42 protein-coding genes and 1 pseudogene are annotated in these 49,323 nt (G+C 57.7%); 12 read left to right on the top strand and 31 right to left on the bottom strand.

Annotation, left to right across the window (positions count from 1 at the left end; translation table 11 throughout):
• Window positions 1–85: 85 nt before the first annotated feature.
• From recD to rppH, 12 genes and pseudogenes are all read right to left on the bottom strand, one after another.
• Window positions 86–1,918 carry an exodeoxyribonuclease V subunit alpha gene (gene recD / locus ENTHG_RS12780; protein ID WP_044180250.1) on the bottom strand — a complete coding sequence of 611 codons (1,833 nt, stop codon included), beginning with the start codon at window positions 1,916–1,918 and terminating at the stop codon, window positions 86–88.
• Window positions 1,915–5,460: an exodeoxyribonuclease V subunit beta gene (gene recB, locus ENTHG_RS12775; protein WP_044180249.1), complete on the bottom strand. Its 3,546-nt coding sequence runs from the start codon at window positions 5,458–5,460 to the stop codon at window positions 1,915–1,917. Before recB ends, recD begins: the two co-directional genes overlap by 4 nt.
• Window positions 5,453–8,340 (bottom strand): annotated as a pseudogene (gene ptrA / locus ENTHG_RS12770) (pitrilysin). Before ptrA ends, recB begins: the two are co-directional and overlap by 8 nt.
• Window positions 8,341–8,497: 157 nt before the next feature.
• Entirely contained in the window at window positions 8,498–11,869 is a 3,372-nt protein-coding gene (gene recC / locus ENTHG_RS12765) for an exodeoxyribonuclease V subunit gamma (RefSeq protein ID WP_044180248.1), read from the bottom strand.
• A gap of 12 nt (window positions 11,870–11,881) precedes the next feature.
• Window positions 11,882–12,202 carry a prepilin-type N-terminal cleavage/methylation domain-containing protein gene (locus ENTHG_RS12760; protein ID WP_044180246.1) on the bottom strand — a complete coding sequence of 107 codons (321 nt, stop codon included), beginning with the start codon at window positions 12,200–12,202 and terminating at the stop codon, window positions 11,882–11,884.
• A complete protein-coding gene (locus tag ENTHG_RS12755) occupies window positions 12,187–12,594 on the bottom strand; it encodes a DUF2509 family protein (RefSeq protein ID WP_044180244.1) in 408 nt (135 codons plus the stop codon). The genes ENTHG_RS12760 and ENTHG_RS12755 overlap by 16 nt, the downstream gene beginning before the upstream one ends.
• Window positions 12,591–13,154 carry a prepilin peptidase-dependent protein gene (locus ENTHG_RS12750; protein ID WP_044180242.1) on the bottom strand — a complete coding sequence of 188 codons (564 nt, stop codon included), beginning with the start codon at window positions 13,152–13,154 and terminating at the stop codon, window positions 12,591–12,593. Before ENTHG_RS12750 ends, ENTHG_RS12755 begins: the two co-directional genes overlap by 4 nt.
• Window positions 13,148–13,612, bottom strand: a complete 465-nt coding sequence (locus ENTHG_RS12745) for a prepilin peptidase-dependent protein (RefSeq protein WP_044180239.1) — start codon at window positions 13,610–13,612, stop codon at window positions 13,148–13,150. The genes ENTHG_RS12750 and ENTHG_RS12745 overlap by 7 nt, the downstream gene beginning before the upstream one ends.
• Window positions 13,613–13,795: 183 nt before the next feature.
• Window positions 13,796–14,590 (bottom strand): thymidylate synthase, encoded by a 795-nt coding sequence (thyA, locus tag ENTHG_RS12740; RefSeq protein ID WP_044180237.1) that lies wholly within the window; start codon window positions 14,588–14,590, stop codon window positions 13,796–13,798.
• Between the two features lie 6 nt (window positions 14,591–14,596).
• Window positions 14,597–15,472: a prolipoprotein diacylglyceryl transferase gene (gene lgt / locus ENTHG_RS12735; protein WP_044180235.1), complete on the bottom strand. Its 876-nt coding sequence runs from the start codon at window positions 15,470–15,472 to the stop codon at window positions 14,597–14,599.
• A gap of 346 nt (window positions 15,473–15,818) precedes the next feature.
• Window positions 15,819–18,065, bottom strand: a complete 2,247-nt coding sequence (gene ptsP / locus ENTHG_RS12730; protein WP_044180233.1) for a phosphoenolpyruvate--protein phosphotransferase — start codon at window positions 18,063–18,065, stop codon at window positions 15,819–15,821.
• Window positions 18,066–18,077: 12 nt separating this feature from the next.
• A complete protein-coding gene (rppH, locus tag ENTHG_RS12725; protein ID WP_044180232.1) occupies window positions 18,078–18,608 on the bottom strand; it encodes an RNA pyrophosphohydrolase in 531 nt (176 codons plus the stop codon).
• A gap of 452 nt (window positions 18,609–19,060) precedes the next feature.
• Between rppH and ENTHG_RS26435 the strand changes: the two genes are divergently transcribed.
• From ENTHG_RS26435 to ENTHG_RS12705, 5 genes are all read left to right on the top strand, one after another.
• Window positions 19,061–19,189 carry a hypothetical protein gene (locus ENTHG_RS26435; RefSeq protein ID WP_425325301.1) on the top strand — a complete coding sequence of 43 codons (129 nt, stop codon included), beginning with the start codon at window positions 19,061–19,063 and terminating at the stop codon, window positions 19,187–19,189.
• A gap of 98 nt (window positions 19,190–19,287) precedes the next feature.
• Window positions 19,288–19,983: a DNA mismatch repair endonuclease MutH gene (gene mutH / locus ENTHG_RS12720; protein WP_044180230.1), complete on the top strand. Its 696-nt coding sequence runs from the start codon at window positions 19,288–19,290 to the stop codon at window positions 19,981–19,983.
• A 62-nt stretch (window positions 19,984–20,045) separates the two neighbouring features.
• Window positions 20,046–20,759, top strand: a complete 714-nt coding sequence (locus tag ENTHG_RS12715) for a TerC family protein (RefSeq protein ID WP_044180228.1) — start codon at window positions 20,046–20,048, stop codon at window positions 20,757–20,759.
• Window positions 20,760–20,903: 144 nt separating this feature from the next.
• Window positions 20,904–21,122 carry a YgdI/YgdR family lipoprotein gene (locus ENTHG_RS12710; RefSeq protein WP_044180226.1) on the top strand — a complete coding sequence of 73 codons (219 nt, stop codon included), beginning with the start codon at window positions 20,904–20,906 and terminating at the stop codon, window positions 21,120–21,122.
• A gap of 127 nt (window positions 21,123–21,249) precedes the next feature.
• Window positions 21,250–22,290, top strand: coding sequence for an NADP(H)-dependent aldo-keto reductase (locus tag ENTHG_RS12705; RefSeq protein ID WP_044180223.1), 1,041 nt, complete (start codon window positions 21,250–21,252; stop codon window positions 22,288–22,290).
• A gap of 33 nt (window positions 22,291–22,323) precedes the next feature.
• On the opposite strand, the gene lplT is transcribed toward ENTHG_RS12705, so the two are convergent.
• The 4 genes from lplT to ENTHG_RS12680 form a co-directional block, all read right to left on the bottom strand.
• On the bottom strand, window positions 22,324–23,517 hold the full coding sequence (lplT, locus tag ENTHG_RS12700; protein ID WP_044180220.1) for a lysophospholipid transporter LplT: 1,194 nt from the start codon (window positions 23,515–23,517) through the stop codon (window positions 22,324–22,326).
• A complete protein-coding gene (gene aas, locus ENTHG_RS12695; RefSeq protein WP_044180218.1) occupies window positions 23,510–25,669 on the bottom strand; it encodes a bifunctional acyl-ACP--phospholipid O-acyltransferase/long-chain-fatty-acid--ACP ligase in 2,160 nt (719 codons plus the stop codon). The genes lplT and aas overlap by 8 nt, the downstream gene beginning before the upstream one ends.
• Before the next feature lie 492 nt (window positions 25,670–26,161).
• Entirely contained in the window at window positions 26,162–26,584 is a 423-nt protein-coding gene (locus tag ENTHG_RS12685; protein ID WP_044180215.1) for a helix-turn-helix domain-containing protein, read from the bottom strand.
• On the bottom strand, window positions 26,581–26,892 hold the full coding sequence (locus tag ENTHG_RS12680; protein ID WP_044180213.1) for a type II toxin-antitoxin system HigB family toxin: 312 nt from the start codon (window positions 26,890–26,892) through the stop codon (window positions 26,581–26,583). Before ENTHG_RS12680 ends, ENTHG_RS12685 begins: the two co-directional genes overlap by 4 nt.
• Window positions 26,893–27,076: 184 nt before the next feature.
• Between ENTHG_RS12680 and galR the strand changes: the two genes are divergently transcribed.
• Entirely contained in the window at window positions 27,077–28,084 is a 1,008-nt protein-coding gene (gene galR / locus ENTHG_RS12675; RefSeq protein ID WP_044180211.1) for an HTH-type transcriptional regulator GalR, read from the top strand.
• On the opposite strand, the gene ENTHG_RS12670 is transcribed toward galR, so the two are convergent.
• The 5 genes from ENTHG_RS12670 to ENTHG_RS12650 all read right to left on the bottom strand — a co-directional run bounded on the left by ENTHG_RS12670 (window position 28,081) and on the right by ENTHG_RS12650 (window position 32,497).
• Window positions 28,081–28,530, bottom strand: coding sequence for a GNAT family N-acetyltransferase (locus ENTHG_RS12670; RefSeq protein ID WP_044180209.1), 450 nt, complete (start codon window positions 28,528–28,530; stop codon window positions 28,081–28,083). The two genes, galR and ENTHG_RS12670, sit on opposite strands and share 4 nt — an antisense overlap.
• The gene (locus tag ENTHG_RS12665; RefSeq protein WP_044180207.1) at window positions 28,527–29,300 is read right to left on the bottom strand and encodes a GntR family transcriptional regulator; all 774 of its coding nucleotides are present in this window, start codon (window positions 29,298–29,300) and stop codon (window positions 28,527–28,529) included. Before ENTHG_RS12665 ends, ENTHG_RS12670 begins: the two co-directional genes overlap by 4 nt.
• Window positions 29,301–29,394: 94 nt before the next feature.
• Window positions 29,395–29,712, bottom strand: a complete 318-nt coding sequence (locus ENTHG_RS12660) for a PTS sugar transporter subunit IIB (RefSeq protein ID WP_044180205.1) — start codon at window positions 29,710–29,712, stop codon at window positions 29,395–29,397.
• 9 nt (window positions 29,713–29,721) lie between these two features.
• The gene (locus tag ENTHG_RS12655; protein ID WP_044180203.1) at window positions 29,722–31,149 is read right to left on the bottom strand and encodes a glycoside hydrolase family 1 protein; all 1,428 of its coding nucleotides are present in this window, start codon (window positions 31,147–31,149) and stop codon (window positions 29,722–29,724) included.
• A gap of 10 nt (window positions 31,150–31,159) precedes the next feature.
• Window positions 31,160–32,497, bottom strand: coding sequence for a PTS sugar transporter subunit IIC (locus tag ENTHG_RS12650; RefSeq protein WP_044180201.1), 1,338 nt, complete (start codon window positions 32,495–32,497; stop codon window positions 31,160–31,162).
• A 249-nt stretch (window positions 32,498–32,746) separates the two neighbouring features.
• Here ENTHG_RS12650 and ENTHG_RS12645 point away from each other — a divergent pair, with 249 nt between their 5' ends.
• On the top strand, window positions 32,747–33,775 hold the full coding sequence (locus ENTHG_RS12645; protein ID WP_044180199.1) for a LacI family DNA-binding transcriptional regulator: 1,029 nt from the start codon (window positions 32,747–32,749) through the stop codon (window positions 33,773–33,775).
• Between the two features lie 72 nt (window positions 33,776–33,847).
• Here the strand turns inward: ENTHG_RS12645 and lysA are convergent, their stop codons facing one another.
• Entirely contained in the window at window positions 33,848–35,110 is a 1,263-nt protein-coding gene (gene lysA / locus ENTHG_RS12640; protein WP_044180197.1) for a diaminopimelate decarboxylase, read from the bottom strand.
• A 116-nt stretch (window positions 35,111–35,226) separates the two neighbouring features.
• Between lysA and ENTHG_RS12635 the strand changes: the two genes are divergently transcribed.
• The gene (locus ENTHG_RS12635) at window positions 35,227–36,153 is read left to right on the top strand and encodes a LysR family transcriptional regulator (protein ID WP_044180195.1); all 927 of its coding nucleotides are present in this window, start codon (window positions 35,227–35,229) and stop codon (window positions 36,151–36,153) included.
• Here ENTHG_RS12635 and ENTHG_RS12630 read toward each other — a convergent pair.
• The 3 genes from ENTHG_RS12630 to kduI all read right to left on the bottom strand — a co-directional run bounded on the left by ENTHG_RS12630 (window position 36,150) and on the right by kduI (window position 38,631).
• Complete coding sequence (locus ENTHG_RS12630) at window positions 36,150–36,842, bottom strand: aspartate/glutamate racemase (RefSeq protein WP_044180193.1); 693 nt, start codon at window positions 36,840–36,842, stop codon at window positions 36,150–36,152. The two genes, ENTHG_RS12635 and ENTHG_RS12630, sit on opposite strands and share 4 nt — an antisense overlap.
• A 129-nt stretch (window positions 36,843–36,971) precedes the next feature.
• The gene (kduD, locus tag ENTHG_RS12625; protein WP_044180191.1) at window positions 36,972–37,733 is read right to left on the bottom strand and encodes a 2-dehydro-3-deoxy-D-gluconate 5-dehydrogenase KduD; all 762 of its coding nucleotides are present in this window, start codon (window positions 37,731–37,733) and stop codon (window positions 36,972–36,974) included.
• A 61-nt stretch (window positions 37,734–37,794) separates the two neighbouring features.
• Window positions 37,795–38,631 (bottom strand): 5-dehydro-4-deoxy-D-glucuronate isomerase, encoded by an 837-nt coding sequence (kduI, locus tag ENTHG_RS12620; RefSeq protein ID WP_071825878.1) that lies wholly within the window; start codon window positions 38,629–38,631, stop codon window positions 37,795–37,797.
• A gap of 198 nt (window positions 38,632–38,829) precedes the next feature.
• Here kduI and ENTHG_RS12615 point away from each other — a divergent pair, with 198 nt between their 5' ends.
• Window positions 38,830–39,042 carry a hypothetical protein gene (locus tag ENTHG_RS12615; protein WP_044180187.1) on the top strand — a complete coding sequence of 71 codons (213 nt, stop codon included), beginning with the start codon at window positions 38,830–38,832 and terminating at the stop codon, window positions 39,040–39,042.
• A 140-nt stretch (window positions 39,043–39,182) separates the two neighbouring features.
• Here the strand turns inward: ENTHG_RS12615 and ENTHG_RS12610 are convergent, their stop codons facing one another.
• The 4 genes from ENTHG_RS12610 to ENTHG_RS12595 form a co-directional block, all read right to left on the bottom strand.
• Window positions 39,183–40,367 carry an acetyl-CoA C-acetyltransferase gene (locus tag ENTHG_RS12610; protein ID WP_044180185.1) on the bottom strand — a complete coding sequence of 395 codons (1,185 nt, stop codon included), beginning with the start codon at window positions 40,365–40,367 and terminating at the stop codon, window positions 39,183–39,185.
• A 147-nt stretch (window positions 40,368–40,514) separates the two neighbouring features.
• Entirely contained in the window at window positions 40,515–41,327 is an 813-nt protein-coding gene (locus ENTHG_RS12605; RefSeq protein ID WP_044180183.1) for a MetQ/NlpA family ABC transporter substrate-binding protein, read from the bottom strand.
• Window positions 41,328–41,346: 19 nt separating this feature from the next.
• Window positions 41,347–42,015, bottom strand: a complete 669-nt coding sequence (locus ENTHG_RS12600) for a methionine ABC transporter permease (RefSeq protein ID WP_044180181.1) — start codon at window positions 42,013–42,015, stop codon at window positions 41,347–41,349.
• Window positions 42,008–43,027 (bottom strand): methionine ABC transporter ATP-binding protein, encoded by a 1,020-nt coding sequence (locus tag ENTHG_RS12595; protein WP_044180178.1) that lies wholly within the window; start codon window positions 43,025–43,027, stop codon window positions 42,008–42,010. The genes ENTHG_RS12600 and ENTHG_RS12595 overlap by 8 nt, the downstream gene beginning before the upstream one ends.
• Window positions 43,028–43,414: 387 nt before the next feature.
• Between ENTHG_RS12595 and ENTHG_RS12590 the strand changes: the two genes are divergently transcribed.
• On the top strand, window positions 43,415–44,791 hold the full coding sequence (locus ENTHG_RS12590) for a pyridoxal-phosphate dependent enzyme (RefSeq protein ID WP_489884337.1): 1,377 nt from the start codon (window positions 43,415–43,417) through the stop codon (window positions 44,789–44,791).
• Window positions 44,792–44,800: 9 nt separating this feature from the next.
• Window positions 44,801–45,943, top strand: coding sequence for a trans-sulfuration enzyme family protein (locus ENTHG_RS12585; protein WP_044180174.1), 1,143 nt, complete (start codon window positions 44,801–44,803; stop codon window positions 45,941–45,943).
• Between the two features lie 92 nt (window positions 45,944–46,035).
• Here the strand turns inward: ENTHG_RS12585 and ENTHG_RS12580 are convergent, their stop codons facing one another.
• The gene (locus tag ENTHG_RS12580) at window positions 46,036–46,899 is read right to left on the bottom strand and encodes an aldo/keto reductase family oxidoreductase (protein WP_044180172.1); all 864 of its coding nucleotides are present in this window, start codon (window positions 46,897–46,899) and stop codon (window positions 46,036–46,038) included.
• A gap of 180 nt (window positions 46,900–47,079) precedes the next feature.
• Here ENTHG_RS12580 and ENTHG_RS12575 point away from each other — a divergent pair, with 180 nt between their 5' ends.
• Window positions 47,080–48,078: a GGDEF domain-containing protein gene (locus ENTHG_RS12575; RefSeq protein WP_044180170.1), complete on the top strand. Its 999-nt coding sequence runs from the start codon at window positions 47,080–47,082 to the stop codon at window positions 48,076–48,078.
• Between the two features lie 46 nt (window positions 48,079–48,124).
• Here ENTHG_RS12575 and citX read toward each other — a convergent pair whose 3' ends face one another.
• Complete coding sequence (gene citX, locus ENTHG_RS12570) at window positions 48,125–48,685, bottom strand: citrate lyase holo-[acyl-carrier protein] synthase (RefSeq protein ID WP_044180168.1); 561 nt, start codon at window positions 48,683–48,685, stop codon at window positions 48,125–48,127.
• Window positions 48,686–49,323 lie beyond the last annotated feature (638 nt).

The following is a 49,323-nucleotide window of genomic DNA, read 5'->3' as shown; positions in this document are numbered from 1 at the left end:
CCCCTCACCCTAACCCTCTCCCCAAAGGGGCGAGGGAATTGATCCGTAGCCCGGATAAGGCGCAAGCCGCATCCGGGAAGCGCCATCAGAGCGTTTCGAAAATGGCGTTCAGCCCGCTGCGCCGTTCGGTACGGGTGGCGATGGCCTGCGCGAGGATACGCTCGTCGGCATATAACGACAGGCGGCTTTTCGCGCGGGTTATTGCGGTATAAACCAGCTCCCGTGTCACCACCGGCACAACCTGTCCCGGCAGAACCAACGCCGCGTGGTCAAACTCCGAGCCCTGCGATTTATGCACCGTCATCGCCCAGGCCGTCTCGTGCTCCGGCAAGCGGCTTGGCTGAACGGACTTCACCGTCCCGTCAGGCAACGGAAACCAGACGCGAACGCCTGATCCCTGATCGAGCGCCACGCCAATATCGCCATTAAACAGCCCCAGCGCCGAGTCGTTGCGGGCAATCATCACCGGCCTGCCATGATACCAGCGTGACAGCGCGCCCCGGCTGATATAGCGCTGGCGGATAAGCGCCTGCTCCAGCCTTTCGTTAAGCCCGCTTACGCCAAACGGCCCTTCGCGCAGGGCGCACAACAGCTGAAACTCGCCAAAGGCGGCGATAATATCCTGCGGCTGCGCCTGCTGACGAATAAGCGAAAGGAAACGGCCATAGCCCGCCAGCGCCTCTTCTACCATTTGCTGATAGTCTTCGCCGCTCTGCAGCCGCCGGTTCTCAATGTCGCTATAACCCTGGCTAAACACCGCGCGAGAAGCGGTTTTATCGCCCCGGTTCACCGCCGCCGCCAGCTGGCCTATACCGGAGGCGCTGCCAAAGCGATAGCTTTTTTGCAGCAGACAGAGGCTGTCGCGCAGGGCGCTCGCCGCGCTGCCCTCCCCGCAGGGAACGGTAGCGCCGGTAAGACGCGAAAGCTGGGCGGCGCGCTCCGGGGTGTAACCTCTGTTTACCCAGGCGCAGATATCTCCCAGCACCGCACCAGCCTCAACCGAGGCAAGCTGATCGCGGTCGCCAAGGAAAATCACCCGGGCATGGGGCGGCAGCGCGTCGATTAACCGTGACATCATCGGCAGGTCAATCATCGAGGCTTCGTCCACCACCAGCACGTCCAGATGGAGCGGATTACCGGCGTGGTAACGCAGCCGCTGGCTACCCGGCAGCGCGCCAAGCAGGCGGTGAAGCGTACTGGCTTCTTCCGGAAGGCTCTTTTTTTGTTTATCGCTCAGGGGCAACTGACGCAGTGCCGATCCCAGCGACTCGGTGAGCCTGGCCGCCGCTTTACCGGTTGGCGCAGCCAGGCAGATCCGGCAACGCGCGCCGTCCGCCATCTGCACCAGCGCCGCCAGGAGCTTCGCTACCGTGGTGGTTTTCCCGGTGCCGGGGCCGCCGGAAATCACCGAAATTCGCCGGGTCAGTGCCACCGCAGCGGCCACTTTTTGCCAGTTGATTTCATCCGAGGCGGGAAAAAGCGCGTCCAGCGCCTCTCTGAGACGATCTTCGTCTACCTCCAGCGGCTGATTCACGCTGGCGAAAAAGTCAGCAACGCTGCGCTCATTGCACCACATCCGGTTCAGATAGAGCCGTTCCCCTGAGAGGATCATCGGCGTCGGCGCGTCCCCTTCGCCAACCGCCGCCGAAGAAAGCAGCTTTTCCCGCCAGTCAGCGGGCGCTTCCATCTGCTCATAAAACGTGGTCAGCAACGGGTGCGCTTTCGCTTCCGGGTTGTCAGGCGTCAGGCGAGACAGCGGCAGGCAGACGTGCCCTTCCCCGGCGTCATGGCTGAGCAGCGCGGCTGCCAGCATTACCGCGGGCTCCTCATTGCCCGCCACCGTCAGGGCAAATTGCACATCCAGCGGCCGCAGCAGTTTTTGCGCCACCGCATCCTGTAAAAGCGCGTGCAGGGTCATAGCCCAACCTCCTCTATTTCTCCGGCAAACAGGGCGTCCATCTGTTCAATTAGCGCCGCGTCTGGCCGGGTCGTGAAGACGCCCTGTTCCGGTTTGCCCGGCTCCACGCCGCGTAAGAAAAGATAAATCACGCCGCCAAAATGGCGCTCATAGTCATAGCCCGCAATACGGTGACGCAGGTAACGGTGCAGCGCAAGGGTGTAAAGCTGATACTGCAAATCATAGCGATGCGACTGCATCGCCTGCGCCATCGCCTGTTGGGTGTAGGCTTCGCTGCTCTCGCCCAGCCAGTTGGACTTGTAATCCAGCAGATAGTAGCGGCCGTCATGGCGAAAGACCAGGTCGATAAACCCCTTGAGCATGCCGCGAACATCACGAAAATCAAGCGGCGGGCAGCCGGACGACAGCGGGTCATAACGGCGCATCAGCCGGTCCAGCGCATCCGCGCGCAGGCTCCGGGCGATAGGCACATAGAACTCCAGCTCAACCTGCTTATCTTTTGCCGCAAGCTGGCTTAGCGATACGCCAGCGCTGGCCAGCGGCGTTTGCAAGATGGTGGCAATCCACTGCTGAATAATCGGCTGCCAGTGCGCTTCAAAACCGCCGCGCTGCAGCTTTTCCTCCACCCATTCGGCCTGCACCGGCTGGGTAAAATCCAGCTCTTCAAACAGGCCATGCAGGAAAGTACCCGGCGAAGCGCCGCGGGGAAACTGGTGCGGGGTCAGCATCGGCTCCGGCTGGAGATCCCGCTCGCCGGCGGCATCCAGATCGAGACGCGGCACCAGATCCTGCGCAATACCGTGGGCGCGCTGCTGCAAACCTGAGTAGCTGGTCACCCGCCAGTCATCACGAACGGTACGCTGCATCTGGCGTGCGTGAAGCGTCTGCGCGGCTTCCTGCGCCGTTTGCCAGCGGGTTCTGTCCAGCTCGCCCGGCTCGCACAGCGCGATATTGTCGTTGCACAGTTCCAGCAGGCAGGCGCGCAGTCCCTGAGCATCCCGCGGCTCGCCACGCTGCAGCAGACGCCCCAGCGCATTGAGGTGCAGATCGCTATCGCCGCTCTTTTCGCCGCGCCGCCGAAACAGCGGCGCAATCCCCAGGCTGCAGTGCCAGACAGAGCGGGTCAACGCCACGTACAGCAGACGCAGATCTTCCGCCAGGCGCTCGGTCTCCGCCAGTTCAATGCTCTCTTTACCCTGGCTCAGATCCAGCACCGGGGCAAAGGAGTCGCGATCGTGGTAAAAAGCCTGATCCTGCACGCGAAAATTGGCGATAAACGGCAGCCAGACCAGCGGGTACTCCAGCCCTTTTGATTTGTGGATAGTGACAATTTTAACCAGGTGCTTATCGCTCTCCAGACGCAGCTGTTCGCTGGAGGCGCTGGCGTTCGGCTCAACGATATGCTGCGCCAGCCAGCGCACCAGCGCGTGCTCGCTCTCAACCTGCGTGCCCGCCTCCTGTAAGAGCTCGCTCAGATGCAGAATATCCGTCAGCCGCCGTTCGCCGCCGGGCGTCGCCAGCAGGTTCTCCGCAACGTTACGGGCGGTCATTAACCCCCGCAGCATCGGCATGACGCCGCGCTTTTGCCACAACTCCCGCCAGCCCGCAAACTCTTCTACCACCGCATCCCATGCCGGTTCATCGTTGTTTAACCGTTCAATATCCAGCGCGCTCAGGCCAAGCATGGAGGTGGCCAGCGCGCTGCGTAAGGTGCTTTCCCGCTCCGGCGCCAGCACCGCCTGCAGCAGCCAGAGCATCTCCTGGGCCTCCAGCGTTTCAAAGACGCTGTCGCGGTTGGAGAGGTAGACGGAAGGAATGTTTAACAGCCCCAGCGCATCACGTATTAGCGACGCTTCATGGCGGCTGCGCACCAGCACGGTAATGTCCGATGCTTGTAGAAAGCGGGCGGAGTCGCCCTGGTACAGCAGCGCGTCGCCCTGCTGCCCGGCAATCAGCCAGTCGCGGATCTGCGCGGCGCAAAGCTCCGCCATATAAGACTGATAATCGCCTACGCCAACGCCCTGCCCCGCCATCAGCCACATTGACATGGCAGGCTGGCGCTCGCCTTTAAAGACAAAGCGCAACGACTGGTTTTTTGCCGCCGATTTCACCGGTTGAAACGGGATCTGCCGGAACATAAACGCGTTGTCGATACGCTCAAAGAGCTGGTTGACGCTCTCAACCATGCCCGGCGCCGAGCGCCAGTTGGTATCCAGGGTATAGCGGGCGGTCACCTCATCGCGCGCACGCATATAGGTGAAGATATCGGCGCCGCGAAAAGCGTATATCGCCTGTTTCGGGTCGCCAATCAGCAGCAGGACGCTCTCCGGCTGGCGATGCCAGATACGGCGGAAGATGCGGTACTGTTGTGGGTCGGTATCCTGAAATTCATCGATCATCGCCACCGGGAAGCGCGCGCGAATCGCCGCCGCCAGCGCGTCGCCGCTGGCGCTTTGCAGCGCCTCGTCAAGGCGGCTAAGCATATCGTCAAAGCCCAGCTCGCCGCGACGGCGTTTTTCACGGGCAACGGCGTCACGAATCTCGCGCATGGCGAGCGTGAGCATCAGGTCGTTCAGGCTCAGCGGCGAATTGCGCAGCGTCTCGATGGCCTCGAATACCGGGTGTTCCGGCACCACGCCGCCCTCTTTGGTGCGCTCGCGCAGAAAAGACTGGCTGAATTTTTCCAGCGCATCGGGCAGCTGGTAGCTGCGCGTCTCTTCGCTGGCCCAGGCGCTGATTTTCTCTATCCATTTACCCTGGTTGGTGCGGTTAAACTTCTGACGCATAATGCCGGAGTTTTCAATCAACGGCCCCAGCTCTTCAACGCAGGCCAGCCACTGTTGCTTAACGCCGTTGATCATCTCAAGGATTTTCTGGTGACGGCTCTCCAGGGTTTCGCCGGCAGGCGGGGCCGATTTAATCTGCGGCGCTTCCCCTTGCAAATAGCGGTCGATGGCTTTAAGCAGTTCATGGGGGCCTTTCCAGGATTCATGCACCACCTGCGCCAGATCGCGCGCCAGCGGATAGCAGTGCCGACGCCAGAAATCGGCGCAGGCCTGGTAGCGCAGCAGCGACTCATCTTCAATCAACTGCAGTTCAAAAAGCATGCCGGATTCAAAGGCGTTCAGGCTCAGCATTCGCTGGCAAAAACCGTGGATGGTATACACCGCGGCTTCATCCATCTGCCGCTCCGCGAGCATTAACCACTGCGCGGCCTGCTGCTTATCCGGGATCTCATCCAGCAGACGAGCATAAAGCGGGTTATCGGTGGTTTCACGCATGCAGGCGATACGCAGCTCATGGATGTTGCTGCGAATACGCCCGCGCAGCTCTTCGGTAGCGGCCTCGGTAAAGGTCACTACCAGCAGCTCTTCGACATTCAGCGGGCGTGGGTAGGCGGCCTCGCCGCCCAGTCCCAGCAGCAGACGCAGGTAAAGGGCGGCGATGGTAAAGGTTTTACCGGTTCCTGCCGACGCTTCAATCAGACGCTCGCCGGTAAGCGGCAGACGCAGAGGGTCAAGGGTCTGCGCGGTTTCACTCATTTTTCTCGCTCATCAGGGGTAAAGTTTGCTGCAATGCGCTGACGTTTTCCCAGACTTTCCAGCCAGCGGGCTGCGCATACTCCGCTTTCCCGCTCTGGCTACCGGAAATCTGCGACAAAATCGCCATGCCCTGCGGCTCAACCACCGCCTGATGGAAGAAATCGGCAAGCTTTTGCGGCGTCAGCGCTTTGATTTGGGCCACTACTTTAGCACGTGAATCGAAGCGCATATTGCCGCGATCGAAATCTTTACTGAGTTTCGAAGCCTCTTCACCCAGGGTTTGCGGCGCCTGTTCGATTTGCGCGATCACCCCCTGTTGAATCTGCGCGAACTCGTCGGGCTTCATGGCGCGCAGTTTCGCCTCCGCCGTCGGGAAAAAGGCTTTATACCGCTCCCAGAGGTAAGCAGGCTGCTTATCGTTACTTTGCAACAGGAAGCCCATGCCCCACTGGCGACCGATGCTCATGGGAAAGGCGAAGACGGCATACCCCAGCTGTTCTTCGGTACGCAGCTGGTTATAGAACCAAGGCTGGATAATCTGCCCCAGCATGGCGCCGTAGGCAGAGCTGGTGAACTCATCCACGCCAGGCGGCACAAAGACCGCCGCCAGCGCAGAATCGGTGCTGTGGCCCGCTTTTTCAAACATCACCGACTGCTGTTTATCCACCTTCACGTCTTTGTTACGGCACCACTCATTGCCTTTCGTGCCAAGCTGCGCCTGTACGCCATGCGCCAGATCTTTCGCCTGCTGCGCCGTCAAATTGCCTACCACTAAAAATTCTGGCCGGGCCTGGGTTTTTAACGTCTCGCGGTAGGCAAGGATGTCGTCAAGAGTGATGGAGGGCAGCAGCGCCCGGCGCTCTTCACGCTGAAAATAAGGCACCTGCGACAGCATCTGCACCGGCATGATCGCCTGATCGAACGCTTTGCCTTTTTCTGCGGAATCCAGCATCTGGGTATACCAGGATTTGGCCTGCGCCAGCTGTTCCTCGGTTGGGGTATAGCTGAAATAGCCAGCCAGCAACGCCTGGAACAGCTTCGGCAGACGCTGGGTATAACCGTTGGCGTTGAGCATTAATCCGTTGTTGGCATTGGTCGAGAAACTGATGCCGCCCACTGCCGCCTGGTTGCTGAGCTCGTCCAGCGCAATGCCTGCCAGGTAATCATTGAGCGCAAACATCACCTGGTTTTTCGCGCTGTTCATGGCGTCGGGGTTGCGTAGCACCACGCTAACGTCTGCTTTTGGCTCATCAGAGAAATAGCGGCTTGGGGTATAGACCACTCTTAAGCCTGGCTCATCAACGATAAGCTCGGGCCGGACGTAATGCTTATCGGGTTTGATAAGGGTGAAGTCGTCAGGAATATAGGGGTTGAGCTCCGGCGTCTGCAGCGCGATCTCCCCGGCTTTCTGGCCCCACAACGCGTACTGCTGCGGCGTGATTTTGTTCACCTGATAGGGGGCGTCAACAAAATAGGCGGTTTTATCGTGCGGCTCGTCGGGGCTGATGTACCAGATACGGGCGTTTTGCGCCGTCATCTCGTTTAAACGCGCCTGGATAGCCTGCGGGTCGTACTGGTCGGCGATATTCACCGAATCCAGGGTGTGGGCGACCGGCACGCGAAGCATGGTATCCGCCAGCCACTCCACGTAGCTCATATCACGGGTGATCGACGGGTAACGAAAATCCAGATCGAGAATATGGGCCAGCTCATCGAAATAGCGTTTATCGACGCCCTTATCACGCAGCATGGAGAGGTAGCTGAAAATGGCCGCGACTACCGTATCACGATTTGCCAGCCCTTTGTCGGTAAGGCTTACCGAGATAGCCAGCACCCCGCTGTTGCCATTGACCACCGGGTCGGAATCACCACGAATGCCTTCCGCCAGCCCCTGTTTTTGTAGCCAGTCGGAGAGCGTGCCGGGGCTACGATTGCCGATAAGATAGGTGATAAGTTCATCGGTTTTGCTGCGAAACTGTGCGGTATTGTTGGCGATACGAAACTCGACGCGCAGCACTTTTCTCGGCACCGCCGGAACGTAATGAATGATAATGCCCTTTTGCGCATCGGTAACCACCGGGATATCTATCTCCGGGCGGGTAATATTTTATTCGGCACACGCCCCCAGGTGCTGGCCGCGATTTTCGCCAGTTCCGGCAGGGGACGGTTGGAGTAGATCACCGCTTTCATTAAATTGGCGGAGTAGTATTTATCGCGAAAGGCGAGCAGCGCGTCATGAATGGGGCTGCCGGGTTTATCGCTAAGCGTCTCCAGGTTACCACCGGAAAAGCGCGCGCCGGGGTGCGCCGGGTTGATGGTCTCGGCGCTCACCTGCGCCATACGCATCCCGTCCCGGGTACGCGCCATGGTTAACTCGGCGTTAACGGCATTACGCTCCCGGTCGGCATATTTTTTATCAAGCCCGGGGGCGGCTATCGCATCCGCCAGCCTGTCAACGGCCCCTTCCAGTGCGTTATTTTCCACTTCAAGGTAGTAAGCGGTGCGGTACGGAGCGGTACTGGCGTTGTGGCTGCCGCCGTGCATTTTCAGAAACTCGGCGAGGCTGTCCGGCTGGGGATATTTCTTTGAGCCCATCAGCGTCATATGTTCAAGATAATGTGCCAGCCCCGGATGCGCGGCAGGATCCTCCAGCGACCCTACCGGCACCACCAGCGCAGAGAGCGATTTAACCGCCTGCGGATCGCTAACCAGCAGTACAACCATACCGTTGTCCAGGCGGATAGCCTGGTACTGGCGGGTATCTTGTTGGCTCTTACGGATAGTTTCCTGTATCGGCTGCCAGCCCTCTTCGGCCTGGCTGTAAGGCGCCCAGAGGGCGAAGAGTACGACGAAAGTTTTTAACCAGGTGCTGCAGGGCATTCACGAACCTCATCATTAACAATCCCGTCGCATTTCAACCGCAGTGAAAACCGCCGGGTAAGACGTACGTCGGCACCAGCCGAACGGGTGGTTTTATCAGTCCGTGACGAGTCGCGCATAGTAAAGGATGGTTATTATGCGCGCAAATTTCAGGCACTCAACCGGGCTGATTAAAACGATAAAGCGGCAACAGATAGCGCTCAGAAAGCGCCGTTATCTGCGCATAGTGTTCAGGTGTCAGTACCCGCCAGAGGCGCTGATACCAGACATCTTCCCCTTCACCGCGCGACATCATGCCGCCTTCATACGCTTGCAGAAATTTAGCCTGCGCTTTTTGCAGCGTCTCTTCGTCCGTTAACATGACATCATTTGCCGCGTCGTAACAGGCTTTTATCCACGCGCCACCGCTTTCTGGTAGCAACAGCAACGGTTTCGCCATCCCTTCGCGGTAACCGTCGATCATCAACGATAAATGGCGTAGCGCCTCGTCTGGCGCTAACGGCCCAAAACGCCATTCGCCATCTTTACGCACAAACAGCCGGCTCTCGCCAGTTCCGCCGCTCGCACAGTAGACAAGGTGTTCCAGCCAAAGTTGCAGCCCCTGGCTTACGCTAAGCTTCGTTGGCCGCCAGCGCAGCAGGCCATCAGGCTGAACATGACTCAGCCAGCCGGTAAGGTGCACACCCGCGCAGTCGAGGTCTATCTCCATGCTGGTGCCGGGCTGGCGCTGAGGTATCACGCGGTCGGCCAGCGCCTGCATTTCAAGCTGCTGCGCCTCCCAAATGATTTCGCCAAATGCGCCGTAAGGCAGCGCCCCCGCCGCGCGATAGCGCCGGTAGAGCTTTTGCGCGTCCTCCTGCTCCACCAGCGCGTTCAGCAGTTCCTGGTTAAGCTGGTAACGGCTCAGCCCTTCCAGAATAAACGGTTCGGCATCGGGAATGTCGCTCTCTTCCGGCCTGAAATTGACCTGCAAACGCATCTGGAAAAAGGCCTGCACCGGGTGTTTCCAGAAGCGCAGTAGCTGATCGACGGTCAGAGTCTCTATCTTCTGCGGTGGAAGCTGCTGAATAAACTCAGGATGGGCAACCCCTTTCTGACTGGCCGCAGGCAGCCAGTCATCGGCATAGCTCTGCCACTCTCCCTGTTCAAAGTTGGCGGCGTCAAAAGGCATGCGCGGATGCAGATAAGAGATATGCGCCTTAACGCGCTGCTCGCTTTCGTCGCAGTTTAACGCTTCATCCCCCGGTAAAAAGTGACTCTGGCCGATATAATCCAACAGCTCCTGCACCAGCACCGAAGGAAAACGTTCGCTGTTGTCCTGGATTGAACGGCCGATGTAGCTGATATAAAGCTGCTGCTGGGCGGAAAGCAGCGCCTCCAGGAACAGATAGCGGTCATCGTCGCGGCGGCTGCGGTCGCCGCGCTGTGCCTGGCTGCTCATCAGGTCAAAGCCCAGCGGCGCAAGAGTACGCGGGTAAACGCCGTCGTTCATTCCCAGCAGGCAGACCACCTTAAAAGGAATAGAGCGCATGGGCATCAGGGTGCAGATGTTGACCGGCCCGGCAAGAAAACGCTGGCTGATGCGCTCCTGATCGAGGCGCTGGGCCAGTTCATCGCGCAAAATAGAGAGCGGTATCGCCTCGCGCCAGGCGGCGTCGATCCCTTCGGCGATGATCGCCTGCCACTGCTGTTCGATCAGCGCCAGCGCCGCTTCGGTCTCCTGGTCCGGCAGGAAGAAATCGTTGAGCATGTCCCGGCATACCGGCAGCCACTCTTCCAGCGGCCTCTCCTGCATAAGCCCGCGCCGCCAGGTGTTTAGCTGCATCAGCAAAGAGGCGAGATGGCCGACTAATTCAGCAATCAGCCCGCTCGACTCATCATAAGGTAGAACAGACTGCCACTCCCCCTGTCGGCTCTCCATCGCATAGCCCAGCAGCATGCGCGTTAAGCCGAATTGCCAGGTATGCTGCCCGGTCGTGGGCAGTTCAAGTTCGCGCACGTTATCGTCGTCCATCCCCCAGCGGATGCCGGACTCATTCACCCACTGGCGCAGGTAGCGCAGCCCCTCTTCGGTAATGTTAAAACGGGCTGCCAGCACCGGCACGTCCAGCAGCGCCAGCACATCTTCCGAGACAAAGCGGCTGTCGGGCAGCGACAGCAGGCTGATAAAGGCCTGCAGAGCCGGGTGCGCCTGGCGGGCGCGGCGGTCGGATATGGCAAACGGCAGGTAGCGTTCGCCTGCGGCGCTGCCGAACACCGACTGTATATAGGGGCTGTAGCTGTCGATATCCGCCACCATCACCACGATATCCCGCGGCGTCAGATCCGGGTTGGCCTCCAGCATCGCCAGCAGACTGTCATGAAGCACCTCCACCTCGCGCTGCGGGCTATGGCAGATATGCACCGTCACGCTGCGATCGGTCGGATCGAGCCGCCGTTTTTTGTCGCTCCGGGCGTACTCTTCGGCGTTAACCCCCGCAACCGCGCTGTTTTGTAGCTCCAGCATGTCGTATTGCAGGTTATGCAGCAGTTTTCCCGGCGTGATATCGACAAAGGCGTCCAGATCCTGGTAGCTCTCCAGGCCCGCCAGCAGATGGACATAATCGCGCCCCAGCTTGCCCCACGAGGCCAGCAGCGGGTTGCCGATCTCCTGCTCCCCTTCGCTGTTAAACAGCCCTTCGGCGCTGCTTGCGTCACGAAACAGCGGAAAGGTGCGCTGATCGCTATGGTGCCGCCGCTGGCGGGTCAGCAGCCTCGCCAGAAAGGCGGGGTCTTTGATATCGCCCCAGTAATAGCGGCAGGGGTTGGTAAACAGCAGGTGTACATCAATATGCCTGCCGAGCGCCTGCAGCGCCTGTAGATAGACCGGCGGCAGCGCGGAAATACCGCAAATAAACACGCGCGACGGCAGCCCCGCCGGGGGGCTTTTGGCATTATTCAGCGTATCGATAAAACGCTGGTAGAGATTGGCACGGTGCCAGTGCGGCTGCCCAAGCTGTTCCGTATGCTCCACCAGCGCCCGCCATAGCGGCGCCTGCCAGGTTTGCGCATCGTCCAGCCCGTCCACCCGCTCCCCGGCTTCCCAGCGGGTAAGCCACTGCGGGCGGTAGACCAGATACTGATCGTAGAGATCCGCAATTCGCGCGCAGAGCTGAAAGAGCTTACGCTTGTCGTCATCATCGCTGAGATAGTGACGGAGCATGGCGAAGTCGTCTTCCTCCAGCATGCCGGGCAGCAGCGTCATTAGTTTCCAGCTCATGCTCTGCTTGCTGAACGCGCTCTCTTTGGGAATGCCGGGCAGGACACGGACAAACATATCCCAGATGAAGCTCGCCGGAAGAGGAAAAGCGATGTTGGCCGCAATGCCGAATTTGTTCGCCAGCGTCATTTGCAGCCATTGCGCCATGCCGGTGCTCTGCACCAGCACGACCTCTGGCTCAAAGGGATCGTCGAGGGGATCTTGTTCAACGATGTACTCCATCAACGCTTCCAGGACATCCAGCTGATTGGAGTGATAAACCCTTAACATGTGTGCTCCTGACTACCGGTCTTGCGGGCAAAAAAGACGTGTTATTTGCCCCTCTCTGCCTGACGGCGAAATGATACTAGCGCTGATGCTGACACATCTCTCAACGCTTGTCTGCCTCTTCTGTACCTGCCAGCCTGGCGGCAATGGCGGGGGGGCGATTTGCGCCTGCTGCCAGGCGTGCCGCCACAGGGCGCGGTACTGGCTCCAGCTGGCAAAGCCGCCAGCCAGCGCACGATGATACCCGCCCAGCGCGGTAACCACCATCACCAGCAGCACCATCGCTACCAGCACTTCCGGCAGGCTAAAACCGCTTTGCTTCACGGTAGCTGACATAGCTCCCTCTCCTTTCGTGGACAAAAGTCGCTCCAGCCATGGGGGAAAAGTACCACCGTGTTGTTCACTATCTCTCCGCTACGCCACAGGCGTTGTTCGCCGCTGCCCGCGGTAAGTACCACCCGCTGCCCCTCTAAAATCCGCAGGCAGGCGCGCCAGGGTTTGCTGGCATGCTGCTGGCACTGCATGGCCTGTTCTGCATTCCATGTGCGCCGTTGCGCCCATGCCATCGCCGACTGCGCATCAGCATACTGACGCAGGCTTCGGCTTTCGGCGGACACCCGCCGGATATGGGTCGCCAGCTGCTGGTTAAGGCCATTCAGCAGCAGGCTGCCAAGCAGCAGAATCAACAGTACCAGCGCCAGAGAAGACATGCCGCGCTGGCGATTCATAAATTGAACCCTGAGACGCTAAATTCAGCGGCGATACGCGGTGATGCTCCCCCTTTGACGCGCCCGGCGAGACTGACGTTAAACACCGGCGCCAGCCCGGCGTGCTCCTGCCTTGCCACCTGAAAATGGTCAATTTCTACCGTGTTCGGATCGGTCATTTTGTCCCACCCTTTGCCTTCGCAGGAGGCTGCACCGCGCAGCGTTTCCAGCACGCCATTTTGCAGCCGGAAGCCGGTCCGATCGGCATCGCTGGCGGGAGTGGTCTCCCAGCGCCCGTTGCTGTTGGCATCCCACTGTACAATGACGCACCGGCCTTCGCGGCCAATGACCACGGGCTGCCCCGCGCAAACGCCATGGCAGTAGCCTGCTCGCTGCAGATGGCGCGCCACCGTGAAGAGGCGCTGCCACAGCTCGTCTTCCAGCGTCTGGATATGCGTTTGCCGCAGCACGGCCAGCTGCAGCGCAGGCAGAAAACGGGCGGCGGCCAGTAAAATGACGCTGCCGATAGCCATCGCCAGCAGCGTCTCCAGCAGGGAAAAACCGCGCTGCATGTTTAACATGATTCATCCGCCCCCTGCTGACACATGCGTATTCTTCCCCAGCCGGAGACCACCACTCGCCACTCTCCTGCCTCATTCGCCACCCGAACATGTCCGCCCCAGGCGGTGTTGCGCAGGCCGTAAAAACCGAGCGACGGCGTGACTTCTACCAGCCGCACCTCCGGCCACAGCGGGTAGAGCGTATAGGGCGAATCCGCGTTGCAGTCACCCACCTGTTCCGGGGTATACAGGCACCATGAATGCGCGCTCCGGCCAGCCAGCACCATCCGTTCACGGCTGTGCCAGTTTGCATCGTCGCGCAGCGTCTCAAGGAAATGGCGCACCTGCAGCGCCGTTTGCCACAGCCGCTGCTGTGCCTGCCAGCTTCGCCAGCCCGCCAGGCCCATGCTGCTGAGCACCACAATCAGCGCCACCGCGACCATTGTTTCAATGAGGGTAAATCCCTTTTCTCTGTTCATGGCGGCAGTCTGCCGACAGTGCTTTGCCGTGGCGAGCGTTAATCAGAGGTTTTACGAGACGTTACGCAGGATAATTTGTCGTTTGCAGACGTTTGCAAAGGGTATGGAAAGCGCGCCGAAGAACAGGCATAAGGTTAAAAAAACCAGCGCCCGACGGCGCTGGTTATGAGAGGCTGAGTGCGGTCAGATAGCGACCGGCGCTTTGATACCCGGATGCGGATCGTAGCCTTCAATTTCGAAGTCGTCGAAGCGGTAGTCGAACAGGGACGCGGGCTTACGTTTGATCTTCAGTACCGGCAGCGCACGAGGCTCGCGGCTCAGCTGCAGACGCGTCTGCTTCAGGTGGTTACTGTAGAGATGCGTGTCGCCGCCCGTCCAGACGAAGTCGCCCGGCTCCAGATCGCACTGCTGGGCCATCATATGCACCAGCAACGCATAGCTGGCGATATTGAACGGCAGACCCAGAAAGACATCGCAGGAGCGCTGGTAAAGCTGGCAGGAGAGCTTCCCGTCCGCCACGTAGAACTGGAAGAAGGCGTGGCACGGCGCCAGCGCCATCTTATCCAGCTCGCCCACGTTCCAGGCAGAGACGATAATGCGCCGGGAGTCAGGGTCGTTTTTCAGCTGGTGCAGCACGGTGCTGATCTGGTCGATATGGCGGCCATCCGGCGTTGGCCATGCGCGCCACTGTTTGCCGTAAACCGGCCCGAGATCGCCCTGCTCATCGGCCCACTCGTCCCAGATGGAGACGTTGTTTTCGTGCAGGTAAGCGATGTTGGTATCGCCCTGCAAAAACCACAGCAGCTCATGAATGATAGAGCGCAGGTGGCAACGTTTAGTGGTGACCAGCGGAAACCCGTCCTGCAGGTTAAAGCGCATCTGATGACCAAAAATAGAGAGCGTGCCTGTCCCTGTACGGTCATTTTTCGGGGTGCCCTCGTCGAGCACCTTTTGCATCAGTTCTAAATACTGTTTCATGGTTCCTCAGGAAACGTGTTGCGGCGCACGATGACGGTACGCCCAGACCATCATGATGATACCCGCGACGATCATCGGAATAGAGAGGATCTGCCCCATGCTGATGTACTGCACCCAGGTGCCGGTAAACTGCGCGTCTGGCTGGCGGAAGAACTCCACGATGATACGAAACGCACCGTAGCCAATCAGGAACAGGCCGGAGACGGCCCCCATCGGGCGGGGTTTGCGGATATACAGGTTGAGAATAATAAACAGCACCACGCCTTCCAGCGCCAGCTCGTACAGCTGCGACATATGGCGCGGCAGCACCCCGTAGGTGTCGAAAACCGACTGCCATTCCGGGTGGGAGGGCAGCAGCGCGATATCTTCAGCGCGGGAGCCAGGAAAGAGCATCGCCAGCGGGAAGTTCGGGTCGACGCGGCCCCACAGTTCACCATTGATAAAGTTGCCCAGACGGCCCGCGCCAAGCCCGAAGGGGATCAGCGGCGCAATAAAATCAGCGACCTGGAAGAAGTGGCGCTTAGTGCGTCTGGCGAAAATAATCATCACGACGATAACGCCAATCAGCCCGCCGTGGAAAGACATGCCGCCGTCCCAGACGCGGAACAGATAGAGCGGGTCGTCAAGGAAAATGGGGAGGTTGTAAAACAGGACATAGCCGATGCGCCCGCCCAGGAAGACGCCAAGAAAGCCCGCATAGAGCAAGTTCTCGACTTCATTTTTTGTCCAGCCGCTGCCAGGGCGTCCCGCGCGGCGCGTGGCGAGCCACATGGCAAAAACAAACCCCACGAGATACATCAAACCGTACCAGTGAAGGGAGACCGGTCCAATGGAAAAAATCACCGGATCAAATTCCGGGAAACGCAGATAGCCACTATTCATCTGTCACCACAACTTGTTGTTATTCCGCCGAAAGTGGACAGCGGTATAGACGCACGCCCGTTGGCCCAGGCGCTCCAGGACGCGAATCATAGCATAAGAGGCGTAAGCATGATGCGGCGAAGTTGTAAAAGATATGTATGAGCATTCCATGCGCCAGGGGCCTCCCGGCGCGTAAAAAAAGCATGCCCAGACTACTGACAAAGCCAACCGGAATTCATGGAACGGCGTAGCCCGGGTAAGCACAGCGCACCCGGGACTCCCGGATGCGGCGAAAACGCCTTATCCGGGCTACCGTCATTGCGCCGCATTTTCATCACTCCCGGGTTTGTCAACAACCTCAGCGGGCCTACAGCCCGCCGCGAATCAGCCCGCCGAGGCCCCGGCGCTCCATAAACGCCGCCACCTGATGGCGCACTTCGGTTGCGAGCTGCGCATCCAGCATGCGACTCGCCAGGCTCTTCGCCTCTTCGTAATCCAGACGACGCAGCAGGTATTTTATGCGCGCCACCGAGCGGCCGTTCATCGACAGATGGCTAAAGCCCAGGCCAATCAGCACCGCGACGCACATCGGGTCGCCCGCCATTTCACCGCACAGGCAGAGGTCGATGCCCGCGTGTTCCGCTTCTCTCGCTATCATCGCCAGCGCCCGCAGCACCCCTGGATGCAGGCTGTCATACATATTCGCCACGCGGGTGTTGTTGCGATCCACCGCCAGAATATACTGCGTCAGGTCATTGGTGCCGATGGAAATAAAATCGACCCGGCTTGCCAGGTGCGACAGCATAAATACCATCGACGGCACCTCAATCATCACGCCGATTCGCGGTTTGGGAATGGCGTAACCGATCATCTCTTCCACTTCCCGCCCGGCGCGCTCGATAAGCCGCTTTGCCTCATCCACCTCATCAAGACTGGTGATCATCGGCAACAGAATGCTCAGGTTACCGGTGGCGGCATTAGCGCGCAGCATGGCACGTACCTGAACGAGAAAGATCTCCGGCTGGTCGAGGGTGATACGAATTCCCCGCCAGCCCAGGCAGGGGTTCTCTTCGCTGATAGGCATATAGGGGAGCTGCTTATCGGCGCCGATATCCAGCGTTCGCAGCGTCACCGGCTTATCGTTGAACATTTGCAGCATTCCCTGATACTGCGCCACCTGCTCTTCCTCAGAGGGAAAGCCGTTTTGCAGCATAAAGGGAATTTCAGTGCGGTACAGGCCGATGCCGTCGATACGGCTGCCCAGCTTCTCTTCATGGGCCGGGCTCAGGCCCGCGTTGAGCATTACCTTGATGCGCTCGCCGCTTTTCAGCTGCGCGGCAAGGTTGACGTCATCTTCCGCAAGCCGGGTTAATTCATTCTCTTCGCTGATAAGGCGCTGATACTCCTGCTGCAGCACCGGCTCCGGGTCAACCAACAGTTCGCCCCGGTAGCCATCCACCACCAGCGTGCGCCGGTGCAGTACCGAAGGCTGAATATCGGCCCCCATCACTGTCGGGATACCCAGCGCGCGCACCATGATCGCCGCATGGGAGTTAGCCGCGCCATCGCGCACCACAACACCCGCCAGCCGGTCATGAGGCAGCTCCGCGAGCGTGGTGGCTGACAGTTCGTCCGCCACCAGCACAAACCGTTCGGGCCAGGAGTTTGGCCCCTGGAGATTATCATCAAGATGGAACAGCAGCCGTTGCCCCAGCGAGCGCAGATCCCCGGCACGCTCTTTCAGGTAGCCATCATTAAGCGAAGCGAACTGTTCGGCAAAGCGTTCAATAACGGTCTTAACCGCCCACTCCGCCACCAGCCCTTTATCCACCTCGGCAAACAGATCACGGCGTAAACGTGCATCGGAAAGGAGGTGCGAATAGAGATCGAAGATAGCCGCCGTCTCTTTTTGCGCCCCGGCGGAAAAACGTTTGCTGTAGCGGCGAAATTCCCCCGCCGCCTCTTCCAGCGCGTGGGTTAACCGTTCGCGCTCAAGGGAAGCATTAAGGGTGGAGGCTTCATACACCTGCTCCATCAACGGCAGGGTCTCATCCATCCAGCCTTCGGCAATGGCAACGCCAGGCGCTGCTGGCAGCGCGCGAATACGCGTCTGACGATACTGGCCGAACAGCGCGGTAAGCTGCGACTGGGAAAGAATGGCCGCCATTTGGGTGGCAAGGGTGACGAGGAAGGACTCCTCGCTTTCGTCGTACTGGCGCAGCTCGCGCTGTTGCACCACCAGCACGCCTAAAAGCTGGCGGCGCTGAATAATGGGCACGCCAAGAAACGCGCGGAAGCGCTCTTCTTTAACGGCGGGAATAAATTTAAAGCTGGGGTGCTTTTGCGCGTCGGCGAGGTTAATGGGTTCCGCCAGCCTGCCTACGAGGCCGACGATACCTTGATCGAATGCGAGGGTTACCGTGCGCCCGCGCGGCTTTTTCAAACCGCGCGTCGCCATCAGGTAATAACAGCGCCGGTCGTGATCGGCCAGGTAGACGGAGCACACTTCGGTGTCCATCGCCTGGCAGATATCGGTGACCAGTATTTCCAGCGCCTCATTGAGCCGCGGCGCGCTGGCGACTTTCTCAACGATTTCTCGCAGTCGGGTGAGCATAATGTGCGTGGCTTAACCTCTTTTACGTCGCCAGGCAGGTGCGCTCTGCGGTTTCGGCGGCATTTCCGAAAGCGCCATGACGGCCCCTGCAAACTCTTTCATCACCCGCCGGTAGACGTCGCGCTTAAACGACACTACCTGACGAACAGGATACCAGTAGCTAACCCAACGCCAGCCATCAAACTCCGGCGTACTACTGGTTTGCATATTGATATCAGCATCGCTGCTGACCAACTGCAGAAGAAACCACTTCTGTTTCTGGCCGATACAGACCGGCTTTGTATCCCAACGCACCAAACGTTTCGGTAACTTGTAACGCAACCAGTTGCGGGTAGAAGCAAGGATCCGCACATCTTTACGGTTTAAACCTACTTCTTCGAACAGTTCCCGGTACATAGCCTGCTCAGGAGATTCGCCCGGATTGATTCCCCCCTGGGGGAACTGCCATGAATGCTGCCCGAAGCGTCTGGCCCACATGACCTGGCCCTGTCGATTACAGATTACGATTCCCACATTTGGGCGGTAGCCATCGTCATCAATCACCGGACTACCTCAAAATAAACCTGAATTAATCGATTGTTTCACACTCGTGGAAAACGGTAAACCACTCAATTGCAGCGATACAAACGAATAACGTTTAAGTAACCCACAATTATCCTTGAAGTTATAAACAAGCACCCTGGGCTTCGCGGCGTTTTATTCACGTTTTCTGTGGATAGAGTTGTGAAGAACCCGCAGTTTAACGTGGGAAAACCCAGAGTAATCTGAATAAGCCATTATACCGCTGCTAAAATAAGAAATTATTTATCATTAACTTACGCCTATAATTCAGGCTGCGGCGGTGAAAAATGTGATGATCGTCACTATAGCGATCCTTCTACTGATGAAAGATCGCACAACGTTGTTTTTATCCACAGATTATGCCCCAGAGTTAGCCGTATTTTGTGCAAAATTTCGATTTTCATCGCACGTCAAGGCTGTAAATCGAAACAGTAGTGCCACTTTTACCCAGTTATCCCATTTTTCTGTGGATAACATGGTGTAAGATCCTGTTTATTGTCAGTGACCAGATCGGGACAACGTTGCCGCTTGTTGCGCAACACGTGAAATCCGTCGGAAAATAATTTTATTTTTCATAGGGTTTAATGCTTAATACCGAAAGTGACGCGTACTTTTTTTGCGTGGATAACTACTGTTCATTTTTTAACCAAAGGTTTTTTTCATGTCGCCTCTTCTTCCGTTGACCACTTCCCCACAATCCGAAAGCGAACTGCTGGCCCAGGCGCAGCGCCTTGCAGGGTATACGCTGGGCGAACTTGCGCAGCTCGCCGGGCTGGCGACGCCGCGGGATCTCAAACGGGATAAAGGCTGGACGGGGGTACTGCTGGAACTGTGGCTGGGGGCCAGCGCGGGCAGCAAGCCTGAACAGGATTTTGCCGCGCTGGGGGTAGAGCTGAAAACCATCCCTATCGACAGCGCGGGCCGCCCGCTGGAGACCACCTTTGTCTGCGTCGCGCCGCTTACCGGCAATAGCGGCGTAACCTGGGAAACCAGCCACGTCCGGCATAAGCTACGCCGGGTGCTGTGGGTTCCGATTGAGGGGTCCCGCGAGATCCCGGTCGGCGAGCGTCGGGTCGGTTCTCCGCTGCTCTGGAGCCCCAGCGAAGAGGAGGAACATCAGCTTCGCATGGACTGGGAAGAACTGATGGATCTTATCGTCCTGGGTCAGGTTGAGCGTATTACGGCGCGGCACGGGGAGGTTTTGCAGCTGCGCCCGAAAGCGGCCAACAGTAAAGCTCTTACCGAAGCGGTCGGCGCAAGCGGGGAGCCGATCCTCACGCTGCCACGAGGCTTTTACCTTAAGAAGAATTTCACCGGCGCGCTGCTGGCCAGACATTTCCTTATTCATCAGGATTAAGTTTTTACCTGCGACTTGCGGGTGCTTATAATTAGCGTTTCTTTTTTGGCAGGACTTTAGAAATGTTATTTGCATGGATTACCGACCCCAACGCATGGCTTGCGCTTGGCACGCTGACGCTGCTGGAGATTGTGCTGGGGATCGACAATATTATTTTCCTTTCACTGGTGGTGGCAAAACTCCCGACAGCCCAGCGCCCGCACGCAAGACGGCTGGGCCTGGCCGCCGCGATGGTGATGCGTCTGCTGCTGCTGGCCTCTATTTCATGGATTACTAAACTTACCACTCCGCTGTTTTCGGTGCTGGAGCATGCCGTCTCCGCCCGCGATTTGATTCTCTTTTTCGGCGGCGTGTTCCTTATCTGGAAAGCGAGTAAGGAGATCCACGAAACCATAGAAGGCGAAGAGGAAGGGCTAAAAACCAATGTGCACTCGTTCCTGGGCGCCATTGTGCAGATTATGCTGCTGGACATTATTTTCAGCCTCGACTCGGTGATTACCGCCGTCGGCCTCTCCGATCACCTGTTTATCATGATGGCGGCGGTGGTGATTTCGGTGGGGGTGATGATGTTTGCCGCCCGGCCCATCGGCGATTTTGTGAGCCGCCATCCGTCGGTCAAAATGCTCGCGCTCTCTTTCCTGATCCTGGTCGGGTTCACGCTAATTCTGGAAAGCGTCGCGATTCATGTGCCGAAGGGTTACATCTATTTCGCCATGTTCTTCTCTATCGCCGTTGAAACCCTCAACCTGATGCGTAATAAGAAAAACCCGCTTTAAGACTACGCTTCCCCGCAAGGGGAAGCTGTTCATGGTTTTTCATTCTGCGCGGCTCCACACTTTAAGAATTTCCCCCTTTTTTGAATCGCAACATCCGGTTATTACTAGACTATTCTGAGATACGGACCAGGCGAGGAGAGCACGATGAAAAAATGGGCGGTTATTATCTCCGCAGTAGGATTAGCTTTTGCAGTTTCCGGATGTAGCAGCGATTACGTAATGGCGACAAAAGACGGCAGGATGATTCTTACCGATGGCAAACCTGAAATTGATGATGAAACCGGTCTGGTCAGCTATCGCGATCAGCAGGGCAACGAGATGCAGATCAACCGCGATGACGTTTCACAAATTCTTGAGCGCTAAAAAATCTTAAAAAGGTCAGTAACCTGCTGACCTTTTTGCCCTTTCCCTCTTCCCCTTTTCTTTTCCCTCTGCCATGTTGGTATTCCTTTGTCAGCCTGATGACAGTCTCACCATAAGGAAGCCGGCTATGCATTATCACCGTATCCCCCACAGTTCTCTCGAAATCAGCACTCTGGGGCTGGGCACAATGACGTTTGGTGAACAGAACAGCGAAGCCGACGCCCACGCACAGCTTGATTACGCGATAAGTCAGGGCATTAACCTGATTGATGTCGCAGAGATGTACCCCGTTCCGCCACGCCCGGAAACGCAAGGGCTAACGGAAACCTACGTTGGCAACTGGCTGGCGAAACGCGGCAACCGCGAAAAGCTGGTGGTCGCCTCGAAGGTCAGCGGCCCGTCGCGTAACAACGATAACGCCATTCGCCCAAACCAGGCACTGGATCGTAAAAATATCCGTCTCGCGCTGGATGCCAGCCTGAAACGACTGCAAACCGATTATCTCGACCTCTACCAGGTCCACTGGCCGCAGCGCGCCACCAACTGTTTCGGCAAGCTGGGCTACAGCTGGGCAGACTCTGCGCCGGTCATCACCCTGCTGGAGACGCTGGAAGCGCTCACCGAATGCCAGCGCGCGGGGAAAATTCGCTATATCGGCGTCTCCAACGAGACCGCGTTCGGCGTTATGCGCTATCTGCATCTGGCGGAAAAGCACGACCTGCCGCGGATTGTGACCATTCAGAATCCCTACAGCCTGCTTAACCGTAGCTTTGAAGTGGGCCTGGCGGAAGTAAGCCAGTACGAGGGCGTTGAGCTGCTGGCCTACTCGTGCCTTGCGTTTGGCACGTTAACCGGCAAATACCTCAACGGCGCGAAGCCAGAAGGGGCGCGCAATACGCTGTTCAGCCGCTTTACCCGTTACAGCGGCGAGCAGGCGCAAAAGGCGGTAGCGGCTTATGTGGATATCGCTAAGCGGCATAACCTTGACCCGGCGCAGATGGCGCTGGCGTTTGTCCGCCAACAGCCGTTCGTCGCCAGCACCCTGCTGGGCGCGACGACCTTAGAACAGCTGAAAAGCAACGTGGAGAGCCTGCATCTGACATTAAGCCAGGAGGTGCTTGCAGAGATTGAAGCGGTGCATCAGGTCTACACCTACCCGGCACCGTAAGCGATGGCCGGGCGTTAACTCCGCCCGGCATAGTTAGCGACGGCGTTGCCAGATCCAGAGGGCGGCAATCGCCAGCGCGAACAGCGCGCCAAAGCCAACCCCAACGCCCACCACCGGCACGCCTACCTTCACCGCCAGCGAATAGAGCCCCAGCATCAGCAACATGGCGGTGTTCTCGCCAAGGTTCTGCACCGCAATAGCGTTGCCCGCGCCGACGGAGCGTTTTCCGCGTTCCTGCAACAGCGCGTTCAGCGGCACGACAAAAAAGCCGCCCAGCACGCCAATCAGCAGCAGCAGTCCGTACGCTGGCAGCAATGCATGTTGTAACGAAAAGAAAACCACCCCGACGCCAATCAGGATGCCGGCAGGCATGCAGCGCGCCACGGTTTCCAGCGTCACCAGTTTTGCGGCCAGCCCCGCGCCGACAACGATCCCCACGGCAACCATGGCGTTAAGATAGGTGGGGGTCGCGTTGTCGGTAATGCCCAGCGCCACCGGCACCCACAGCACCAGCAGGAAGCGCAGCGTGACGCCCGCCCCCCAGAACAGGCTGGTGCCCACCAGTGAAAAGCGGGTTTCGCCGTTATGCCAGAGCACGGAACAGGCGTTAAAGAAGCTGCGGGTCATCGGCGTAAAGCGCCAGGACTGCCCCGGCCTTGCCGCCGCCAGCCGTGGAATAAGCAGGTTGGCCGCCACCGCCCCGGCATAGGCCAGCGCACAGACGCCCAGCGATGCCAGCACATGCCAGTCCGCCAGAATGCCGCCCGCCATTGAGCCAAGCAAAATGGCGGCAATAGTGGAGGACTCCATCAATCCGTTGGCTTTTACCAGCTTATCGCCGGTGGTCAGTTCGCCGAGAATGCCGTATTTGGCTGGCGAATAGGCCGCCGCGCCAACGCCAACCAGCGTATAGCCGACGAACGGGTTGACGCCAAAGCAGATGCTGGCGGCACCCACCAGCTTAAGCCCGTTGGCCATCATCATCACGCGCCCTTTCGGGAAGCTGTCCGCTATCTGGCCGACAAACGGCGCAAAAACGATGTAAGCGCCCACAAACACCATCTGTAGGATAGGCTGGCTCCAGTCGGGATAGAACTCCGCTTTTAGCAGAGCCAGGGTGGCGAACAGCAGCGCGTTATCGCCAAAGGCGGAGAGAAATTGGGCGGCAATTACCGCCTTCATCCCTTTCGACCAGAGCGGAATGTTAGTGGGTGCTGACTCATGCATGCTGGTTTTCCCCTTCATCCACCATACTTTTTAAGGTCACAAAATCCGGCTTCCCGCTGCCAAGCAGCGGCAGCTGTTTCAGGAAACGAATATCGCGCGGCACCGCCAGTTCCGGTACGCCCTGCGAACGGGCCTGCTGCTGCAGTTTTTCCCGCGTCAGCTCCTGATCGGTGGTGAACAGCACCAGCGCTTCGCCTTTGCTCGGGTCGGATTTAATCGCGGTCGCGTGCATCTTCTCTGGCGACACCGCCGTCGCCAGCTGTTCCACCATCTCCAGCGAGATCATCTCGCCGGCGATTTTGGCGAAGCGTTTGGCGCGGCCCTGAATCTGCACGAAGCCCTGCTCGTCAAAGCGCACGATATCGCCGGTGTCATACCAGCCCGGCTCCAGCTCGCCCTGGGCGTTTTCCGCAGCGGGCGCTTCCAGCACGCCTGGACGCTCGACGCGCAGATAGCCGTTCATGATATTCGGCCCTTTTAGCTGCAGCCGCCCGCCGTCTTCAATGCCGGGCACCGCCATCAGCCGCGCGTCCATACCCGGTAAAATCCGCCCTACGGTGCCCGGTTTCGCCGCCATCGGCACGTTGATCGAGACCACCGGGGCGCACTCCGTCACGCCATAGCCTTCCAGAATGCGCAGGCCAAACTTATCCTGCCAGAGCTGGCGGGTGCTCTCCTGCAGTTTCTCCGCCCCCGCCACCACGTAGCGCAGGCGGTAAAAATCGTACGGGTTGGCGAAACGCGCATAGTTACCGAGGAAGGTCGAGGTGCCGAACAGCACGGTGCAGTTACGGTCATACACCAGCTCAGGCACGATGCGGTAGTGCAGCGGACTGGGGTAGAGGAAAACCTGCGCGCCGGTCAGCAACGGGGTAAATAGCCCAACCGTCAGGCCGAAGGAGTGAAACAGCGGCAGCGCCGACATGAATCGGTCATTGGCGGTGAAATCAGCGATAGTGCGGATCTGCTCGACGTTCGCCAGGATGCTCTTATGGCTGTGCACCACCCCTTTCGGGTTGCCCTCCGACCCTGAGGTAAAGAGGATAATCGCCGGGTCCTCCGGCTTTTGCGCCACCTGCGCCAGCCGCGGCATCAGCACCCGGCTAAAGATCCACAGCTTATCTTCCAGCGTCACGTCGCCTTTGAGATCTTCAAGATAGACCCAGCGCACCTGGGTAAGCTGCTCCGGCAGATGCCAGAGCTTGCCTTTGTCCATAAAGGTGCGGGAGGTGAACACCGTTTTCAGTTCGGCGGCGGTAATGGCGCTGCTCAGCCCCTTCACGCCTGCGGTGTAGTTCATTAACGCCGGAACGCGCCCACGGGCGATAGCGCCGAAAATCACCGCCGCGCTGATGCCCGCGTTGGGCAGCATCAGGCCAATCTTTTCACCGGGCGCAGTGTACTTTTCCAGAATGCGCGCGACGAATAAGCTTTTGGTCAACAGCTTGCGGTAAGAGTCAGGGGTGAAGTTGATGTCCTCAACGCAGGGTTTCCCCGCGCCGTAGCGGTACTGAGCCGCCAGCAGGGCGTCAAACAGCGTTTCCCGCGGGCGCACGGCCATGCGCGCTTCCATCATTATCTGATGGAGCATTTCGCCGGCGATTTTACGACGGTCGCGGGCGCGCGGGGCGTCGGGCATCGGCAGCTGCGTGGGGGGTAAGATATGCAGGGTGATACGCGGGAACAGGCGGCGTTTCACCAGCCCTTTCAGGCGGCTGAAAAAGGTGAGCTCTGCGCCATCGATGCGTAACGGCACCACCGTCGCGCCGGATTTTGCCGCGACAAAGCCTGCGCCGTCGTAGATTTTCATCAGCGAGCCGGAGACAGAGATACGCCCCTCCGGGAAGATGACCACCGGGCGGCCTTCGCCAACCAGCCGCACCAGATGTTTAATCGACATCGGTTTGGTCGGGTCCAGCGGCACAAAATCGATAAGCGGTTTAAGCCAGCGCATATACCACTGCTGACTAATGGAGCTGTAGACCGCGAACACCGGGCGAACCGGCAGGAATAGCGCCAGCAGAATGCCGTCGATAAACGAGACATGGTTCGGGGTGATAAGAACTCGCTCACCGTGCAGTGCCCGGGTATCGCCGGTAACATTAACCCGAAAAAGCACGCGAAAAAGGCCACGGAAAAAGCCAAATAGCATTTCAACTCCTTTTGTCAGTCAATTCGACAGGTTATGCGTGAATTGTGGCAGATTACACGAGAAGTGTGGCGGGCGCGAAATGCAGACGAAAAAAACCTGCGCATCCGCGCAGGCTGGTGCAAGAAATGAGTACGAAATGCGTACTGAAATATTCACCTATCAATACCTCTGGGATCCTGATTGTGGCAACTGCCGCTGCCTGTCGCCACCGGGAAAACGCAAAGGAATGAGCCTAAGTGCAACGAGGTGTGTCTAATCGTTCTTACTGTTACACATTGACTTTAAGGCAAAAAAAACCTGCGCATCTGCGCAGGTTGGTGTAATGAAATGATCAACCTGTAGGTTGAGTTCACCTATCAATACCTCTGGGACAGCCAGAGTAGCAATGACGGCGAACGCTTCACTAGCGGACAATGGCAACAGCCTTTCGCAAAGTGTAAGCAAAGATGCAAAGTGTATGATTGCCGATATATTTTGGCGTCGCGCCATCCGCTAATTAAGAAACCATTCGGGCTTTACTCCGAAGCGCGTTGAAAGCGCCTTAATATGAGAAATTGTCAGAGAACGCTGCCCGGAGAGGATTTGGCTCACCAGTGATTTAGACCCGATTTCATCTTTAAGATCGGCATAGGTCAACTTGTGCTGATCTATCAGAGTACGCAACAGCGCAACGCCAACCGGTATTTCAGCGATGGCTGCATCGAACTCAGCGAAACGGCCGCTGTTATCTTCATAGTCAGCAATTTTACTCGCCAACAGGTCAATCAGCGGATTTTCGTCATCGTGTTCTATGAGATAGTCCACCAAAGCCAGCGCGTCATGATAATCACGCTCGGAGGAACTCCCCCCAAGAAAAGGGACCGCGGCTACGAGTTGCTTTGTGGCTTCAAGGGCTTTAGTTGTATCGGCATTCATTCTCTATTTTCCCTGTAATAGCGGGTCAACTTGTCGTATTCAGCGTGGGAAGTGATGTGTTTTACATAAAAGCGCTTATTCGTAAAATTGATATAGGCAATAACCCGTAGATTGTTGCCTCCTACGTCCAGCACCCACCATTTGTTCCGGTATTTGAAGTTATCCAGGCTCGGTATCAATGCTCTCATCTCTGCAGGCGATGAAAAATCAGTCTCACGCATTAAGCGGTACAGCGCCCGTATGGCAAATGAATCGTTAGGATACCGCTTCGCAGCTTCGTCAAAGGGCTCTTTGGAAATAACATGCATCATACGCTCCATGTATTCACATTATGTGGACACCATAGCACTGCATTTCATTGTTTACAATATGTAAACTATTTTTGTGACCTGCCGTTTAATCCCTCAGAAAGTCTGCTCCCCCTCTCCTTGATTACCCCACGCTTTTCCGTAACATTAAAGGCAGTGTAAACGTTTACCCAGAAGGTACGCTATGGCGACCATAAAAGATGTAGCCCGGCTGGCAGGCGTTTCCGTCGCCACGGTCTCCCGCGTAATCAACGATTCGCCGAAAGCCAGTGAAGCCTCCCGCCTGGCGGTGAACAGCGCAATGGAAAGTCTCAATTATCACCCTAACGCCAATGCCCGCGCGCTGGCGCAGCAGTCCACCGAAACGGTGGGGCTGGTGGTAGGGGATGTCTCAGACCCTTTTTTCGGCGCGATGGTGAAAGCCGTCGAGCAGGTGGCTTCCGCCACCGGTAACTTTTTGCTCATTGGCAATGGTTACCACAACGAGCAGAAAGAGCGTAACGCCATTGAACAGCTTATCCGCCACCGCTGCGCCGCGCTGGTGGTGCACGCGAAAGTGATCCCTGACGATGACCTGGCCGCGCTGATGAAGCAGATCCCCGGCATGGTGCTGATTAACCGTATCGTGCCCGGTTTCGAAACGCGCTGCGTGGCGCTGGACGACCGCTACGGCGCGTGGCTGGCGACGCGCCACCTGATTCAGCAGGGCCATACGCGGATTGGCTATCTCTGCTCTAACCACGACATTTCAGATGCCGACGACAGGCTACAGGGCTATTACGACGCGCTGAAAGAGAACGGCCTGCCCTGTAATGACCGGCTGGTGACCTTTGCCGAGCCGGACGAGAGCGGCGGCGAACAGGCCATGACCGAACTGCTTGGCCGGGGCAGGAATTTTACCGCCGTCGCCTGCTATAACGACTCAATGGCCGCCGGGGCGATGGGGGTACTTAACGATAACGGTATCGATGTGCCGGGGGAAATCTCGCTCATTGGCTTTGATGATGTGCTGATCTCGCGCTACGTTCGCCCGCGGTTAACGACCGTGCGCTACCCTATCGTCACGATGGCGACTCAGGCGGCAGAGCTGGCGCTGGCGCTCTCGGAAAACCGCCCCGCCCCGGAAATTACCCACCTGTTTAACCCGACGCTGGTCCGCCGCCATTCCGTTATCGCCCCCCAGGAAAACTAAAGGGCGTAACGGTAGAGATGCACGGAAGTGTTTGGGTAGTCGAGCCCGTCGCCGATATAGCGCCAGCCAAAGCGCTCGTAGAAATCCCGGCAGGCGGAATAGAGGTGCAGTTCGTGAAAGCCCATGCTGCGGGCGGTGTCGATAACGTGCTGTTGCAGCAGGCGCGCCAGTCCGCGCCCGCGGGCGGATTCATCGACATAGAGCGCGGCGAGCCACGGGAAGAGATCCTGGCGGCTGATTAAATCGCAGCGCCACAGCCCCACGGTGCCCAGCAGCCGCTCCCCTTCCGTTAACACAAACGTCAGCGGAAGCTGACCGGGGCGCTGGCTGTGTTCAATAATGCTGGCGAAGAAATCCCGCGGCAGCGAATCGCCAAATTCACGCCACAGCCAGTCGGTCACCTGTCCTGCGAACTGCGGCGCATCGTACAAAGGGACGATATTCACATGAGCTTCCCCTGGAAAATAGGCACCGATTCAAACAGATAACCATCAAAGTCCGGCGCATCCTCGTCGGAAAGCTCCAGCAGGCTCTTTTTGACATTCTCCAGATGCTGCCACATCGCCTGCCACGCCCCCATTACGTCCCGGCGGCGCAGCGCCGCCAGCAGGGTCTGGCGGTCTCCCAGCCATTTTAAGCGGTAAGGCCGGCTGGCGATGTGCACGTTAAACTGCTGCCACAGCGGGCTGCTGTCCATGTGGTGCCAGATACTCTCGACGGTCGCCAGCAGCATCTGGTTCTGCGACGCCCCCGCCAGCACCAGGTGGAACATTTTACTGTTGTCCTGAGAGGTGTCGTTCGCGGCGATGGCGCGCTGCTCCTGCTCCAGAATCCGCCGCAGATTATCGATATCGGCCCGCGTCGCCATTTTGGCGGCAAAGGCGGCGATGTTGCTCTCCAGCAGTTGCCGGGCCTGGAGAATTTCAAACGGTCCGACGTCGCTGCTTAAAAAACGCTCTTCTTCGTTTTCATGCTCCTGCGGAATGCGCATCACATAGACGCCGGAGCCCTGCCGGATATCCACCGTCCCCTGCAGTTCCAGCATTAATAGGGCTTCGCGCACGATGGTGCGGCTGACGCCATATTTCTCGGCGATATTGCGTTCAGGCGGAAGGCGCGAGCCTACGGGATAGTGCCCCAGGATAATTTGCGCGCGTAGATCTTCGCCAATCTCCTGGTACTGTTTTTTTTCCGGCGGGACAACGGCTTTTTCCACAATATCACCTGTAACGAATGCCCGCCTCTTTCACCCGGTGAAAGAGGCAAAGCAGAAAACGATGGCTAACCACGGGCCCGGCCCGTGGGGGGCGCTATCTTACCAAATTCAGCGCCTGATCGAGAACTTTCGCCCCGTTTAACGTGCCGTAGGCGACGGAATCGATCACATCGATAGGTATGCTGTACTCGTCGGTCAGCTTCTTGTTCTCCGCCAGCTTAAAGCGCACCTGCGGCCCTAACAGCACGGCGATAATCTCCGCGCTATGGCTTTGTAGTTCATCGCGCAGGCTCTGCTCGGCGATGGCGTATATTTTCAGATCCAGCCCGCGTTCCGCGGCGGTTTTCTCCATCTTTGTCACCACCAGCGAGGTGGACATACCGGCAGAACAGCACAATACGATACGTTTCATCAGGGCTCCTTATTTCCATTCGTCGTCGAGGATGAGCGTTAACTGACGCTCGTCGCTTAAGCGGCGATACCAGGCCAGTGATTTTTTAGGTCGCCGGTCGCGGTTGTGTTGCAGATCGATCTCCACCAGCCCATAGCGGTTTTTGAAGGCGTTCATCGGCGAGACGTTGTCGGTAAAAGCCCACAGCATATAGCCCTGACAGTTGGCGCCGTCTTGCCGGGCGCGCAGGGTGTGGTAGAGATGTTCGCTGATAAAGGCGATGCGGTAGTCGTCTTCAATGGTGCCCTGCCCATTGCGAAACTGGCCTTCGTTCTCCACGCCCATACCGCTTTCCGCCACGAACCACGGGATGTTGCCGTACTCGTTTTTAAGGCGCATCGCCATGTCGTAAATGATAAACGGCCCGATTTCCCAGCCGCGGGACCGGTTCATCCGCCTGCCGGGCAGGTCGAACGGCTCGTAATAATAAGCCGGGTGAAACGGCGTCTGCGGGTGCCATGCCCTGGAAGGGGCTTTTACACGGTGCGGGTAATAGAGGTTGATGCCCAGTTCGTCGACGGTGTTGTCACGAATAATCGCCAGCTCTTCGTCGGTGTAGTCCCACGCCACCTGGTGCTCTTCCAGCAGGGTAAAAAGCTGCGCCGGATAGGCCCCTTTGACCATCGGGTCAAGAAAGACGCGGTTATAAAACAGGTCATACATTTCCGCGGCGCGCTGGTCATGCGGCGCGCGCGAGCGCGGATACGTCACTTCCGGGTTAAGGATACAGCCTACCGTTCCCGTATAGCCTTTTTCACGAAACAGCTTCACCACTTTAGCGGTGGCGAGGTTTTTATGGTGGTTCCACTGCATCCACGTACCGGTGTTCTGCTCGTAGGGCCAGCGCAGGGCATCAAGGTAGACGCGGGTCTGCACCACAATCGGCTCATTGAAGGTAAACCAGCGCGTCACCTTGTGATGAAAACGCTCAAAAACCCTCTGCGCGTACAGCAGGTAAAGCTCCACCACATGCTTTGAGGCCCAGCCGCCGTAGGTTTCCAGCAGATAGCCCGGCAGCTCGTAATGCTCAAGGCAGATCATCGGCACAATGCCGTTTTGCGCCATCTCATCAAACAGCTGGTCGTAGTAAGCGGCATACTCTTCATCCACCACGCCACGCTCGTAGTCGGTCAGAAAGCGCGACCAGTTAATGGAAGTACGGTAGTGGGTCAGCCCGGCCTGCTTCATTAGCTGAACATCTTCACGAAAGCGATGATAAAAATCGGTGGCCACGGCGGGGCCATAGCCGTCATGCCAGACGTGACGATCGTGCTTGTACCAGAGGTCGGGCCAGGAGTCCTGTCCCTCTTTTTTGCCGCTCCAGCCCTCGGTTTGCCAGGCGGAAGCCGCAGCCCCCAGGATAAAGTCGGGCGGTATAGGGAGAGTTTTTGTGCTCACGTCCTGCTCCTTAGGCGTTTTTGGTGGTTGTCGCCGACTCCGCCTGCAGCTGCGCCTGCTCCGCGCGACGTGAAGCGATTTTCACAAACGGCAGGTAGATGATAACGGCGGTCACAATACAGATAAGCTGGGTAACGACCGCGCCCATTGAACCGGCGGTAGAGAGCCAGGCGTTGACCAGAGGCGGCGTGGTCCACGGCACCATCACTACCGCCTTGCCCGCAAAACCGGTAACCGTGGCGAAATAGCCGATCGAGCCGGTCACCAGCGGAGTGATAATGAAGGGGATCGCGAGGATCGGATTAAGCATGATCGGCATGCCGAATATCACCGGCTCGTTGATGTTAAAGATGCCGGGACCGATGGAAAGCTTGGCGATCTCTTTCATCTCTTTACGCTTTGTCGCGATCATCACCGCAATCAGCAGCCCGATGGTCAGCCCGGAACCGCCAATGCTCATGTAGACATCCCAGAAAGGCATGGTGATGATGTTCGGCACCTCTTTGCCCTGTTCGAACGCCGACATATTGACGGTGATCGCCCCCAGCAGCAGCGGCTCACGGATCGGTTTGATCATCTGGTTGCCGTGGATGCCGATCACCCAGAACAGCTGGGCGACAAACATTAGCAGCAGGATCCCCGGCAGGCTCTGCACTACCCGCTCCAGCGGCTGTTGCACGACCTGATAAACGGCGTCGTACAGATACATACCGGTTAACTGATGGAAAACGAAGCCGAAGGTAGCAATGACGGTGGTAGTAATGATCGCCGGGATCAGCGCCGAGAAGGAGGCCGAGACGTTAGGCGGCACCGTATCGGGCATTTTGATTTTCAGGCTGTCGCGGTTTTCCAGCCAGCAGTAAATCTCCACCGACAAAATGGCGATAAACATGCCGAGGAACAGGCTGCGGGTGTCCGAGAACTGGCGCAGCAGGACATCTTTCACGACATGCATCTGCCCGTCCACCAGCATCTCGACGGTGGTGGGGGTGACGCAGATAAAACAGATCACCGCCAGCAGGCCGGGGAACAGCGTTTTGATACCGTTGATGCGCCCAAGCTCAATACCTATCAGGAATACCGCGCCGATATTCAGAAAGTTCAGGGTGGCGTAGTTAATGGCGCTGGTGATGGGCTTAAGCGCCGCGAGGAACGACAGCGACTGGAAGCTGGCCAGACCGTTCTTCGGATCCAGCACCATATTGGAAATCAGAACGGAAAACGCGCCGACAATGATCACCGGCATCAGAGTAATAAACGAAGCTTTGATCGCCATGATATAGCGATAGCTGTTGAATTTTGTCGCGAAACTGCCCAGCGAGTCGATCAGCTTTTCCTGTAGAGCCATGGGTGGGTACCTCGGTAAAGGGGCTTTATTATGATTGCAGGTATACAGCTCACTACCTTTTGGCATACCAAAAATAGCCACCCCGGCAAATTTCTTCTGTGACTCACCTCTCAACACGCCATCTGGCATTCCAAATTTATTTTTACTGGCCTATTTGGCATACCACCTTACAACCCGCGGGGGTTTGCCACCTTGCCCACCCGTTGAGTGTGGTAATATGGCGAACTTCATCAGAGACAGGAACGCATCATGGCGACAATGCTGGACGTTTCACTGCGCGCTGGGGTGTCGAAAGCCACGGTGTCACGGGTACTGAACGGCACGGGTCAGGTAAAAGAGAGCACCCGCAAACGCGTCTTTGCGGCGATGGAAGAGCTGGGTTACCGTCCCAATTTTCTCGCCCAGTCATTGGCGAACCGTACCAGCAACAGCATTGGCCTGGTGGTGTCTACTTTCGCCGGATTCTATTTTGGCCGCCTGTTGCAGCAGGCTTCCCGGCAGACCGAAGCCTATGGCAAACAGCTGATCGTAACCGACGGCCATGACGCGCCGGACCGGGAAGAGCTGGCGGTACAGATGCTGGCGGATCGTCGCTGCGACGCCATTATTCTCTATACCCGCTTTATGAGTGAAAAGGCCATTATTCGCCTGATCGATGAAACGCCGGTGCCGCTTATCGTGATAAACCGCGAGTTGCACCAGGCGCACGATAAATGCGTTTTCTTTGAACAGCAGGATGCCGCGTTCCAGGCGGTGGAGTATCTGATAACCCAGGGGCACCACGATATTGCCTGCATCACCGTGCCCATCCACACCCCGACCGGTAAAGCCCGGCTGATAGGGTATCGTAAGGCGCTGGAAAAACACGGCATTCCCTGGGATCCGGCAAAAGTGAAGTATGGTGATTCCACCATGACGCGGGGTTATGAACTGTGCCGGGAATTTTTGCAGGAGGGGGTTTCGGTCAGCGCGCTCTTTGCCTGTAACGATGATATGGCGCTCGGGGCATCAAAAGCGTTGTACCAGGCGGGACTGCGCATTCCACAGGATATCTCCCTGTTTGGTTTTGACGATGCCCCCAGCGCCCGCTGGCTGGAGCCGGGGTTATCGACGGTTTACCTGCCGATCGACACCATGATCACCACCGCCATCGATCAGGCCATCCGGCTGGCAAATAAAGAGACGATCGCGGCGATCCCGCCCTTTACCGGCACCCTGGTGCTGCGCGAGTCGGTTGCGCCGGGGCCGTTTTTTCCTGGAACGGAACAAACCTCCTGAGCCGCATGTTCCCCTCACCCTGACCCTCTCCCCAAAGGGGCGAGGGGATCAGAACCACGCCGCAGAGGAGCCTTATACCAGCTCCAGCGCCAGCAGCTCTTCGATGGTCTGACGACGGCGAATCAGCCGCGCCGCGCCGTTATCAAACAGCACTTCCGGCAGCAGCGGACGGCTATTGTAATTGGAAGACATCGACGCGCCGTACGCGCCGATGTCATGCAACACGAGGTAATCCCCCGGCGCAACCGCTGCCAGCGCGCGGGTTTCCACCTTGCCGCCCTCCTGCTGGGTAAAGACATCTCCTGATTCACACAGCGGCCCGGCAACCACCGTCTCGATAAGCGGCGCGGCGGTTAAATCACGGCCATCGGCGGCAAGCGCCGTAATATGATGGTAGCTGCCGTACATGGCCGGGCGCATCAGATCGTTGAACCCGGCATCCACCAGTACGAAATGGCGGCTGCCCATCTGTTTAACGCTGCGAACCTGCGTGACCAGCACGCCCGCTTCCGCCACCAGGAAGCGCCCCGGCTCAATCTCCAGCTGCACCGGATGGCCGAGATGCTGCGCAATCTGCTGGCGCGCCGCGTTCCACAGGCTGTAATAGTGGTCGGTATCTACCGCCTCTTCCCCTTCATGATAGGGAATCGACAGGCCGCCGCCCGCTGAAATAGCCTGTAAATCCTGACCAAACTCCATGACCTGGCTGACCATCGCGCCGCACACCTGCTCCAGATGGCCATAATCCACCCCGGAACCAATATGCATATGAATACCCACCAGTTGCAGCTGATAACGCTGAATCACCGCCAGCGCGTCCGGCAGGTCGCTGTACCAGATGCCGTGCTTGCTGTTTTCACCGCCGGTGTTGGTTTTCTGACTGTGACCATGACCAAAACCGGGGTTGACGCGTAGCCATACCGGATGACCCGGCGATACAGCGCCTAACTGTTCGAGCATGTCCACCGACCCGGCATTTACCGGAATACGCAGTTCGCTGACCCGGGCCAGCGTGGCGTCGTCAATCACATCGGCGGTAAAGACAATATCATGGGGATGAGTCTGGGGATCGTAGCCCGCCGCCAGCGCCCGCTCGATCTCGCCCAGCGATACCGAATCCACCTTAACCCCCTGCTCGCGCATCAGGCGCAGAATATGAACATTCGAGCAGGCCTTTTGCGCGAAACGGATCACGTCGAACTGCGTCAGGCGGCGAATTTGCTGGCGGATAATCTGCGCGTCGTAAACCCACACCGGGCAGCCGAATTCGGCAGGCAGGCGCAGCAGGTTGGCAGCGTTCAGGTCGGTGTCTGTGTGCGTCAATGGGCGTGGCATAGCGGTCTCCGTGGCTCTTTTTCTTTATTACGCCACAGGCGAAGCGCAATAAAAAATATCGTTTTATCACGAGTCTATGCAAAAATGATATGGATTCAGGTTATCAGGAAGCCGCTATGCCCGCCGTCAATCTACGCCAGATAGAGATTTTTCACGCCGTGATGACCACCGGTAACCTGACCGAAGCCGCCGGGCTGCTGCACACCTCCCAGCCCACCGTCAGCCGCGAGCTGGCACGTTTCGAAAAGGTGCTCGGCCTCAAGCTGTTCGAACGCGCGCGCGGGCGGCTTCACCCCACGGTACAGGGGCTGCGGCTGTTTGAAGAGGTGCAGCGTTCATGGTACGGGCTGGATCGCATTGTCAGCGCCGCCGAGAGCCTGCGCGAGTTTCGCCAGGGGGAGCTTTCCGTCGTCTGCCTGCCGGTGTTTTCCCAGTCATTTCTGCCGCTGCTGTTGCAACCTTTTCTGGCTCGTTACCCGGAGGTCAGCCTCAATATTGTGCCGCAGGAGTCGCCGCTGCTGGAGGAGTGGCTCTCTGCCCAGCGTCACGACCTGGGGCTAACCGAGACGCTGAACACCCCGGCGGGAACGGAGCGCACGCCGCTGCTAACCTTAAATGAGGTCTGTGTACTGCCGCAGCACCACCCGCTGGCCCACAAAGCGCAGCTCACCCCCGCCGATTTTCACGGCGAAAACTATATCAGCCTGTCGCGCACCGACAGCTACCGGCAGCTGTTGGATGCGCTGTTCGCTGAACATCAGGTAAAGCGGCGGATGGTGCTGGAGACGCACAGCGCCGCGTCGGTTTGCGCGATGGTGCGCGCCGGGGTTGGCATCTCGGTAGTTAACCCGCTGACCGCGCTGGATTACGCCGCCAGCGGCGTGGTGGTGCGCCGTTTTAGCGTTGACGTGCCGTTTACCGTCAGCCTGATCCGCCCCCTCCATCGCCCCTCGTCGGCGCTGGTGGAGGCCTTTAGCCAGCATCTGCAAAGCGCGATACCGCTTATCACCGCCCCGTTAGAGGCGGTGCTGAACGCGACTTAAGAGAGCATAAAAGCGACCGCGTCGGCGGCATGCAGCGCGGCGGTGTCGAAGACCGGGATGGGGGATTGCGCCTGGGAGACCAGCAGGCCGATTTCGGTACAGCCAAAGATGACGCCCTGCGCCCCCTGCTCTGCCAGCCGGGCGATAAGCGCGATGTAATAGTCCCGTGATTCCTCGCTAAAGGTGCCGAGGCACAGTTCATCAAAGATAATCTGGTTGACGCGCTCGCGGTCCGACTCTTGCGGAATGAGGGTCTCGATAGCGAACTGCTCGCCAAGCCGCCCACGGTAGAAATCCTGCTCCATGGTGTAGCGGGTCCCCAGCAGCGCTACTTTTTGCAGCCGCTGGTCAACAATAGCCCGCCCGGTGGCATCGGCGATGTGCAAAAACGGCACCTGACAGCGCGCTTCTATTTGCCCGGCGACCTTGTGCATGGTGTTAGTGCACAGCACAATGCCCTGCGCCCCCGCCTGCTCAAGCCCTGCCGCCGCCTGAGCCAGAATATCTCCGGCTCTTTCCCACTCGCCGCTGCGCTGGCAAACCTCAATTTCGTGAAAATCGACGCTGTGCAGCAGCAGGCTCGCGGAGTGCAGGCCGCCAAGTTTTTCCTTTACGCCTTCATTAATCAGCCGGTAATAGGGAATCGTCGATTCCCAGCTCATCCCGCCCAGTAGCCCTATCGTCTTCATCGCCGTCTCCTTGTGAATGTCTCCACAGTCAAACAAAGTCGCAGCGAAGATTCAACCGGGGAGGGGGCATAAAAAAACCTGCCCGAAGGCAGGTTTAGCGTTAGATTAACCGGGCAAATCCCGCGCGAATTAACGCGCCAGCCAGCCGCCGTCAACGGCGATGGTGTAGCCGTTGATGTAATCAGACGCGCTGGAGGCCAGGAAGACGATCGGGCCCATCAGGTCGCTCGGCAGACCCCAGCGGCCCGCCGGGATACGGTCGAGGATCTCAGCGCTACGCTGTTCGTCAGCGCGCAGCTGCTGGGTGTTGTTGGTGGCCATGTAGCCCGGCGCGATAGCGTTAACGTTGATGTTGTGCTTCGCCCACTCGTTCGCCAGCAGACGGGTAACGCCCATTACGCCGCTTTTGGAGGCGGTGTAAGACGGAACGCGGATGCCGCCCTGGAAGGAGAGCATAGAGGCGATGTTGATGATTTTGCCGCCGTTGCCCTGAGCGATGAAATGCTTCGCCGCCGCCTGAGACATAAAGAACACGCTCTTGATGTTCAGGTTCATCACATCGTCCCAGTCCTGCTCGCTGAAGTTGATGGCGTCTTCACGACGAATCAGACCGGCGTTGTTGACCAGAATGTCGATATGACCGAATTCAGAGACCGCGCGCTCCAGCAATTCCGGGATGGCGTCGATTTTACGCAGGTCAGCGGTCAGGCTCAGGAAGCGGCGACCCAGCGCGGTTACGCGCTCGATGGTTTCGGTCGGCTCAACGATATTGATACCGACAATGTCACAGCCCGCTTCCGCCAGGCCCAGCGCCATACCCTGGCCGAGGCCGGTATCGCAACCGGAAACCACCGCAACTTTACCTTGAAGAGAGAATGCATCCAGAATCATGTTGGTTCCTTAATCTTTCAGCGCCTGCGGCACGCAGGCGTATTTTTGTTATGCCCGGCGCTTAGCGCAGATCTTTAACCGCTACGTGGTCCATGTCATCAAAGACCTGGTTTTCGCCCACCATGCCCCAGATGAAGGTGTATGCTTTTGTGCCAACGCCTGAGTGAATAGACCAGCTGGGTGAAATTACCGCCTGTTCGTTGTGCATCACGATGTGGCGCGTCTCTTGCGGCTGCCCCATCATATGGAATACGCAGGTGTCTTCTTCCATATTGAAATAGAAGTAGACTTCCATGCGGCGCTCATGGGTGTGGCACGGCATGGTGTTCCACAGGTTGCCCGGCGCCAGTTCGGTCAGCCCCATGCTGAGCTGGCAGGTTTCCAGTACGTCAGGCACGAAGTATTTATTGATGGTGCGACGGTTGCTGGTGAGGTTGTCGCCCAGGGTCACCGGCGCGACGTCCGCAGGGGTCACTTTTTTGGTCGGATAGGTGGTGTGCGCAGGGGCGCAGTTGTAATAGAACTTCGCCGGTTTTGCGCTATCAACGCTTGCGAAAACAACCTCTTTCGCCCCTTTGCCGACGTACAGCGCGTCGCGGTGGCCGATTTCATAGCACTGACCGTCTACGGTGATGGTGCCCGGGCCGCCGATGTTAATCACGCCCAGTTCACGGCGTTCAAGGAAGTAGCTTACGCCAAGCTGCTTGCCGACTTCACCGCCTACGGAGACCGTTTTCGCGACCGGCTTAATGCCGCCAACGATGATACGGTCAATGTGGCTGTAGACCATGGTGTATTCATCATCAACAAACACTTTCTCAACGAGAAATTCATTGCGCAGGCCCTGGGTGTCCAGCGTTTTCGCATGCGCGCTGTGGATGCTTTGTCTTACTTCCACGATTACCTCCAACGTCAAATTTTTTACCTGAATGTCACGCAACGGAGCGGATAACGCGTGTTCCGTTTTGCAGTATGGGCACATCTTATCCCTCCGCCAGGGGCTTTTCAATGCCATATAAAACAACGTTTCATTTTTTCTGTAATATATTTCTAAATTTGCCGATGGGATCACGATTGGGGTTGCGCGCCCATAGACATGGGCGATTCAGGCGGGAGTGAAAATGCAGAATTCATCATAGCAAACAGCACGTTAGCGACGTCTTTGACTTTTGACGTTCCGCTATCGCTTTTTGTGTATGAAAACAAAGATGAATTTTTGCGCGGCGTATTTTTTGAGCAAACCGCCGTTACCCCTGGCTTTTATGAGGAAAGTGCGTTGAGCATCACACAACATGAAACAACGTTTTGATAAATTAACACCGGATTTTTGAACCTCAGTGCGCACGCCTGCATGCGGCAGGAGATAAAAGTGCGCCGCGTAGAGTTTGAGTTAGTGTTTCTGTAACTGGCCTTGCCCTCCCTTTGGAGGGCTTTTTTTTGCCTGTCAGGCTACGCGTCGCGCTCAATCGCCAGCGCCACGCCCTGCCCGCCGCCGATGCACAGCGTCGCCAGCCCTTTGCGGGCGTTACGTTTGTTCATTTCATGGACCAGCGAAACCAGAATACGGCAGCCGGACGCGCCGATAGGATGGCCAAGGGCAATGGCCCCGCCGTTTACGTTGACCCGCTTTTCATCCCATTCAAGGATTTTACCCACCGACAGCGCCTGAGCGGCGAACGCCTCGTTGGATTCAATCAGATCAACTTCAGCAAGCTGCCAGCCCACGCGCTCCAGGCAGCGGCGGGTCGCGTAGACCGGCGCAATGCCCATTAACGCCGGGTCGACGCCGACGCTTGCGAAGGCGCGGATGCGCGCCAGCACCGGTAGATTAAGCGCCTGCGCCTTTGCTTCGCTCATCATCATGACGGCAGCCGCGCCGTCGTTAATGGGCGACGCGTTGCCTGCGGTCACCGAGCCGCTGAGTTCGAAGGCTGGCGAAAGCAGCGCGAGCCCTTCGGCGCTGGCGTCGGCGCGGGGCTGCTCATCGGTATCGATAACCAACGGGCGACCGTCGGCTGTATGACCGTTAACCGGCACGATCTCATCGCGAAAGCGCCCGGCGTCAATGGCCGCCCGCGCTTTTTGCTGCGAGCGCAGCGCCCAGTCATCCTGGCGTTCGCGGCTGATGCCGTACTCCCGCGCCAGGTTTTCCGCCGTCACGCCCATATGGTAATCGTTGAAGGCATCCCACAGCCCGTCGTGAACGAGGCTGTCGATAAGCTGGCTATTGCCAAGCCGTGCGCCGGTGCGGCTGTCGGTCAGTACGTGTGGGGCGCGGCTCATATTCTCCTGGCCGCCCGCAATGACCACGTCAGCTTCACCGCACTGAATCGCCTGCGAGGCCAGATGCAGCGCTTTCAGCCCGGAACCGCAGACATCATTAATGGTAATAGCCGATACCGTTGTGGGCAGGCCGCCTTTGATTGCCGACTGGCGGGCGGGGTTTTGCCCGGCTCCGGCGGTCAGCACCTGGCCTAAAATTACTTCATCAACGGTCTGAGGATGGACACCGCTACGCTCAAGCAGCGCCTGCACGACATAGCTGCCCAGCTCGACGGCGGAGTGGTGCGACAAGGCGCCCTGAAAGCAGCCGATAGGCGTGCGGACCGCAGCAACGATAACGACATCTTTCATTTCTACCTCAGCGCAAGTTGAACCCGGCAATAGTAGTACGTTGTTATCAACTATTTTCGTAATTGTTTAAAAACGGTGAGATTAGTCACGCAGGGAGGGGAAATAGCAGAAGAAGCGCGGCGGCGTTGGCCGCCGCGCAGACCCGGATCAGTTATTTACCGGAATTACCGCGCCTTTATATTTGGTGCGGATCCAGTCCTGAATCTCTTTCGAGTGCAGCACGTTCACCAGCGCAACGATATCTTTTTTCTTCTCGTCGCCGCGGTGCACGGTGATGATATTGGCGTACGGGTTATTTTCGCCGCTTTCCACCGCGATCGGATCTTTCACCGGGTCCAGCCCGGCATCGATGGCGTAGTTGGCGTTAATGACCACCGCGTCGCCTTCATCATTGTTATACATCTGCGGCAGCAGGGAGGCTTCGACGTTCGGCAGGAACTGCAGCTTTTTCGGGTTCTCCACGATGTCGCTGATGCGCGCGGTCACTTTGTCGATGCCTGGTTTCAGTTTGATTACGCCCTCTTTCTCGAAAATAGAGAGGATGCGCCCCTCTTCGGAAACCGCGTCACGCATAATGATTTTGCCGCCCTGCGGCAGATCTTTCAGCGATTTCACCTTCTTCGAGTAGATGCCGATCGGCTCGATATGAATCGCGCCCGCGCTGACGAAATCGTAATCCTTGTCGTCGGCGTGATCTTTGAGCACGCTGTTCAGGTACGGAATGTGCTGGAAGTAGTTAGCGTCGATCTCGCGGCCCGCCAGCGCGGTGTTCGGCAGGATGTAGTCCTGGAACGGTTTGATCTCAAGTTCAATGCCTTCCTTCGCCAGAATCGGTTTCGCCTGCTCAAGGATCTCCGCGTGCGGCACGTTGGAGGCGCCGACGGTCAGTTTGTCCGCCCAGGAGGAGAAGCTCAGGGCGCTTAAGGTGACTGCGGCGATAAGCGTAATTGTGGTTTTCATGTTGTGTTTTTCCTGATTATTAGCGTTTGTCTAACAGAGAGGTAATGGCGTCGCCGCAGAACTGGATGATGAAAACGATCGCCAGAATGGTTACCGTCGCCACCAGCGTGACATCGCCATGGTTTCGCTGGAATCCTTCCAGGTAAGCAAGATTTCCTAAACCGCCTGCGCCAATGACCCCGGCCATTGCGCTGTAGCTCACCAGAGCAATCAGCGTAACGGTGATGCCAGAGACCAGCGCAGGCGATGATTCAGGCAGCAGCACCCGAAAAATCAGCGTGCTCAGGCGCGCGCCCATCGAACGGGTCGCCTCAATCACGCCTTTATCCACTTCGCGCAGGGCAATCTCCACCAGCCGCGCGTAGAACGGTGCCGCGCCGACAATCAGCGCCGGCAGCGCGGCGTTGGCCCCCAGAATGGTGCCAACAATGGTCTTGGTAAACGGAATCAGCAGCACAATCAAAATGATGAACGGGATGGAACGAAAGACGTTCACCACAATGGAGATGACGCTGTAGAGCGCGCGGTTCTGAAACAACCCGCCTCTGGCGGTCAGGAACAGCGCCAGCCCGAGGATAATCCCCAGCACAAAGGTCGCTACGCCGGAGAGCGCCGTCATGTAAAGCGTCTCCTGGGTGGCCGCCCACAGCTGTTCCAGTTTCAGATGGGGAAAAAATGTCTCAACCATGCTTAATGACCTCGCCTTCAATATCGCTGTTGCGTAAATCCGCGAGGATATTGGTTACCTGTTCCTGTGTTGCCACAACGTGAACCCATAGCTGGCCAAAAACACCGTGGGCCGTCTGGGTCATTTTGCCGTGCAGAATATTAAACGGCAGCCCGTAGCGCAGCGTCAGCTCGCCAACCACCGGCTGATGCGTGCTGTGGCCGGTAAAGGTCAGCTTAATCACCGTGCCGTCCAGATCGTGGGTCAGATCCGGGTTGAATTCATCTTCTTCATACTGGCTAATCTGGCGCACAAACTGCCGGGTAATAGGCTGCTGCGGGTGGGTGAAAACGCTAATGACATCGCCCTCTTCCACCACCTTGCCGTTCTCCATTACCGCTACGCGGTCGCAGATTTTGCGCACCACGTGCATTTCGTGGGTAATCAGGACGATGGTCAGCTTAAAGCGACGGTTGATATCCAGCAGCAGATCCAGAATCTGATCGGTGGTCTGCGGGTCCAGCGCCGAGGTCGCCTCGTCGCACAGCAGCACATCCGGGTTGTTAGCCAGCGCGCGGGCGATCCCTACGCGCTGTTTCTGCCCGCCGCTAAGCTGCGACGGGTAAGCCTGTTCGCGGCCTTTCAGCCCTACCAGTTCAATCAGCTCCGCCACGCGCGCTTTAATGGTCGCTTTCGGCGCGCCGGCTATCTGCATGGAAAAGGCAATGTTCTCGCTAACGGTGCGCGACCACAGCAAATTAAAGTGCTGGAAGACCATGCTGATTTTCAGCCGGGCCTGGCGCAGCGCTTCACCGCGGGCGGCGGAGATATCCTGGCCGTTAATGACCACGCTGCCGGAAGTGGGTTTTTCCAGCCCGTTGAGCAGGCGGATCAGCGTGCTTTTCCCGGCGCCGCTGTAGCCGATAATGCCGTAAATTTGTCCCTGCTCAACCGACAGATTGACGCCGTCCACGGCGGTAATCGACGCTTTTCCCTGGTCGAAAATCTTAGAAATATTCCTGAGAAGGATCATTGCGTACTTTCCGTTTAGCGGTTTAGCAGTATGGATGTCCAGATGATAATAATCAGTCATGAATATATTTCAAATAACTAAATAGCCAATGTTTATACCTTTTTGTACTAAGTAGCGGCATAACACATCATTGTGAGTTATGGATTTATTCAGCATTGGTTAGCTAAAAAATGGATAAACACGGCGCAAAATGACGCTAAGCCACTGGTTTTAAGGCTAAAAACGCCCATTTTTAGCAATCAAAACATCCAGACGGCTACCCGCCTTAGCTTCTCGATGTCTAAACAGAGCTTTATATTACTTTTCGCTCTAAAACCTGCATAAACATTCTTTAATTGCGCAAAACCGCACTTCTATTATTCGACCATTACGTCAATGCTCGGGTAAATAGCCATGTCAGTAATGCATTCAGTAAGTGAACTAATCGGCCAGACACCAGTTTTGCAGTTACATAAGCTGGACACCGGGCCGTGCGCGCTGTTTTTAAAGCTGGAGAACCAGAACCCTGGCGGCTCCATTAAGGACCGCGTCGCCCTGTCGATGATTAACGAAGCGGAACGTCTCGGCCACCTGCGGCCGGGGGGCACTATTATCGAGGCCACGGCGGGGAACACCGGGCTGGGACTGGCGCTGATCGCCGCGCAAAAAGGCTACCGCCTGGTACTGGTGGTGCCGGACAAAATGAGTCGGGAGAAGATTTTTCATCTGCGGGCGCTGGGGGCGAAAGTGGTGCTGACCCGCTCCGACGTGAATAAAGGCCATCCGGCTTACTACCAGGACTACGCTCGCCGCCTCGCCCAGGAGACGCCGGGGGCCTTTTATATTGACCAGTTCAATAACGACGCCAACCCGCTGGCCCATGCGACGACCACCGCGCCGGAGCTTTTCGAACAGCTCGATGGCAACATCGACGCCATTGTGGTGGGAGTAGGATCGGGCGGTACGCTCGGCGGGCTACAGGCCTGGTTTGCTGAACATTCACCGCACACGGAATTCATTCTTGCCGACCCGGTGGGCTCAATCCTTGCCGATCGGGTCGAGCACGGCCATTACGGCGAAGCGGGCTCCTGGCTGGTGGAGGGGATCGGCGAGGATTTCATTCCGCCCCTGGCCCATATTGATGGCGTGCAGAAGGCCTTGCGGATAAGCGACGCCGAGGCGTTCGCCACCGCGCGAGCACTGCTGCAAACCGAAGGGGTGCTGGCAGGCTCCTCTACCGGCACGCTGCTGGCCGCCGCGCTGCGCTACTGCCAGGCACAGACCAGCCCCAGACGGGTGGTGACTTTCGCCTGCGACAGCGGCAACAAATACCTTTCCAAAATGTTTAATGATGACTGGATGCGCCAGCAGGGGCTGCTGAGCCGGCCAGAACACGGTGATTTAACTGATTTTATCGCCCTGCGCCATGATGAAGGCGCGACCGTTATCGCCGCTCTTGACGACACCCTGGCGACGGTGCTGGCGCGGATGCGCCTGCATGACTTCTCGCAGCTGCCGGTGCTGGAAAACGGGCGCGTGGTGGGCATTGTCGATGAGTGGGATCTGATTCGTCACGTCCAGGGTGACCGCAGGCGTTTTTCGCTGCCGGTGAAAAACGCGATGACGCGCAATGTGGAAACCCTTGACCGACATGCGCCGGAGAGCGCCCTGAGCGCCATTTTTGACCGCGGGCTGGTGGCGGTCATCACCGATAACGACCGCTTTCTGGGGCTGATTACCCGTAGCGACCTGCTGACCACCTGGCGTAACCGACTCGAACAATAAGGAACGAAGATGAAAACATTAGCCACCAAAAGCGTACACAGCGGCACGTTTTCCGATGCGCACGGCGCGGTGATGCCGCCGATTTATGCCACGTCGACTTTTGCTCAACCCGCGCCGGGGCAGCACACCGGTTATGAATACTCCCGCAGCGGTAACCCTACCCGCCACGCCCTGGAAACAGCCATTGCGGAGCTGGAAGGCGGCACGCGCGGATTTGCTTTCGCCTCGGGGCTGGCGGCAATCGCCACGGTGCTCGAACTGCTGGATAAAGAGAGCCACATTGTCGCGGTTGACGATGTTTATGGCGGCACTTACCGGCTTATCGAGAACGTACGCAAGCGCAGCACGGGGTTGACGGTAAGCTGGGTGAAGCCAGACGATCTGGCGGAGCTGGAAGCGGCCATCCGCCCGGAGACCCGCATGATTTGGGTGGAAACCCCCACCAACCCTCTGCTGAAACTGGCGGATCTGCAGGCTATCGCCGCGATTGCCCGGCGGCATAACGTGCTAAGCGTGGCGGACAACACCTTTGCCTCGCCGGTGATCCACCGCCCCATTGAGCTGGGGTTTGATATCGTGGTTCATTCGGCGACGAAATATCTGAATGGTCACTCTGATGTGGTCGCCGGGCTGGCGGTTGTGGGCGATAACCCGGCGCTGGCGGAGCAGCTTGGGTATCTGCAAAATGCGGTAGGCGGCGTGCTCGATCCGTTTAGCAGCTTTCTGACACTGCGCGGTATCCGCACGCTTTCGCTACGCATGGAGCGCCACAGCAGCAACGCGCTGGCGCTGGCCAGCTGGCTTGAGCAGCAGCCGCAGGTAGAAAAGGTCTGGTTTCCGTGGCTTGAATCCCACCCGCATTATCACCTGGCGCGTAAACAGATGGCCTTGCCCGGCGGCATGATTTCGGTAGTGGTAAAAGGCGACGACAGGTACGCCACGCAGGTTATCAACAGGTTGAAACTCTTTACGCTGGCGGAGAGCCTCGGCGGCGTAGAAAGCCTGGTAAGCCAGCCATTCAGCATGACCCACGCCTCTATCCCACTGGCGCAGCGGCTGGCGAACGGCATTACGCCGCAGCTTATCCGCCTGTCGGTAGGGATTGAGGATGCCGATGATCTGATTGCCGACTGGCAACAGGCGCTGGGCTGAGATTTTCTGAACGAAAGGTAGCCCGGATAAGGCGTTTTTACGCCGCATCCGGGCCCCCCGATGCGCTTCGCTTATCGGGGCTACCGGCCCTTTTACTTTGAGCCAATCCCGTTAAGGATTTCCAGCGCGTCGGCAGGCAGGGTCAGCTGTCCGCTTGCCAGGTTCTCCTGCAGATGCGCAGGGGATGAGGTGCCAGGAATCAGCAGAATATTCGGCGCGCGTTGCAGCAGCCACGCCAGCGCAACCTGCATCGGCGTGGCATTCAGACGCTGCGCCACCTGGTTCAGCTCATCAGATTGCAGTGGCGTAAAGCCTCCAAGCGGGAAAAACGGCACGTAGGCGATGCCCTGCGCCGCCAGTTCGTCAATCAGCGCGTCATCGTCGCGCAGGGCCACGTTATACATATTCTGCACGCAGACCACCGGCGTCATTTTTTGCGCGTCGGCCACCTGCTTCGCCGTCACGTTGCTCAGGCCGATATGGCGAATCAAGCCGCGCTCTTTGAGCGTAATCAGGGTCTCCAGCTCCGCCTCCAGCGAACCTTCCGCCGGGCCATGCGTTCCGTGCATGCTGCGCAGGTTAACCACTTCGATCGTCTCCAGCCCAAGATTGCGCAGGTTGTCTTCCACCGCGCGGGTCAGCTCTTCTGCGCTGAATGCTGGCAGCCAGTTGGCTTTGTCATCACGGCGTGCGCCAACTTTGGTAACGATACAGAGATCTTGCGGATAAGGGTGCAGCGCTTTTTTAATGATCTGGTTGGTGATATGCGGCCCGTAAAAATCGCTGGTGTCGATATGGTTAACGCCCGCTGCGACCGCGTCACGCAGTACCTGAATAGCCTTTGCCTCGTCGGCAGGCGGCCCAAAAACGCCCGGTCCCGCCAGTTGCATTGCGCCATAGCCCAGGCGACCAACCTCACGGTCGCCAAGCCGGTAAGTAAGCGTAGGTTGAGACATGGAGTACCTCCTGTGTGGTGTGTCGCCACATTGTAGGGTGTGCGCCGCCAGGGCAACAGAGAAATAAGTGCGATAAGGCCCGGCGAATCTGAAAAATTAATATCCCTGAAATTCACGGGGGCGCTACATTAATAATGTAAGCGCTGATAGAGCAAATAAAGAAACTGACGAGGACGCCCTATGATATATCCTGAGATGCCAGCAAATGAAACCGAGCGTATTAAATCGCTTTATATGATGGACTTACTGGATAAAAAAGATGACGCCCGTTTCGATCGTTTAACCCGGCTGGCGAAAGCGGCATTTGATGTGCCTATCGCGTTAATTAGTTTATTGGATCGTGACCGCCAGTGGCTGGCTTCCTGTAGCGGCGATATCGGCGTGCGTGAAACGGCGCGCAACATCTCTTTTTGCGCCCACGCGATCCTTGCTCAGGGGATCTTCATCGTCAAAGACGCCAGTATTGACGAGCGTTTCCACGATCATCCCTTCGTTCAGGGCGAGCCACATATCCGCTTTTACGCAGGCTGCCCGGTGCGCCTGCCGGATGGGGCTATTGCTGGCACCATCTGTATTATCGATAACAAACCGCGGGATCTCAGCCCGGAAAATATCAATACGTTAATTGACATCGGCGCTATCGTTGAAGACGAATTATATATTATCAGCATGGCGATGACGGATTCCCTGACCGGGCTGCCGAATAAGCGAGGCTTTTATAAATTAGGTGAAAAGCGGTTTAAATGGTTAAGCGATAATAAACGATCGTTTAGCCTCGTTTATCTTGATGTAGAAAATATCACGGCGGTTAACGATTTTTTTGGTCATCACGAAGGCGACAGCATGTTAAAGCGGTTTTCCACCTCGCTGGGCCAGTGCCTGCACAAAAATGACATCGCCGCCCGTGTTGAAGGGGGAAAATTCGTGGTGATGCTCGGCCACGATGACGACAGGGATGTAGACACCTTCCTCTTTAGCCTGCAATCACGCATTGACGACCTTAATGAAAAGGCGCATGAAAAGTATCGCCTCCACTACGCGTACGGCATCGTCCCTTACGATCCGGACCAGTACAGCAACCTGGTGGAGATGGTCAATAACAGCGAGCGCGTGATGTACCTGGAGCGGAAAAACCCGCCGCAGCGCTCGTTTAACCCAACGAGTAACAAACCTGCCTGACGGCAAAACAAACCCGGCGTTGCAACTGCGCGCCGGGTGTCGCCAGTCAGTCCCGCGCCAGCCAGCTACGCATCATTTTTTCAATCTGCGTTGTCAGTTCGGGAAGCGAATGCTGCCGCGACCGGCCGCACAGGCGGGAGGGCTGCTGGCAAATGAGGCATTTGCGCACGGGCGCGCCGGACGCTTCGCGGCTTAATGGCTCGCCTGAGGATGCAATCACATCGAAGTCCCACAGGCGGCCCAGCGGATGACCGTCTTCCAGTTCCACTACCGCCGCTTTAATGATCTGCGCCTCCTGCTCCACCGCCCACAGCGCCTCAGGCCCGGTATCGAGCCAGTGAACTTCGCGGCTCAGGACTTTCCAGCCGCGCCGCCAGAGCAGTTGATCCCCTTCCCGTAGCGCTTCGGCCATAACGTGCCGGTAGCCAATGCTGTCTTTTACCGGACCTGGCGTGACCAGCGTCAGTGAAAGCACCGGCTGATGAAAGCGCGTCAACAGCGCCTGCTGGCGCATCGCCCGCTGCTCCCGCGCGGTGAGTACATCCGTCAGTGAAACAGCTTCTCCGTGCATTAATGGCGAAAAAGTGTGACTCCCTGTTTGCTGCATAACCTGTCCTGTTGTTCCATTAATTTCTGTTGTTCCAGTGATATATTCTGCCAGTTTACGCATGTTGCTGCCATCCTGGCCGATTCGCTGGGCAACATTAGAAGAAATATCGCGCCTTACGGCAAATAATTCGTGACTCTCTTCGCAAATTCGCACTCTTCGCCGCCCGCGCTGCGGGCGGGTAACCGGTAAAAATGACGGCATACCGCCAGTACCGCTTGCTGCCGTTGGCGCGTCGCTGGCGGATAAACAGCCAGCCTGCTCGTCCCTTTTCGGGTTCGTAAAACGGCTGTCGGCGCAATAAATACTCGTTCCGTGAGTACTATCGCGCCATTTCAGGCATATGCCATATTTTTAAAGTTATTCAAATTCTAATATCGGGCACTTGCCTCATCTGTCAGCTTGCTTTTGCCCTTATACTTTCTCTAACCTGCCGGGACTCTTTTCCTTTTTCATACCTTTTTGCCCCCTCCGTCCTTCTTTGTTCTGGCGCTTTATTGCGCCGTTATTGATTCAAAAGTTATATCCATGCGCGCCAGAGTGAGTCTTTTTTTATTGCATTGGCGGTCGTACCATACCGCCATTACCTTTATCCGCACTCTGCAGGAGGATTTATGCCAGGTCAGTCTTCAACCCCC

Source organism: Phytobacter massiliensis JC163, from assembly GCF_000321045.1.
In the GTDB taxonomy this organism is placed as follows: Bacteria; Pseudomonadota; Gammaproteobacteria; order Enterobacterales; family Enterobacteriaceae; genus Phytobacter_A; species Phytobacter_A massiliensis.
Note: the sequence above shows the minus strand (reverse complement) of the source record. Positions and strands in the feature narration are given on the sequence as shown.

Bases quoted from the DNA above. Each gene is read 5' to 3' on its own strand.
- recD (WP_044180250.1), bottom strand. From the start codon at position 1,918: ATGACCCTGCACGCGCTTTTACAGGATGCGGTGGCGCAAAAACTGCTG.
- recB (WP_044180249.1), bottom strand. From the start codon at position 5,460: ATGAGTGAAACCGCGCAGACCCTTGACCCTCTGCGTCTGCCGCTTACC.
- recC (WP_044180248.1), bottom strand. From the start codon at position 11,869: ATGTTAAGGGTTTATCACTCCAATCAGCTGGATGTCCTGGAAGCGTTG.
- ENTHG_RS12760 (WP_044180246.1), bottom strand. From the start codon at position 12,202: ATGTCAGCTACCGTGAAGCAAAGCGGTTTTAGCCTGCCGGAAGTGCTG.
- ENTHG_RS12755 (WP_044180244.1), bottom strand. From the start codon at position 12,594: ATGAATCGCCAGCGCGGCATGTCTTCTCTGGCGCTGGTACTGTTGATT.
- ENTHG_RS12750 (WP_044180242.1), bottom strand. From the start codon at position 13,154: ATGTTAAACATGCAGCGCGGTTTTTCCCTGCTGGAGACGCTGCTGGCG.
- ENTHG_RS12745 (WP_044180239.1), bottom strand. From the start codon at position 13,612: ATGAACAGAGAAAAGGGATTTACCCTCATTGAAACAATGGTCGCGGTG.
- thyA (WP_044180237.1), bottom strand. From the start codon at position 14,590: ATGAAACAGTATTTAGAACTGATGCAAAAGGTGCTCGACGAGGGCACC.
- lgt (WP_044180235.1), bottom strand. From the start codon at position 15,472: ATGAATAGTGGCTATCTGCGTTTCCCGGAATTTGATCCGGTGATTTTT.
- ptsP (WP_044180233.1), bottom strand. From the start codon at position 18,065: ATGCTCACCCGACTGCGAGAAATCGTTGAGAAAGTCGCCAGCGCGCCG.
- mutH (WP_044180230.1), top strand. From the start codon at position 19,288: ATGTCGCCTCTTCTTCCGTTGACCACTTCCCCACAATCCGAAAGCGAA.
- ENTHG_RS12715 (WP_044180228.1), top strand. From the start codon at position 20,046: ATGTTATTTGCATGGATTACCGACCCCAACGCATGGCTTGCGCTTGGC.
- ENTHG_RS12710 (WP_044180226.1), top strand. From the start codon at position 20,904: ATGAAAAAATGGGCGGTTATTATCTCCGCAGTAGGATTAGCTTTTGCA.
- ENTHG_RS12705 (WP_044180223.1), top strand. From the start codon at position 21,250: ATGCATTATCACCGTATCCCCCACAGTTCTCTCGAAATCAGCACTCTG.
- lplT (WP_044180220.1), bottom strand. From the start codon at position 23,517: ATGCATGAGTCAGCACCCACTAACATTCCGCTCTGGTCGAAAGGGATG.
- aas (WP_044180218.1), bottom strand. From the start codon at position 25,669: ATGCTATTTGGCTTTTTCCGTGGCCTTTTTCGCGTGCTTTTTCGGGTT.
- ENTHG_RS12685 (WP_044180215.1), bottom strand. From the start codon at position 26,584: ATGAATGCCGATACAACTAAAGCCCTTGAAGCCACAAAGCAACTCGTA.
- ENTHG_RS12680 (WP_044180213.1), bottom strand. From the start codon at position 26,892: ATGCATGTTATTTCCAAAGAGCCCTTTGACGAAGCTGCGAAGCGGTAT.
- galR (WP_044180211.1), top strand. From the start codon at position 27,077: ATGGCGACCATAAAAGATGTAGCCCGGCTGGCAGGCGTTTCCGTCGCC.
- ENTHG_RS12660 (WP_044180205.1), bottom strand. From the start codon at position 29,712: ATGAAACGTATCGTATTGTGCTGTTCTGCCGGTATGTCCACCTCGCTG.
- ENTHG_RS12650 (WP_044180201.1), bottom strand. From the start codon at position 32,497: ATGGCTCTACAGGAAAAGCTGATCGACTCGCTGGGCAGTTTCGCGACA.
- ENTHG_RS12645 (WP_044180199.1), top strand. From the start codon at position 32,747: ATGGCGACAATGCTGGACGTTTCACTGCGCGCTGGGGTGTCGAAAGCC.
- lysA (WP_044180197.1), bottom strand. From the start codon at position 35,110: ATGCCACGCCCATTGACGCACACAGACACCGACCTGAACGCTGCCAAC.
- ENTHG_RS12635 (WP_044180195.1), top strand. From the start codon at position 35,227: ATGCCCGCCGTCAATCTACGCCAGATAGAGATTTTTCACGCCGTGATG.
- ENTHG_RS12630 (WP_044180193.1), bottom strand. From the start codon at position 36,842: ATGAAGACGATAGGGCTACTGGGCGGGATGAGCTGGGAATCGACGATT.
- kduD (WP_044180191.1), bottom strand. From the start codon at position 37,733: ATGATTCTGGATGCATTCTCTCTTCAAGGTAAAGTTGCGGTGGTTTCC.
- ENTHG_RS12615 (WP_044180187.1), top strand. From the start codon at position 38,830: ATGGGCGATTCAGGCGGGAGTGAAAATGCAGAATTCATCATAGCAAAC.
- ENTHG_RS12610 (WP_044180185.1), bottom strand. From the start codon at position 40,367: ATGAAAGATGTCGTTATCGTTGCTGCGGTCCGCACGCCTATCGGCTGC.
- ENTHG_RS12605 (WP_044180183.1), bottom strand. From the start codon at position 41,327: ATGAAAACCACAATTACGCTTATCGCCGCAGTCACCTTAAGCGCCCTG.
- ENTHG_RS12600 (WP_044180181.1), bottom strand. From the start codon at position 42,015: ATGGTTGAGACATTTTTTCCCCATCTGAAACTGGAACAGCTGTGGGCG.
- ENTHG_RS12595 (WP_044180178.1), bottom strand. From the start codon at position 43,027: ATGATCCTTCTCAGGAATATTTCTAAGATTTTCGACCAGGGAAAAGCG.
- ENTHG_RS12585 (WP_044180174.1), top strand. From the start codon at position 44,801: ATGAAAACATTAGCCACCAAAAGCGTACACAGCGGCACGTTTTCCGAT.
- ENTHG_RS12580 (WP_044180172.1), bottom strand. From the start codon at position 46,899: ATGTCTCAACCTACGCTTACTTACCGGCTTGGCGACCGTGAGGTTGGT.
- ENTHG_RS12575 (WP_044180170.1), top strand. From the start codon at position 47,080: ATGATATATCCTGAGATGCCAGCAAATGAAACCGAGCGTATTAAATCG.
- citX (WP_044180168.1), bottom strand. From the start codon at position 48,685: ATGCAGCAAACAGGGAGTCACACTTTTTCGCCATTAATGCACGGAGAA.